The sequence below is a fragment of the Actinomyces sp. oral taxon 181 genome (assembly GCF_018370895.1).
GTDB lineage: Bacteria > Actinomycetota > Actinomycetes > Actinomycetales > Actinomycetaceae > Pauljensenia.
Window position 1 is genome coordinate 1 of record NZ_JAGYZL010000002.1, and the last position, 57,671, is coordinate 57,671.

The following is a 57,671-nucleotide window of genomic DNA, read 5'->3' on the forward strand; positions in this document are numbered from 1 at the left end:
TTCAGCCGACGCGCCGGATGTGCCCAGAGGCGGTCAGCGACCAGCCAGCGGCCACGACCATCAGAGAGATAAGGCCCAGCAGGTAAGCGGCCGTGGGCATCGGGGGCAGGTAGCCGGACTTGTGGACGAGGTCAAGGACCAGCCACATGACCGGCACACCAATGCCACAGATACCCAGCGGAATCGCACCCATGAGCACAAAGACTCGCTTCCAGGTCACCCCAATACAGCGGGAAAGTCCACCAATGAAGCGCCCAGCTCCATCGCACGCCACCCATGCGAGAAGAACAAAAATCCACGAGTCGACGCCGAGAGGGAAGGACTGCTGTCCCATGATGAAGAGCAAGGGATGGATGGCGATAAGAAGCCACCAGATAAGAGACCCCAGGACAATGATGACAACGGAGTGCACGTAACTCGCCACAGTGAGTGCGGTACGTGATCCACCGCTGAGGGCAGAGGCTCGCAAGTCGACGGTGGCGCTGACGATCCCACAGATAAAGAGGAAAGTACCCGTGACGAAAGCGGAGTTTGTGGCGGTCTGTTCAATGTTCTTGGTGACATCGGAGACTGATAGGTAGACGATGCCATTGATCACGAAGTTGACCAGGAACTGGCAGCTCACTACCAGCAGGTAGAGCACCACAGTGAATCTCGAGTTGACAAGGCCAATGCGCAGGGGGGAGGGGGCGGATTTGATGAGGTCGGGGGTGGCAGTGCTCATTGGTCGTTCTCCTGGATGAGGTAGGCGAAGGCGTCCTGAAAGGAACAGGGGGAGGAGGTCAGTGAGAGGGATGCAATCTCATGGTCAGTGACACCACGGCCACGCAGATCCACGATGACTTCTCGTGCGGACCCAAGCGCACGAGAAGTGATGACGGCGATATCGGAATGATCGACCAGGAAGCGTTCCACATCGGCGGCGTTACCGGTAATCACACAGATACGCGAAGTGAACTCGTCAACGCTCTCATGGGCAAGCAGACGCCCATTTTTGAGGGCGACGACATCTTCGGCAACGTTTTCGAGTTCGGAGACCATGTGTGAGGACACGAGGAAGGAGCGACGCGGGCGACGTCCCTCCATGCTGTCGGAGGCCAGGGTGAGCAGTTCCTCATAGAACGCGTATCGGGTAGGAACGTCCATGGGAGCCTGAATCTCATCAAGGACAGTAATGGGCGCACCCGATGCCAGTGCCACAGCGCCGGCTAGGATGGCAGCCTGCCCCGAGGACATCTTGCGCAGCTTCTTGCGCCCCTTCAGCTGGAAGGAGAAACGTTGAACGTAGTGGTCGAAGAGTTTCTGATCCCAGGTTGGACGCAGCGCGGCGTAGGCGACCATGGCCGAAGCCGATGAATTATCAAAGTCCCTGTCGGAAGAGACCACGACTGAGTAACCAAGTAGGTCGTTAGAGCTCACCTCCGTTCCGTAGATGGACACATGTCCCGACGACGGCGGAAGCAGGCCACCGAGGATCTGCATAAGTGTGGTCTTGCCCGAACCGTTAGGGCCGACCAGGGCGGTGACGGTGGCCTCTCCGAGAGTGAGGGAGAGATCGCGCAGGGCTGGCACAGCCTCCCCCGGATACGTGTGACTGATGGAGTTGAGGGTGATCATGAGTTGTCCTTGGCAGTTGTGTCGGCGCCGTAGGCGCGGACATGGTCGATGATGGCGTCAATGTCGAGGCCCAGGGCCAGGCCCGCTTCGACGGCGGGGTTCAGGGTCTCCTCCACGTAGGTGGCGAGCCCGTCGGCCACGAGCGCGTGCTGTGCGCCTTCGGCGACGAACATGCCGATGCCACGCCGCTTTTCGACGAGCCCCTCGTCGACGAGGATCGCAAAGGCCTTGCCGACGGTAGCGGGGTTGATGCGGTAGGTGGCGGAGTACTCCGTGGTGGAGGTGAGCTGGTCCCCAGCGCGCAGGGCGCCGCGCAGGATCTGCGCGCGAATGTCGTCGGCGATCTGCACGTAGATCGGGATCCCCGAGACGAACGTGGGTGCCATGCGTGCCCTCCCTTCAGGTTCAGCGGTTCATTACATGACTAATTAACCATATAACCAACCAACCTGTCAAGCGATCTCACCAAACTGGTCTCAGCTCACCCCCGCTCCCCCGCTTTCGCGCACAAAAAGAACCCCGGCCTCGTCCCCACAATGAGGAACGAGGCCGGGGCCAGGTCAGCGAAAAGCGGGCGCTCAGCCCTTCACCGCACCGGAGGTCAGACCGGAAACGATGTACTTCTGCAGGTACTGGAAGAGCAAGATCACCGGAATTGCAGCGATGATCGAACCAGCCGCGAAAACACCCCACGGGGCATTCAGTTCACTCGACCCCCAGTTGTACATACCAACCGCCAGCGTGTACTGATCGGGAGTTTGCATAACAACCGTGGCAATGACGAAGTCGCCGAAGCTGGAAATGAAGCTCAGCAAACCAACAACAGCCAAAACCGGCAGAACCAGCGGCATGATGATGGTCCAGAAAGTCTGGGCATGCGATGCGCCATCAATCTCTGCGGCCTCGTCAAGTTCACGAGGAACGGAGTTGAAGAAACCGAAGAGCAGGAAGGTGTTCGAACCCAATGCGCCGCCGAGGTAGACACAGATCAGGCCGAGCTTCGAGTTCAAGCCCAGAACCGGGAAGATATCCTTAATTCCCAGCAAGAGCAGGAACAGCGCCACGAAAGCTAGCATCTGCGGGAACATCTGGACCAAAAGCAGGAAGGTCAGGGTTCCACGACGGCCTCGGAAACGGAAACGGCTGAAGGCGTAGGCTGCGGCTGCGCCCATGAGAACCGTTCCAATTGCCGTAACGCTTGAAACCACCAGTGAATTAATAATCCACTTCCAGTACATGCTGTACTGGTCACTCCCCAACGCCTTGAAGTGATCGAGGGTTAGTCCATCAGAGAAACTAATATCAGAGGTCAGCGTCGCGTTCGGAATGAAGGACACCGAAAGCACATAGAGCAGCGGGATAAGGCAGTAAATAATCACCGCAATACCCACGATGTGCTTCCAGCCAACTTCCTTCCACCAACGTGAGCCGCGGAGCGTTGTCAACTGCGTTTTTTCTTTGCTTTGTGCAGTCATCACAGTTCCTCCAATGCCTTCGTCTGACGGAACCCAAGCCAGGCAATCACACCAACAACAGCGAAGATGAAGATCGACATCGCCGAGGCCAAACCATAGTTGTGCTCGCCACCGGCGAAGGCAATCTTATAGACCATCGAGATCAAGATGTCGGTCTGCCCCAAACCATAGGGCGCACCATCGAAGTCCGGGCCACCCTTCGTCAGCATGTAAATCAAGGAGAAGTTGTTGAAGTTAAATGCGAAAGAGGCAATCAGCAGCGGGGTCGTGGACTGCAAAACCAACGGCAACTTAATTGACCACACGGTACGCAATCCAGATGCACCGTCCATCTTCGCGGCTTCTTCCACGTCTCCCGGAAGAGACTGAAGCGCACCCAAGCAGACCAAGAACATGTACGGGAAGCCCAGCCACAGGTTCACACCGAGGATCGCGACCTTAGCCATGAGTCCATTGGTCAGCCAAGGGATCTCCAACCCACCGAGCAAGACCTTGTTAATGAAGCCAAATTCCTCGTTGAGCATGCCCTTCCATACCAGAGTCGCCAGGAAGGCTGGGAAGGCATAGGGAAGAATCATCAAGGACTGGTAGATCTTGCGTCCACGGATCCGCTGATCCGAGAAAATCAGCGCAAGGACAAGCCCGAATACGAATGTCGTCAGCACCGAGCCAATAGCAAAAACGAAGGACCAAACAAGCGCATTCAGGAAGGGCTTGACAATTCCGGAACCCGAAAACATCTGTGAGTAGTTGGAAGCACCAACAAAGACGCGCCAGCCGGTGGGCAGCTGCTTGCCCTGGCTATCTTCGAAAACACCCTTCTGGTTATTCGCCTTGTAGACCACACCGCTTTGCGTGTCCGTCAACGTGTCGGCGGCTTCGTCATAGGTGAAGGTCGACTTGGCGAGGTAGCCGGAGGTTCCGTCCGTCGTCAGATAGAAGCCATCATTCGGGTTAGAGCTTACGGGGACCGTCAGTTTAGAAACTTCCTCCTGGCGGCTGGCAAGATCGCCCAGGTCAAGGACCTTGTATCCCGAAACCTCGGTAATACCCATTGCAGTGACTGCACCCTGGACGCTCTGGAGGGGCTTGGTTGCCGTTCCAAGCTTCAGTTCACCGGTCGCGGGGTCTGCGACAACGAGGCCCAGTTCACTCCCGTCTTCAACGACCGCGGTCTGAACAGTGGGGGATCCTTCAACACGCTGACGGCTCGAGGCCAAAATAACTTCGATTGCATCCGTCTTTGTGGAGTTATGGCCATCTCCGTAGTTGGTCAATGAAACATACCCGGTGTAGCCCATGACGAAGAGCTGATAGATCAAAAGGAAGATCATGCCGGGAAGAAGATATTTGGCAGGAAGTGCCCTCTTCGAGAAATACACCCAGTTAATGATGATGAGCAGGACCGCCATCACTCCGATGATGATCCGAGAATTGACGGCCCATGCCGCCATGATTCCATAAATGCCCAGCGCGTCAATGAGCATCATAATGATGAGTTTTGCAATAAAACCGGGTCGCATGACGTCACGCGCATGCGAGGTACGGTCCTTCTGAACGGTATTCGAGGAAGAAGCTGCAGGCATTGTGGTCCTTCGTTACCTTGAACAGCGATTAAGGGACCATGAGCACAAAATGCTCAGGTATGGGTTTTGCGGGCGCCCCGTTTTGGCGCCCGCAAAACCGTGAGACCTCACTACTTGTTGATGGAAGTCTGAATGTTGTTGACCATGGTCTCCCACGAGGATGCGGGATCGGCGCCGTTCACGATGGCAACCTCAGTCTTGCCCCAGTAATCCCAGACGGAACCCATTGCGGGGATTGCCGGCATGGGGAGTCCATTTCCTGCGATGGTGGCGAACTGCTTAAGGTTCTCGTCGCTCAGGGAGTTAGCAACCTCGGTCATTGCCGGAACACGTCCGCCCAGCTCCTGCAGCTTGGATTGCGCTTCCTTGGTCTCCAGGTACTGGAAGAACTTGCTGACCAGAACCTGGTTCTTGGTCTTGGAGCTCTGGTAGAACATCTGGACGCCAACGAAGGGCTTAGCTTCCTTACCGCCAGCAGAAGGAATCGGAAGGACGGAAACGTCAAGTCCAGCTGCCTTGGCAGCAGTCACGTTCCAAGGGCCGGTCACCATGTAGGCCGCATTGCCCTTAAGGAAAGTATCCTTGGCGATATCGGAGGTGATGTTCGGGTTCAGGGTCTTTGCTGCACCCTGCTCCTTGAGCCACTGGGTGAACTCAGATGCACCTTCGCCACCCAAGGTCAGCTCGGAGGTGTAGGAGCCGTCAGCGGACTGCTTGAAGACCTCGTTACCGAAGGAGCTCTCGAAAGCGTAGAGGTGGTAGGGGTCACCGTCGGTGCTCATCTGAATAACGAAGGGGTACTCCGAACCTGCCTTCTTACCCGATGCCACCATTTCGTCGAAGGTCTTCGGGGTGTCAGTGGTGAGCTTGTTGTTACGAACCAGTGCAACAGACTCGACCGCGTAGGGCACGCCGTAAGTCTTGCCATCGTAGGTGACGCCCTGAACTGCTGCCTCGGAGAACTTGGACTTTGCTTCACCCAAGTCCACGGGGGAAACAACGCCGTTCTTCACCATCTGGCCGAGCTTGTCATGGGCCATAACAATCACGTCGGGGCCATTGCCGGTCGGAACCTGGCTAATGAATTCCTGGTCCATATTGGTTTCAGACTTCTGAACAACCTGAACATCCACCTTGGTGGCTGCAGTGAAGTCCTTGGCCAGTTCCTGAATCTGCGAGTAACGGGTGTCATCGGCCCAAACCGTCAGCGAACCGACGGAAGAACCGGAACTTGCAGATGCAGACTGGCTGCTCGAAGAGCTCGAGCTTCCATTGGAGCACGCTGCAAGCGTTGCTGTAACTGCCAAAACGCCGAACATCGCGATGCCTCGTCGCATGTCAACTCCTGATCAATTGAGTTCTGCTCGTACACAGTTGTACTTCGCACTTAAGGACACTGTAGCTGCAGAAAATCATTTTCAGCAAGCGTTTTCAGGATTGTTAGAGAAATGATATCTTTACCCCAGATCCCAACCATCACACTTGCCCCCTTCTGAAAGGCACTTCGATGTCGAAGAACCGCACCCGCATGGCGGATATCGCCTCACATGCCGGTGTTTCCATTGCCACAGTTTCTCGCGTATTTAACGGAGTCGGGCAGGTCTCAGACGACACTCGATATCGAGTTCTGACCGCAATCGACGAGCTTGGCTACGAACGTCCCAGCATGCTGGCTGACGACAATCGCCTCATCATCGGGGTCATCGTCCCAGAACTCACAAACCCCATCTTTGCCACTTTCGCCCACACCCTTCATTCCGAGGTCGACAGGGCGGGGGCCCAAGCCTTCATCGCCTCGCAAACTCCGGGCACCACCAGCGAAGAGGAACACACTCAAGCTTTTCTTGCGCGAGGGGTTTCAGGCTTAATCTTCGTCTCCGGTCGACACGCAGACCTTCAAGCAGACTTAAGTCGCTATACGAATCTTTCACAGATCCACATGCCCTTCGTCACCATCAATGGCGCCCGCAAGGAAGTACAAGCACCAGACTTTTCAACGGAAGACGCACTTGGAATCCGTGCCTCGATCCAACACCTCAAGGAACTGGGGCACCGCAAGATTGCCATGCTGGGTGGACGCCACCACGTCGTCCCCGCGCGACGCAAGGCCGAAGCTTTCCGCCAAGTGATGGCTCAAGAATTCGGAATCACCAATCCCACGATCATCGAAACCTTCTACACCTACGAGGCCGCGGCCTCGGCAACTCACGCACTGATCGACGCCGGAATCACGGCCATCATCGCCGGCTCAGATCTCCAGGCGATGGGGGCAATCAGAACGATCCAGTCTCGAGGCCTCAGCGTTCCCGGGGACATTTCGGTGATCGGCTTTGACGACTCTTTCCTCATACCTCACCTCTCCCCCGCGCTGACGACGGTTCGACAACCTGTGCAGGCAATTTCACATTCGGCCGTATCGTCACTTTTTGATGCGATTCAGTCCCAGAATCCGCAGCAGCATCAAGATTTTGCCTTCACTCCCGACCTTGTTGTGCGCAGCTCTACGGGACACGCTCGCTTTTGACAATCATTATCACCTTCTTTGATAATGATTATCATGAGTTTTTCGCGTTCACACACTGTTTTTGCCCTTACAGCCGCTGCAGCGCTCGCCTTAAGCGCATGCTCCTCTTCGGCCTCGTCATCTTCAAGCGCCTCTAGCTCCCAAGCTTCCGCTTCTCCCATGAAGGTCATGGCCAGCTTCTACCCGCTCCAGTACCTCACCCAGAAGATCGGCGGCGATCTGGTTGACGTCGAATCCCTGACTCCTCCGGGAGCAGAGCCCCACGACCTCGAACTGTCGAACCAAAAGGTTCAGCAGCTTTCTCAGGCAGGTGCTGTCGTTTACCTCAAGGGCTTCCAATCCGCTGTCGACAAGGCCGTTGAGCTAAACGCACCCAAGACCGTCATCGATGTTTCCGGCAGTGTTGATCTGGTTGACGCCGAAAAGCACGAAAGTGAATTGGATGTCGCTGACGACGGCGAAAAGACCGAAGAAGCTCACGAACATGAGCATGACCACGGCTCGACCGACCCGCACTTCTGGCTGGATCCCACGCGCATGGCCAGCGCAGCAACCCAAATTGGGGATGCTCTTGCTCAAGCCGATCCCGCCAACGCAGAGACCTACAAGAAGAACGCTGCAACCACGAAGTCTCAGATGGAAGCACTGAGCAAGAAGCTCGTTGACGGCACCGCAAAGTGCCAGCACAAGGAGTTCGTCACCTCTCACGAGGCCTTCGGATACCTTGCGGACCGCACCGGCCTGACCCAGTTGGGCTTGTCCGGCCTCGATCCCGATTCCACCCCTTCCCCCGCTCGCCTCAAGCAGATTTCAGACGCGGTCAAGGCCAAGGGAATCACAACGATCTTCACCGAAGAGCTCCTCAGCCCCAAGGTTGCTGAAACCCTGGCCAAGGACCTGGGAATCACCACTGCAGTTCTCGATCCCATCGAGTCTCAAGCTGATGATTCGAAGGACTACGAAGCAGTGATGAACGAGAACCTCTCTGCACTCCAAAAAGCGCTGAACTGCGAGTAAGCACTTCACCACAAGTCAACTGATTTCTCCGCGTTGGGGCGGCATGATTCCACAGTGAACCATGCCGCCCCAACGACTACACTCGACACTAATGGGAACGACATTCAATATCTCTACTGCCCCGGTGATTTCACTGGACCATGTCCACGTCGCCTGGGACCACGACCTCATTCTTCACGGCATCACCGCATCGATTCCCCAAGGGCAATGCGTCGCAGTGACCGGCCCAAATGGTGCCGGGAAGTCCACGCTGATGAAGGCGATCCTTGGAACTGCACCAATCTCCTCGGGCGATATCACGCTCTTCGGAAATTCGATCCGCAAACGTTCCTCGATTCCATGGCAGCGTATTGGCTACGTTCCCCAGCGCGCATCCTCCGGTGGCGCAATCTCATCCTCATGCATCGAAGTCGTTCTCTCAGGGCTCCTGGGCACTCGCAAGTGGTGGCACTCTCGCGGTGACCGAGCGAAGGCACTGGAAGCACTGCGTTCCGTCGGCCTCGCGCATCGCGCGAAGGACCCCCTCCACATTCTTTCCGGCGGGCAACAACAGCGCGTACTCATCGCGCGCGCATTGGTCCGAAAGCCCGAACTCCTCATCATGGACGAACCAATGGCCGGAATCGATGCCTCTTCACGGAGCAGACTGGCCGAAATCTGCCAGGCCGCAAAGGACGATGGCGTAACGATCTTGTTGGTCCTTCACGAACTGGGCGAACTTGCCCCAGTCCTTGACCGCGAACTCCACATCCGTTCTGGACACTTCACCTACGATGGCCCCGCGCGAAGCGAATTGCGCGATCCTCACTCTGACCATTGCAATACGGCCAACCACCGCGAAACGGAGGGGAGCCGATGATTCTCGATATGCTCGCATCCCCCTTGATGCAACGTTCTCTTCTTGCTGCACTCTTGGTCGGATTATGCGCTCCGATCGTCGGAACCTACCTGGTCCACCGGCGCCTCGCAATGCTCGGTGACGGGATCGGCCACATCTCCTTGACTGGAGTTGCTTTGGGATGGCTTGCCGGAACCGCCGCAAATGTCACACCACACGATCAATGGGCAATCCCCGGAGCCTTAGTTGTGTCTTTGCTTGGCGCGATCACTATCGAGCTCGTCCGACAGTCTGGTCGCACCTCCTCTGATGTTGCACTTGCCATGCTCTTTTACGGCGGGATTGCCGGAGGCGTACTCCTGATCGGCTTGGCAAATGGAACATCCTCCCAGCTCAACGCCTATCTTTTCGGCTCAATTTCAACGGTTTCAAGCAGTGATGTCTGGTCAATTTGCCTGCTCGCACTGGTCATTGTCGTGATCGGCATCGGCCTGCTTCCGGCACTCTACTCGGTGACAAATGATGAGGAATTCGCTCGCTCGACTGGGCTTCCTGTTCGCGCGCTCACCATGCTCATCGCGATTTTGTCTGCTCTGACGGTTGTCGTTGCCATGCGAATTGTTGGTTCACTTCTTGTTTCAGCCCTCATGGTTGTCCCTGTTGCCATCGCACAACTGGGGGCTCATTCCTTCCGACGCACCATGGCTTACGCAATGGTCTTGGGAGCCTTCCTCTGTCTGGGAGGACTAACCCTGACCTACTTCATCGATCTCTCCCCCGGTGCAACGATTGTTGTGGCCGCAATCGCTCTCTATGCTGTTGGCTACGGAATCCGAGGCCTACGCGATCACTTCCGTCGCAAGCAGCGAATGCATGAACTATCCGCGCCCGCGGACCATCCCGAGGCCTCGCCGAAAGATCGCGCGGACGCCACCGCCGCGCGCGGGTAGGGAAAAGAAAACTCACCACAGGCCTCGTCAACGAAAGGGACGCCATGCAGCGAATGACCAAGCAACGCCAGGCGGTTTTCGACAACCTTAGCGAGCACCGCGACTTTCGCAGCGCGCAAAAGGTATTTGAGGACCTGACCGCGCGCGGGCACAAAATCGGTCTGGCAACCGTGTATCGCAACCTCCAGGCGCTGGCTGAAGACCATCAAGTCGATGTTCTACGCTCCGCCGAGGGCGAGGCGCTCTACCGAAAGTGCGACACTCAGACGCACCACCACCACCTGGTCTGCCGTAACTGCGGGCGCGCTGAAGACCTGGGGGCAGGAGAGCTTGAAAAATGGATCTCTGCGGTAGCCGCCTCGCACGGATACACTCAGATTGAGCACTCAATCGAGCTATTCGGGCTCTGCTCTGAATGCACGCGAAAGGCAGACAGTTGACACCTTCATGGGCTTCCTCGGGACTCCCACTCTTTATCTTCCTCTTTTTCGTTGTCTTTCAGCGCGCACAGCTGACCTACTGGCTGGGTCGCGCGGCAGCTAAAGGGGCGTTGACCGCCTCGGGAAAGAAGGGCCTTCGAGGAAAGATCGCTGCTTGGTTTGAGGGTCCTGTCCCCCGTTCGGGTGCTCGTCTTTTGGAACAGTGGGGAATCATCATCATCCCGCTGTGCTTCCTGACAGTTGGTGTCCAAACTGCGGTCAATGCCGGTGCAGGTGTCGTCCGTATGTCGTGGAAGAAGTACACGCTTGCCATGATTCCAGGCTGCATTGCGTGGTCGATTATGTACGGCCTGGGAATGCTCGCAGTGTGGATGGCAGTTGTTCGCGCGGCGGCGGGCTCAGTGTGGGGTTGGCTGGGACTGGCGGCAATCGCAGCGATTATCACCGCGGTCGTGCTGATGAAGCGACGCCGCGGACGCGGAAGCGTACAGAGCCTCGAGCACGGGTGAGCACCTGCACGAGCGCCTTCACACCGAATTGACACAGGAAGTCGCTGAATAACACACGACATCCGCGTCTTCCTCCGCTTCCTCCCTCCAAAAGACACACGAAGTCAGAAAAAGACACGCGTTATCGAAGCCTTCGTCCCTACCGCCCGCCAAAAGACACACGAAGTCACCATAAGACACAGGGCATAACCTGTGACATTCACCGACTTTATGTGGAGCTAGCGCGGAGCGTGCGTGAAACACACGCGGAGCAGCGTGAGGCGCGGATGAGGCAGCAGAAACCGGACGGTTCAGCGCTACAAACCCCGCCTCGACTAGTCGCCAGCCCCACCAGCCACGAGGCCGCGAGCACTCCAGCTACGAGGGAGCGCCCTAGCACCGCCGGCCACGAGGCCCTAAGCGCCAGCCCTGCCAGCCACGCGATCCTGTGCACCGCCAAAACGCCTCTCACGTCCAGCGTATTCAAGAAGGCAGTCCCACAGAGCTTCGCGATCAAAGGTCGGCCACGGCTTAGGGCTAAACATGAACTCCGCATAGGCCATTTGCCAGAGCATATAGTTCGAAAGTCTTTGCTCCCCCGAGGTTCGGATCATCAAATCAACATCGGGAACATCGGGCAGATACAGGTGGCGAGCGAAAGTTCGTTCATTTACCCCGCGCGGCGACAAACGCCCTGCGGCGACATCTTGGGCAATTGAGCGGGCTGCATCTGCTATTTCTGCGCGGCCCCCGTAATTCACGCACATCACCAAATCCATAGTGGTGTTGTCACGCGTCTTTTCTTCTGCGCGCTCCAAAGCGTGAATGACCGATTTCCACAGTTTTGGCTCGCGACCGCTCCACCGGACGTGAACTCCCCACTCATTGAGCATGTCCGTTCGCCGAGCCAAAACATCACTGGCGTAGCTCATGATGAAGCGGACCTCTGCGGGCGAGCGCTTCCAGTTTTCCGTCGAGAAGGTGTAGACGGATAGATAGCGCACACCGGCATCGATAGCCCCGGCGATTGTGTCGAGAAGCGCATACTCACCAGCCCGGTGACCTTCTGTGCGCACTAGCCCCCGTTCATTGGCCCAGCGTCCATTACCGTCCATGATGATGGCGACGTGGCGCGGCACTTCCCCGGCTGCAAATTCGGGTGCTTGCCGAAGCCATTGCCCCGGTCCCGCGACCGGCTGACGTGGGTCTTTGGGAGCGCGTTCCATGGGCGTCAGTGACGCAATTTCGGGGCTCATGCGTGCGGGCTCCTTTCCAGGAGTTGCAGGGATTTCAGTCGTCGTTCGATATGCCATTGAGTGTAACTAGAGACCAGGCCCATCATCTCGCTGCGCGCCCACGTTGGCGCGCTATCCGCGCTATCCCAATCACCACTGAGAAGAGCACCCATCAATTCCATCGAATCGGGAGCGGGAAGCGAGGCACCTGGCGGACGGCAGTTATCGCACACGGCGCCACCCTCAGTAATAGAAAAACCAAGGTGCGGCCCCTCGCTGCCGCACACAGCGCAGTCGTAACACGATGGCGCCCACCCTGCGATCGCAAGGGCGCGAAGCATGTACGAGGCCAAGATTAGAGCCGGGTCGTGCCGGCGGTGAGAAAGCGCGTGGAGAGCTCCGACCAGCAACAAGTACTGCTGATGGGTTCCATCATCTCCATCGCTTGAAAGCTTATCTGCGGTTTCGACGATCACCGAGGCACGCGAGTACAACTCGTAATCCGCTGCGAGTAGTTCCCCGTGTGAGGCAATTGTTTCTACCTGAATGATCGTATCGAGGCTCCGCCCGCGGTGAAGCTGAACATCAACAACAGAGAAGGGCTCAAGTCGTGCTCCGAACTTCGATGTTGTTCGTCGTACTCCTTTCGCGACCGCTCGAATCTGACCGTGTTCAGAGGTCAGGAGCCAGATGATTCGGTCAGCCTCGCCCAGTTTTTGCGTACGCAAAACCACGGCCTCATCCCGGTAACTCCTGATCACCTTCCTATTTTCACATTCGCTGCCAGAGCAGGCTCGCAGCGACACAAAATTGCGCTTGGGGCCGAAGCGACCCCAAGCGCAATATGCCTGTGTGATTACAAATCCTGCATCGCCTGAATAGATGCGGAGTATGTGAAGGATCTAGATCGCGAATAGTGGCGCGACGACCACTCAGATATTGGCCTCGCGAACGCTCTTGTATGACGCAAGATCGGTGTAGAGCTCATCGCGCAGCGGGTTCTTACGCCCACGAACAATGACGTAGATCTGGTAGACCGCAACAGCCACGTTAGCCGCGAGCGCCAGCGCAGAAACAGTCATCAGAGCCGCGTCGCTATGCGAAGCGTTAACCGCAAACTTCGACGAAGTCACGAAGGAAGGAACTGCCATGGTGAACATCATCCACAGTGCGAGGGTATGCGCACGGTGCTGGAGCCACGCGCCTCGTTTAATGAAGAAGGCGGGGATAGTGCAGGAAATGAGCAGAGCTGCGCCCGCGTAGAAGGAGTGGTCTCCCACGCAGTTGTACACGTAGGCAAAGTTCCACAGATCGTAGGCGATGATCCAGAACCACAACATGTCGGGCCAGATCATGTCCTTTTCTTTATCGCGAGAGATAAAGATTCCAAACCACCCACAGATCGTCAGGAGGTTAAGCAGACCGGCGATACCGTTCATGTAGTTCCAGGGGCCTGAAACCATGAAGACTCCGTCGACCATCTCACGCACACCCATGGCACCGACTTGGAAGTCACGGATGCAGGCCTCGGTGATGTTAATGGCCAAGATCGCCGGCGGGAAGGCAAGCGCCCACCGGTTGGTCTGCAACTTGGGAATGTAACGGATTGCCATGAAGCCCAGACATCCGGCAAGGGCGGAGTAGACCTTGACCCAGTGGAACCAGGTCCCCGTTGAGGAATCCGGTCCCGCTGTTGTGGGCCAGACGAAGATTGTCAGAACAATGGGAAGAACGATAAATACTGCAATTCCTGCCCACTTCCAGCGACGGGTGATCTCGTTGCCAATGATTAGAGCAGCAAGGACTCCAAACCAGGCGAGCCAGGAATACCAGGGGATCGATTCAAAGAGGAACAACTCTCCAACTCCTTTGGTGAAATAAGCTGATGAGGAAACATTAAGGTTATTTTCAGCAGGAGTCATTGGACATCATTTCGAAAGTGTCTAATACTCAAAGGAGTGCGACTCATACGCATGCCTGAACGCGAATCGATCCCATCAAGGAAGTCATGTCTACCAGCGCAGAAAACACCCGCGAGAAGCTCGGTGCTGCCCTCAAAGACGAATTGCGTTCAACACCGATTACAAAGGTGACGGTCCGTCGCCTTACCGAACGAGCCGGTGTCACCAGGCAAGCTTTTTACTATCACTTCCCCGATGTCATGTCCTTGGGAACCTGGGTTTTCGAACGAGAGATCGTCGCACACATCATGGCTCATGCGACCTACCAGGAATGGTCAGATGGACTATGCGATCTCTTGGTCTATATGCGCCAGCACCATGAACAGACCTACGCGGTCGTCTCCTCGCTTAGCCGTAAAGAGGTGGAAGAGTTTTTTTACCAGGCGTTCCGCGAAATGATGGCCGCGATTATCACTGAGCTTGAAGGGGAAGCACCTGAGCGCACCGGCGATGACGGCACCACAACTCCAGTTTTTTCGCCACTTTCCGCCCAATACCGTGATTTCATCATTGACCACTTCACATTGAGCGTCGTCGCACATGTCTTACACTGGCTGAACCAGGATATGCGCGCTGATCCATACATTCTGGTGGAGAACATTGAAGTCATCATGCGTGGAAGCGTTCTTGCCGCCTTGAAACGTTATTCCACCACTCCTCCCCCACCGCTGCACTGACTTCCCTTCCTGCATTCCCCCAGCCTCGATACATCAAGCGGCCTATCATCGAAGACGAATGAAAAACTGTGAGTGGAGGCCATCATGTCAACTCATCCCCAAGACGTGTACAAAGATGCCGGCGAGTGCGTCCTTTTCGTTTACCTGCGGTTCAATCGCAAGGATCAGGCCCAAGAACTGAAGGCCTTCCGCGACTTCGCTGACCGTAGTCAGGCGATCAACCGTTCGATGAATATCCGGGCCCAAAACGATGATCTGCGCGTCGCAGTGGGAGTAAGCCGTAAGGGCTGGGACTACCTCTTCCCGGGCGCACCCCAACCGAAGGAACTCGAGGAATTCACCGGACTGACCAATCAGGACGATCCTTTCATTACCATGCCCGAAGGCATTGGGGAAGATGCTGATCTCTTCCTTCACATTCGCGCACAGCGCGAAGCCGTGGTCTACGAAGTAGCCGAGCAGTACCGATTGTCCTTCAAGGAATTCGCGACGGTCGTTGATGAGACCCACGGCTTCCGTTACCTTGAAGGCCGAGCAATCATCGGTTTCATCGACGGTACCGAAAATCCAACAAATGCCGATGCCCCCTTCTGGGCAGAGATTGGCGACGAGGACCCCCGATTCGCAGGAGGTTCCTATGCATTTGCTCAAAAATGGGTTCACGACATGGATGCGTGGCGTTCACTGGGCACCGCTGAGCAAGAGCGTGCGATCGGACGCGAGAAGTTCACCGACCTTGAACTTGATGACGACGCGAAGGCAGCGAACGCACACAATGTTTCCTCAAAGTTCATTGTCGATGGCGAAGAAAACAAGATCGTTCGCATGAACGTGCCCTTTTCTGACCCCGCCGCAGGTGTCACCGGCACCTACTTCATCGGCTACTCTGCGCGTTGGAGCGTCACCAAAGGCATGATCACGAATATGGTCGCGAAGAAGGACTACCTGCTGACCTTCTCGCATGTGCTCTTTGGTCAGGTATTCTTCATTCCTTCCCTTGAGCTTCTTGATGAGATTGCCGGTGGCGATTTCCCCTCGAACGAGGCCGATTAAGCTTCCGCTTAAGACTTCTTTTCCCTGCGTTAGCGAGGAGAAAAATAGGTGAGGGGGCATCTTAATGATGCCCCCTCACCTAGCGCTGGGCGGTTTACTCACTCACCACAAAGTGCGCGTTGGTTATAAAACCTACTTACTGATCTCGAAGTGCACGGTTCACTGCTGAGATCACAGCTTTGTACGACGCGCGGGTAATCGAAGAGTCGATTCCAACGCCCCAGACGATCTTTCCATCAACAGCTGCTTCGACGTAAGAAGCGGCCTTCGCATCTCGTCCCTGGCTCATTGCGTGCTCGGAGTAGTCCAAGACGCGCACGTCCAAATCGAATTGATGCAGTGCTGAGACGAAGGCATCAATCGGGCCGGTTCCGTTTGCGTCAATTGCAGTGAGCGCACCGTTGTCCGTGAGCTCTGCGTGCAATTCAACATGCTCGTCGTCGACCGTTCCCACCTGGGACTTACGCAATTCGAAGCGCCCCCACGACTGAAGACCAGGAGCTGCGCTTGTCGGCAAATACTCGTCTGCAAAGATCTTCCACAATGTTTCGGCGTTGATCTCTCCGCCGTAAGTGTCGGTGTGGCGTTGAACAATTCGCGAAAACTCGACCTGCAGGCGACGAGGCATCTCCAGGTTGTGTGCCCGCGACATAAGGTAGGCAACCCCGCCCTTACCGGACTGGGAATTTACGCGTACAACGGCCTCGTAAGAGCGACCGACATCGTGGGGGTCGATCGGCAGGTAGGGAAGCTCCCAAACCACTGCGTTCTCATCGCCCCCTGCTGCGTCCACCTTCGTCTTACGGGCGGCAAAACCCTTCTTGATGGCGTCTTGGTGAGAGCCTGAGAAGCTGGTGTACACCAAATCTCCGACGTAGGGAGATCTCGGCGAAGCCTCCATCTGGGTGCAGTGCTCCACGGTGCGGCGGATCTCGTCGACGTCCGAGAAGTCGATGCCCGGATCAATTCCCTGGCTGAAAAGATTCAGGCCCAAGGTCAGCAGGTCAACGTTACCGGTACGTTCGCCTTGTCCCAGGAGGCAGCCTTCGATACGGTCTGCGCCGGCGAGGAGTGCAAGTTCAGCACTGGCGACACCGGTTCCACGATCATTGTGCGGGTGAACAGACAGCGCAATGTGCTCGCGTCGGGAAAGGTTACGCGACATGTACTCGATCTGGTCGGCGAAGACATTGGGGGTCGCGCGTTCAACGGTCGAGGGCAGGTTGAGGATGATCTCACGGCCTTCTTGGGGCTGCCAGATGTCCATAACGGCTTCGCACACTTCCAGTGCGAAATCACGCTCGGTATCAATAAAAACTTCGGGTGAATATTCGAAGCCAAAGATGGTCTCGTCACCCAGTTGGCGTTCGGCCTGTGCAATGACTTCACGCGTACCGAAGCGGGCGAGCTCAATGGTCTGCTCGCGGTCTGCGTGGAAGACAACTTCACGAAAAACCGGAGCGGTTGCGTTGTACAAGTGCACGGTCGCACGGGGGAAGCCAATCAGCGATTCGACGGTACGCTCAATAAGCTCGGGGCGCGACTGAGTAAGCACCGAAATGGTGACATCCTCGGGAAGGGCGTCGTCTTCCAACAGAGAACGAACAAAATCGAAATCAGTCTGTGAAGCCGAGGGGAATCCAATTTCGATTTCCTTGTATCCCATGCGAACAAGAAGATCAAACATCTTGCGCTTACGTGCCGGATCCATGGGCTCGATCAGAGCTTGGTTTCCATCGCGTAGATCCGTTGACATCCACCGAGGCGCATGGGTGATACGCTTCGAGGGCCACTGTCGGTCAGGAAGGTCAACAGGGTTCGTGTCGAGGAATGCTCGGTACTTGACCGTGGGCATTCCAGAACCTGCAGGACGAGGAACATTCGATGTAGTCTTCACACCTTCAGTCTATGAAGACCCACTGATACTGGCACTTTGAGTGCACATGGTGGACAGTGTTTACTTGGCGTGCTCGCCTTTACTCAGCGCCGCATTCCTCGAGCTTCGGGACGCTCACTGGTTTCTCCATGAGCCACGCGCGGTCGGTAAGCATTCGAGAAATCGCCAGGCCGATACCAATCGCAACAATCGTGAAGAGGACCGTAAAGAGCTGCGCCAATGCGTCCATGGTCTGCCCATTGTTCAAGTATGTGAGCGAACGGTACAGGGGCACACCCGGGATCATGATGACCACCGCGGGAACGGAGAGTGTCACACGCGAGAAGCGCGTGCGGTTTGCAACTGCTGCCGCAAGAAGACCAGCTGCAAGCGCTGCAAGCCCAACCGCCGCGGGGACCGGAACACCCACGACAACTGCAAGGAAGATACGACCGGTATTAATAGCCGCACCGATAAGAGCGGCAGCCGTACATACCTTAGGCGGAGAATTAAAGAGCATCGCGAAGCCATACGCCGCAACAAAGCTGGTAAAGAAGCGCAATGCAAAGTGAATGATCGGCGGAAGTTCAACGATGTATTGCGGGGTCACTGACCAATTGAAGACCTCCGAAATTGTCCATACCGCAACGCCCGCAGAGACCACGAGCATTGCAACATACACGATTCGCTGAATACCACCCGCAAAGTCGTGACGGACCAGGTCAATAATTCCTGTCACCAATGGGAAGCCAGGAACCAAGAAGAGCAAGGCAGAAATGAAGCCCGCTTGATGTGTGGGTTCAACACCCAAATATTTCTGAGCCATATAGACGCACAGAATGTAGATAGCAGAAGCAACTGCACCACAAAGCATCCACACACCAAAGTGGTTCATGTGTCGCTTGAGCATCTGGCGCCGGAGGAACTGACCGAAGAAGGCTGCAATTGCCACGACAGAGCACTCAACCCATCCCCCGGCGTTGAGGAAGGAGAAGGCTGCACAGGCTAAACCAGAAGCAAGCGCATTCGCTAGCCAGCCATACAGCGGCTTCACACATTCGATCCGGTCAAGAGCCTTATCGACATCCTCAACAAGCACCTGCTTGCCTTCAATGGATGCCAGGTAGTTTGTAATGCGGTCAATCTTGTCCGCATTCACTCCCAGAAGACGCTGCTCAGCAAGCTCGGTACGGAAAGTACCATTCGCATAAGCTGTCGCAACAATCTCGGTAAAGGTCACCTGAGCATGGTGCTTCTCAATACCAACGGCCTCGGCACAGGTGCGCATCGAAGCCTTCACGCGGTACGAGCCCGCGCCGGCAGAAAGAAGCATCTGGCCAAGCCGCAGGACAACTCGGGACTGATGGGACAGACGATCATGTGCAGCCATGCGGTGCACAGTCAGTGATGCGTCGTCCTGGTCAAACGGTAAAGGCGCTGAGGCGTTAGGGTTCTGGGGATTTTCGCTCACGGGATAAGCATGCCACGAAGAAGACAGCAAAGCTCGGGACCCTGGTCAGGATCCTTTTGTTGTATCCCCCACGTTCAGGTATTAGAAGCCCAAACGCTGAAGCATCTTCGGGTCGGACTGCCAATCCTTTGCGGTACGCACATGCAGATCGAGGTACACGCGACGCCCCAGATATTCTTCAATATGCGCTCGGGCCCGGGTGCCAATCTCCTTCAAACGCGAACCTTTCTTGCCAATAATGATGGCCTTTTGGGAATCGCGTTCGACATAAACGTTGACGTGGATATCCAACAGAGGTGGACGATCATCGCCCTCACGCTTGGGGCGTTCAATAATCTCTTCGACCTTCACCGCAAGCGAGTGCGGAAGCTCATCGCGAACTCCCTCCAGCGCGGCCTCGCGAATGAATTCCGCGATCATCGTTTCGCGTGACTCATCGGAGATGTCGTCCTGCGGGTACAGGGGCGGTGAGAGAGGAACCTTTTCCGCCAAAACTTCACGCAGGCGATCAATGCCTTCGTGCTTGAAGGACGAAACCGGAACAATCGCGCTCCACTCCCCCAGCTTTTCAATAGCCAAAAGGTGTTCAAGCACGCGTTCGCGCGGCACGCTATCGCACTTCGTCGCAACCGCAATCACTGGGCGTCGGACAGAACGTAGCTCCCGAGCAATAAACTGGTCTCCCGGTCCGATGCGCTGATCCGCAGGCATACAGAAGACGACGCAATCGACTTCTGCCAAGGCCTCGCGAACCATGTCATTGAGACGCTTACCCAGCAGCGTGCGCGGCCGGTGATATCCGGGCGTATCGACCAATACCAACTGGTAGTTTTCGCCGTGGACGATCCCGCGAATGTTGTGGCGTGTCGTTTCGGGGCGGCCCGAGGTGATGGCGACCTTGTGGCCAACAAGAGCGTTGGTCAGCGTCGACTTTCCGACATTGGGACGACCAACAATAGAGATGAAACCCGCGCGAAAGTCTTCTGGGAAGTCGGGAACGATGATGTCTGCGCCCGCATTTGTTTCTGCGCGGAGTTGACGCAAGGATTGGACGGAATCCTCAACGTCGTGGGCGCGCTCATCATCGGCCTCGTCAAGCTCAGCATCGATGTCTTCATCGTCCTGCGAGTCCTCATCAGGAAGTTCAAGAGCATCGAGATCCACACCTTCGAAGGCGTTCGGACCGGCCATCAATTCATCATCGCTGGGGAAATGCATCTTTCTCACTCCTGCTGGTCTTCAGAGTCTTCGGACGAGGTTTCGGGGACATAGGAACAGACAATCGTACCGACTTGGCGACGGCGGCCTCGAGCTTCTTCGGCAACCATGTGTACACCGAGCATATCGCCTGTTGCCCCCGGAAGCGGGACGCGACCAATCGCTTTGGCCAGCAAGCCGCCAACGGAATCGACGTCTTCGTCTTCGAGTTCTAATCCCCACAGCTCTCCGAGCTCGCTAATGGAGAAACGCGAAGGAACGCGCCAGACGCCCGGGGAAATTTCTTCGGGCTCGATGGTGTTGCGGTCATGTTCGTCGGTGAGTTCGCCGACAACTTCTTCGATGATGTCTTCGAGGGTAACCAGACCCGAGATCCCACCGTATTCATCGACGACCATCGCCAGGTGGAAGTGTTCGGATTGCATCTGACGCAGCAGGTCATCGACCGGCTTCATTTCGATGGTGAACTCTGCCGGACGCATCATCTGATCGGCGCGAAGTTCATGGTCTCCATCGTGGTTTTCAAGGCGCTGAACGACATCCTTAAAGAACAAAATTCCGCGGACATCGTCGGTGTCCTCTCCAATAACGGGCAGACGCGAGAAACCGGAGCGCACAAAGAGGCGTAATGCCTTCCGAGCCGGAACATCGAATGCGATCGTCAGCATTTCGGTCCGCGGGACCATCACCTCACGAACCAAGGTATGCCCTAATTCGAAAACCGAGCGCAGCATCTCTCGGTCTTCTTCTTCAAGGCCTTCGGTTTCACCAACGCGATCAACCATTTCACGCAGTTCATCTGCCATGTCTGCACGCATCTCAGCTTCGGTTCGCTCAGACTGCGGAAGATAGGCCTTGACCTTCTGGGCGGCCGGCGAGAAGAAATGTGCAATTGCGACCAAACGGCTCATCAGGGGCGTGAAGAAGAGCGCGATACCGGTGGGATTGCGCTGTGCCCAGCGCGTGGCAATGATGCTGTTGGCAAAGAATTGCACGATCGTCACAACGACGATCGCGACCAGCCCTCCCAGCCACCAGTAGTGTGAAAAATGCAGAGCAATTGTCGCTATTGAAACGGCAAAAACAACCTGCAGGAAGGTGCGTACGCCTCGAAGGACAAAAATAACTAAGCGACGCTGATCAACCAGTTTGAACAGGGCTCGGGCGTTCTTTTTGTCGTCCTCGATCAGGTCTTCAACCGCGGCGTGGGTGAGCTTAGCGATCGAAAACTCACTTGCCGCAAAAACCATTGCGCTCAGAAGAGCAATTGCGGCAAGGATACTCATCCCCGCGACGGGGATAGCAGCTTCGATCATCGCTGTGCGAGGAAGCTCAAGAGGAGCTGACGTTGCAGGGTGAACATTTCTTCTTTTTCTTCGGGTTCTGCGTGGTCATAGCCCAGAAGGTGAAGCATGCCGTGAGTTGCCAAGAAGAGCATCTCTTCAACCGAGGAATGCCCGGCCTGGCGAGCCTGCTGCTCTGCAACCTGCGGACAGATGCAAATATCGCCCAGGGTTCCCGACTCAGTTGGGTGATCCGCAGTGCCAGGACGAAGCTCGTCCATGGGGAAGCTCATGACATCGGTCGGACCTTCCAGATCCAGCCAGCGAACATGGAGTTCTTCCATGGGCTCGGGGTCGATGAAAATGATGTTGAGTTCGACCTCTGTGGAGACATGCATGGCACTGAGCACAAAGTCAGCCAAGCGCACGAACTCTTCGCAGTCGATCTGGTAGTCGGTTTCGTTAAGAACTTCAGTCATGACTCAGCGTCCATTGTGTCGGGTACGGGTGTGCAGGGAACGGTCACGGCGTGCTTTGAGGCTGGCCATGGATTCGTCCCAACGTTCGTATGCGTCAATAATCTGACCGACAAGGCGATGACGCACAACATCGGCGCTTGTCAGATGACAAAATTCTATGTCATCGATGCCACTGAGAATATCTTCAATGACCAAGAGGCCGCTGGAGCGCTCCCCCGCTAGGTCAATCTGTGAAGCATCACCCGTGACGACAACCTTCGAATTGAAGCCTAGACGGGTCAGGAACATCTTCATCTGCGCGAGCGTCGTATTCTGAGCTTCATCCAAGATGATGAAGGAGTCATTGAGCGTTCTTCCGCGCATATATGCCAAAGGCGCGACCTCAACCGCACCGGAGGCCATAAGTTTTGGCAGCGCATCCGGATCCATCATGTCTCCCAGCGCGTCATAGAGCGGACGCAGATAGGGATCGATCTTGTCCGTGAGAGTGCCCGGCAGGAAGCCCAAGTTTTCGCCCGCTTCAACCGCTGGGCGCGTCAAAACAATTCGGCGCACCTGTCCGGAAAGCAGGGAGGATACCGCTTGGGCCATCGCAAGGTAGGTCTTCCCGGTTCCGGCCGGGCCCAATCCAAAGACGACGGTCGAACGTTGAATCGCCTCGACATATGCTTTTTGCCCGGCAGATTGCGGTCGAATGGACCGTCCCCGCGAGCGCAGAATCTCTTGGGGGCGCTCATCCGTAGAGCTAGCCGTCATGAGCAGAGCAATTGCCTGTTCAACGCCGTCAGCGTCAAGAGAATGCCCATCTCGAGCAAGTTCAATGAGCTCTTCGACCAGCTGAGCGGCCATATCCACAATTCCTTCGGGGCCAATCATGGACAAGGTGCGACCCAGTAAGGTGAAGCGGACCTGAGGGAAGCCGTTTTCAAGAGCTCGTAAAACGCGGTCTGAAGTTCCAAAAAGTACGACGGGATCCACGCCGCGGGGAATATCGATTCGTTTGGCGTCCATGTCACCATCTCCCAATGGCGTCGCTGATCAGTGAAAGCGCAACGGGGCCGGCGCTTGACGCGCGAAGGACGGTATTCCCCAGCAGGCAGATTTTCGCTCCCGCGGCCTCGAAGAGGGAAAGCTCATCGGGGTCAACCCCACCTTCAGGGCCAACGATGACGGCGATCATGGGAGGACAAGAAGGCTGGGACTGGGTGGCCGAGGCCGGCGAGGCGTGAGCACTAAGCCCGCGCAGCTCGGGAAGGAGCTCGCTCAGGCGGTATTCGGCGCTCTCGTGACAGACCAGAACCCAAGCGCCGTCTTGAGTAGTCTACGCAATCCATTGCGCTAAGGCAACAGATGAACGGGCTTCTTCAAGGCGCGGGACAAATGCACGCCGCGATTGTTTCGTCGCTGATCGTAAGGTGGATTCCCACTTTCGCATGCCCTTCGCGGCTTTTTCGCCCTTCCAGCGGACCTCACTGCGATTTGCCTGCCATGGCATTACTGCATCAACGCCAACTTCCGTTGCCATTTCAATGGCCATTTCATCGCGTCCACCCGTCGAGAGCGCTTGGATCAGCAGCAGCTCAACCCCAGGCTGTTCCTCTCGCTCAATGTGGTCAATGCTCAGCGTCAGGGACTTTTTCGCGCGATCAATAACCGTGCAGCGGGCACGAAGCCCTGCCCCGTCAACGACATCAAGCATGGCTCCGACATCGATCCGCCGAACGGTTGCCGCATGAAAACCTTCATCCCCGTCTAGAACGAAGGAATCTCCCCGTGCGCAGGCACGCAGTGCGTCCGCGTCGGGAGCGATGAAAACCGGAAGCGTCATACAGGTGATGTCCTTACTAGGCGCCGAAGGTTTCGCGGAGTTTGTCGAAGAAGGAGGATCCGCGCTTTTCAGGACGGACGCTTTCTTCTCCGCGAACCTGGGAGAGCTCTTCGAGGAGCTCTCGTGAGCGGTCATCAAGTTTGCGCGGGATTTCGACGTTAATTGCGACGTGAAGGTCTCCGCGACCGGGACGTTGGAGATGGCCAACACCAAGGCCATCCAAACGAACCTCATCGCCGGGCTGCGTACCGGGCTGAATGGTCACGGACTGAGCGCCGTCCAAGGTATCCAGCTCAAAGGTGCTTCCCAAGGCAGCTGCGGTCATGGGAACGGTCACCGTCATGTACAGGTCGTCGCCTTGACGCGAGAAAGTAGGATCGCGCTTTTCAACAATGTCGACGTAGAGATCACCGTTGGGACCGCCGCCGGGACCGGCCTCGCCCTGTCCGGCAAGACGCAGGCGCATTCCGTCGCCAGCGCCAGCGGGGATATCAATAGTCAAGGTGCGATGCGCACGAACGCGTCCCTGACCGGAGCACTCGTGACAGGGATGTTCAATGACAGTCCCATAACCCTGACAGCTTGGGCAGGGAACCTGAGTTTGCATGGTTCCCAGCATGGTGCGCTGCTGCTGGATCGAGTATCCCTGCCCCTTACAGGTCGTGCAGGTCACCGCTTCGGTTCCCGACTCACACATAGCCCCGTGGCACACTTCGCAGGTCACATAGGTGTTGAGCGAAATCTGCTGATGAGCACCAAAAGCAGCATCCTTCAAGGTAATTGCAACTTGGGTGAGCTGGTCGCGACCCTGGCGAGTTCGCGAGGCCGGTCCTTGGTTTCCGCCAAAGCCGCCACCGAAGGCTCCGCCGAACATTGTCGTCAGGATGTCACCGAAATCGAAGGACTCTGCACCGAAGCCACCACCACGCGCAGCATCGGGACCACCGATGTCGTACATGCGGCGTTTTTCTGGGTCGGAGAGGGTTTCATAAGCAACCGATACGGCCTTGAAGGCTTCCTCATCCCCGCCGTAATCGGGGTGAGTTTCGCGGGCCTTCTTGCGATAGGCCTTCTTGATCTCGCTTTGGTCAGCGTCGCGAGAGACTCCAAGGATTGCGTAGTAATCGTCGTTCACGAATGTCCTTTTGTAACCCGTTCAGTGTGTGGAATTCAGGAATTTAGAGAGGTACGAGGCCACGGCGCGGACCGTGGACATTGTCGAGGCGTAGTCCATGCGCGTGGGGCCAAGAACCCCCAGGTGCGCCGAGTTTTCCCCGGAAGCGTAGGTTCCGGAGACAAGAGAGGTTTCAACGAAAGCATCGTGGCCGTTTTCAGAGCCGATGGAGACGTGAACATCACCGTTGCCTTCATCCATTTCAGCGAAAAGACGAAGAAGGACAACCTGCTCTTCCAAAGCGTCCAAGACCGGTGCAATATCGCGGAAATCGACACCGCTGCGCGCAAGATTCGACATTCCTGCCATTGCGATGCGAGAGGTGGGCTCCCCTTGAAGCAAGGTCGCGACGGTGTCACTGATCTCTGTTGCAAATGCAAGCAGCGTCGGGGGAAGGGTCTGAGAGAGCGCCTCGCAATGCGCGCGCACCTGAGCAGCACTCATCCCCTGATAGGCAGCATTAAGGACCGCGCGGACAGCCAAAAGATCATCTTGAGTGACGTCCTGAGGCATCTCACGAAGGCGTTCAAAAACCTTGCCCTGCTGGGTAATAACAACAACCAGCAATCGCTGATCTGACAGGTCAACGCATTCAATTCGACTGAGCGTCGAACGCGCGTGAACAGGGTATTCAATGAGCGCCACCTGGTGCGTCACTTGAGCAAGCAAACGCACGGTATTCATGACGACATCGTCTAAATCCTGCGCGTGTGCCAAGAATTTTTCGACGGCTTGGCGTTCTGCGGCGCTCATCGGCTTAAGCGTGGACAGCTGATCAACGAAGGCACGATAGCCCTTATCCGTTGGAACGCGTCCTGCACTGGTGTGAGGTTGGTAGATCAGCCCAGCTTCTTCAAGGACGGCCATATCGTTGCGAATAGTCGCCGATGATACCCCGAGGTCTTGAGATTGCGCGATCGCTTTAGATCCGACGGGTTCACGTGTGTGGACATACTGGGACACGATGGCACGCAGAACGTCCAGACGACGGTCGTTCATTCATCCTCCCTTATTTGGCACTCACACTATCTGAGTGCCAGTTTACCGCGGGATTACCTTTTTCGTCCCCTCATCAACACTTTCCGCCGACTTATTCCAGCCCCGGCTGCGTCACAAAATCAATAAGCTCTTCAACCCGACCCAAAAGTGCCGGTTCAAGATCCTTGTAGTTACGAACGGTTGACAAGATCCGCTTCCAGCCCTGAGCAATATCCGCCTGGTTTGCATGAGGCCACCCCAAATATTCCAAGGTTCCGTGCTTAATATCGGTTCCTCTGGGAACGTCCGGCCATGCCTGAAGCCCAAGTCGCTGCGGCTTCACAGCTTGCCAAATATCGACGAAGGGGTGCCCGACGACCAACACCGCGTCTTCCCAACGGGCCGAAACGGCCTCGGCAATGCGCGATTCCTTGGAGCCCGGAACCAGGTGATCAACCAGGACTCCCGCGCGGACGGTTTTTGTGGGCCCAAAAACCTCAAGGATTTCCTCTAGGTGGTCCACACCTTCCAGCAACTGGACGGCAACGCCGACATCGGCCAGATCCTCGCCCCACACGTGCTGGATCAGTTCCGCATCATGACGACCTTCAACCCAAATGCGCGATTGCCTGGCAACCCGAGCCACGCGCTTCTCGGGCGCGATCGACCCCGAATTCGTCAGCGCACGGCCCCCCGGAGTGGTGAGCGCAGGAGCTTTTTGAGCGGGAGCAGCCTTCGGAGGGAGCGCGATAATCGGCTTTCCCTCCAGCCAAAACCCGCCTCCCAGGGGGAAAGAACGCTTCCGGCCTCGACGGTCTTCAAGCTCAACCAGGTGCACTCCCCCAGATTTTTCGACGCGAGTTACCGCTCCAACCCATCCACTGGAAATATCCTCAAGCACCATGCCGTACTCGATGGGCACCTCCACCGAGCGCGGTCGACGAGCGCCCGGCCCATCGCGGTGCGGGTCGAATTCAAAGATATTTGTCCCGTACATATCTGAAGTCACCGCACCACACTATGAGTGCAAGTGCCCTTGGCGCGCTTCAACACTCGGAGGCGGAGAAGTTGTGCGGCTCCTAACTGAGTAGCCGAAGAGACTCAGTAGCCCCTGGAACTCAGTAACCCGGGGAACTCAGCAACCGATGGGAATCAGTAACCCAAAAGGCACCGAGTCACATAATCCGCCAACAGACGTCCCTGAAGGGTCACGATCGCGCGGCCTTGGGCGGCGGGAGCTGCCTCGATAAGCCCTTCCGAGGCCAAAGCAGGGAGGGCTTGGAGGAAAGTGTCGCACTCGGCTCCAGCGGTGGGCGCTTCCACCCCTTCACTGGTGCGCACCGCGAGAAGAACACGTTCCATTTCTCGCGTTTGGGCGTCAAGAATTTCACCTGCCTGCGCGGGGGAAAGCCCTTGGGTAACGCGCTGCGCATAGGCGGAGGGATGTTTGACATTCCACCAGCGATAGCGACCGACATGAGAATGCGCTCCGGGGCCGAAGCCCCACCAATCCCAGTCACGCCAATAGGCAAGGTTGTGTTTTGAGGCATGACGAAGCTGAGTCGATGGACAGCCTTCTTCTCCCGATTCTCGCCGGGCAAAATTCGAGATTTCATACCAGGCGTATCCGGCCTCTCTCAGCAGGCGATCGGCAATTTCGTATTTCGAGGCCTCGTCGTCGGGGTCCGGCATAGGGCGTTCTCCGCGGGCTACCTGCGCTCCCATCTTGGTTCCCTCTTCGATGACCAGCGCGTAGGCACTGATGTGGTCGGGTTCCATTGCGATGGCCTCGCGAAGAGAAACCTCCCAGTCCTGAAGACTTTCACCGGGGGCACCGTAAATGAGATCAACCGAGACATCCAAACCCAGCTGACGAGCAGTTAAAACAAGTCCGGGAAGTTTTGCTGGGTCATGGCGACGGTCCAGTGTGCGCAAAACCGTGGGGACAGCCGATTGCATGCCAAATGACACACGGGTAAACCCGGCCTCACGCAGACGCTCAAGAACGGCCTCGTCAACGCTTTCGGGATTGGCTTCCACCGTGACTTCTGCACCGGGAGCAATCCCAAAGTTTTGGCGAGTGCCCTCAAGTAGGCGAGCCAAGGCGGCTGGATCAAGAAGGGTGGGTGTTCCACCGCCAAAGAAAATGCTCGAGGCCGGGCGCGCAGGCATCTGGGCATCGCTGAGAATCCGCGCGGCTAGGTGCATTTCCGCGAGCGCGCTGGAGTCGTAGCTCACGCGGTCTGCGCCGGGGCCGAAACCCACCGTGTAGGTGTTGAAGTCGCAATACCCGCAGCGAACCTGACAAAAAGGGACGTGGACATAGATCGACAATGGGCGATTGGCGCTCGCTTCTGCGAGCTGCGGAAGAAGGACGCCGTGTGGATCCCAGGGCTGACCGTCGGGCTGTGCTGGGCTCATCGCGAGTGTGGCCTGGAGGTCGAGCGGGCAACAACTTGAGAAATCACAACAAGGCTTCCTGTCAGCAGTGTCAATACGATGAAGGGCCAAAACCAGCTTGCTGTCAGATCGAACATGCGCCCAATAGCCCACGGCCCCAACGCACCAAGACCATAGCCAAAGCTTTGGACGAGCGCCGAAAGCGTTCGTGTCTGCGCTGTGGTGGCCGTGCGTTCAATAACCAGCGTAAAGGTAATTGAGAAGAATGCACCTTGGCCCAGTCCCCCGCAGGCGCTCCACACAACCCACCAGGAGGGAAGAAGGAGCATGCCAAGGGGCATGAGAAGCCACGCGCAAGAAACTATCCCTAGGATTGTCGAGGTTTGGCCACGGATCAGTCGCTGAACGGCCATCATTGTCAGAGGGGCGATGACTCCAATGACGTGGTAGATCGAAGCGGCAAATCCGGCATCAGTGCTGTTCATCTGCAGCATTTCTGCCAAGATTCGCGGCAGCCATGCAGCAACACCGAAATAGCAGAAAGTATTGATTGCAAAAGCAAGCGCCATGAGCCAAGCGATCGGCCAGCGATAGATTTCCGAGGCCGTGGCCGCTTCGCTGGTGACAAGCGCATCGTCTGAGCGGACCTTCCAACCGGCCTTGCGCGCTAGAAACGGCCGGATTCCAGGGTGTTTGAGGGGATAGACGATCAAACAGGCCACTAGGGCAAACAGCGCTGGACCGACTCCCCATACTCCCGCAGCGCCTTGCCAACCGATATAGGCGACGAGGGGAAAAGTGAAGGCCGTCGAGGCCGCGATCATCACATCGATCATCGTGGAGTAAACGGCAGTCATGATCCCCGCACGATGGCGAAAGTCCCTGCTGATCAGCATGGTGATCACTAGATTTCCCGCCGTTGTTCCAAGGCCGATCAGGAAGGTCCCCAGAAAAAGGGTTGAGCTGAATCCCAACGAGCGCACGATCGCGCCTGCGATGACGATTGCTAATCCCAGTGACACAGCTTGGTTGAGCGCAAAGCGGCGAAGAACAATCGAGGTCAGCGGGGTGAAGAAGCCAAAACAGAAGACGGGAATAGAAGTGACCAAGCCTGCCTGGGCCGCAGAAAGTCCCAATTCTCTTTGAACAACATCAATGATCGGAGGCAGCGCGGTGATACCTCCCCGCAAAGAGCCGGCAAGAAGGATGAAGGCGCTGAGAATAGCGAGGATCCACACGAACCTACGCTGGAAAAATCGCGCGTAAGTACCCTGTTTCACGGCAAGCTCTTTCTTCGTTGTGACCGTACACACCCATCGGCAATGTTTTCACAGTTCGCGCAGGAAATCACCTAGCGCATAGATTCCTCCGAAACAGGGGGTACAACTACAAAAGAATAAGACCGTGCCCGCTTCCTCTTTCGAGGAAGCGGGCACACGTTGCGGACCGAGGCGGGGGATTCTCGGTTCATCGAGGAAGCCCCGCCCCGCGCGTTCTCGAGAGAACGCATCTCCACTCTTCGCAGATCCGCCTATCGCGAAGAGGAAGCCGGCGTTTCACGCAAGGTGAAAGCTCAATGCATCAGACAGCATATAAAACTTTGTCAACCACGTGAAATATTGACACCCAGAATGTCACGCGAATCTCTTTGTGACATGGGAGAAAAGGTTGCTGATCGCGCAACAATTTGGGATCCGATCGTCATCATTGTCGAGGCACGCGGACTCCGACGATGTCATGAGCCCTGCGCCCCGCGTCAATGCCTCGGGTTTCAAAATGGGTAACGACTCGCCCCTCGTAGCGGGGAGCAAATCCGCCGCGCGCAGGTTCGGGATCTTCTGGATCAGGTCTTTGCCCTCGATAGGGATTTTCAAAAAGCGGGCAGGCTTCGACGACATCACGCATTTGCCATGCGTAATTGTCCCAGTCGGTTGCAAGACGCCACACTCCCCCATCACGAAGGACTCGGGCAACTTCTCTAGCGAACGCATCACTGACAAGTCGCCGCTTGTGGTGACGCGCCTTTCGCCACGGGTCAGGGAAGAACGTCCAGACCTCATCAAGGCTCGCATCCGCTAAAAGGAAGGGAAGGGCTTGGGCTGCATCGGCCTCGAGAACACGAATATTGTCGACGCCGACTTCTACAGCCTTTGAAACCAACTTGGCAATCCCGGGAACCCACACTTCGAGCGCAAGATAATCACGATCGGGATGAGCAGCAGCCGCAGCAACGATCTGTTCGCCCGTTCCCGAGCCGATCTCCAAAGTCAGCGGTGCGCGACGGCCAAATAGCTCCACGGGGTCAAGTCGAAAATCCTCGGCAACGGTCGTGTAGCCAATGCCTCGGCGAGGCTCGATGACGTAGCGTCCGGCGTGAGCATCCCAGGTCCGCGCAAGGTTGGGGGGAAGTTCACGACTGCGCCTGGTGAAGGATTTGGTCCGGCTCATGAAGACGGTACCCTCCGGCGCATCTCCCGGCCGGCGACCATTGCGGAGATTGGCAGTAGACGGTTGCCCCGCATCCACGGGCTGTCCCGCATCGACGGGATGTAACGCTCCCCCGCCCACGGCCTCGTTATCCTCTGCCACGATCATTTCTTTCCGGTGGGCACGTCAGAGGTCAATGCAGCGATGAAGGCCTCTTGGGGCACGTCCACGCGCCCGATCGACTTCATACGCTTCTTGCCTTCCTTCTGCTTCTCCAGCAGCTTGCGCTTACGGGTGATATCGCCGCCGTAGCACTTGGCAAGCATGTCCTTGCGAAGTGCCTTGATGTTCTCGCGGGCAATAACGCGCGCACCCACTGCAGCTTGGACAGGGATTTCGAACTGTTGGCGAGGGATGAGTTCCTTCAAACGCTTCGTCATCCGCAGGCCATATGCGTAGGCCTGGTCCTTGTGGACAATCGCGCTGAAGGCATCCACGCGATCACCGTTGAGCAGAATATCGACCTTCACCAGGTCGGCGACCTGTTCACCACTTTCGTGGTAGTCCAGCGAGGCATAACCGCGGGTGCGCGACTTCAAGTGATCGAAGAAATCGAAGACGATCTCTGCCAGGGGCAGCTGATAGTGCAGCTCAACGCGGTCCTCAGAGAGGTAGTCCATTCCTCGCATGGTTCCACGGCGATCTTGGCACAGTTCCATGATGGTGCCCGTGAATTCAGTCGGAGTCAGGATCGTTGCGTTAACAACTGGCTCGCGAACCTCAGAGATCTTCCCCTCGGGGAATTCTGAGGGGTTATCGACCTGAATTTCGGTTCCATCTTCAGCAACGACCTTGTAGACAACGTTCGGAGCCGTGGCAATCAGGTCCAGCTTGAATTCGCGCTCCAAGCGTTCGCGGACAATTTCGAGGTGAAGAAGCCCCAGGAAGCCACATCGGAAACCAAAGCCTAGGGCCGCACTGGATTCGGGTTCGAAGGTCAGCGCCGCATCGTTGAGCTGAAGGCGCTCGAGCGCGTCACGCAGGTCCGGGAAATCCGAACCATCGACCGGGTAAATACCCGAGAAGACCATGGGGCGCGGATCGCGGTAACCGGCCAATGGCTCTTCGGCACCGCGAACTGCGGAAGTCATGGTGTCACCAACACGAGACTGACGAACGTCTTTCACGCCGGTGATGAGGTAGCCAACTTCACCTGCACCAATTCCTTGTGAGGGGGTTGGTTCCGGCGAAATAACACCAATCTCAAGAAGCTCGTGGGTCGTGCCCGTCGACATCATTCGGACGCGCTCGCGGGTGGAGAGCATTCCATCGACAACTCGGACATAGGTCACAACGCCTCGATAGGTGTCGTAAACAGAGTCGAAAATCATCGCTCGGGTCGGGGCATCGGGGTTACCCGAAGGCGAGGGAATCTGACGGACGATCTGATCAAGAAGGGCGGGAACGCCTTCACCTGTTTTACCTGAAACTCGCAGGACTTCATCGGGGTCAACGCCAATGAGCTGGCCAATTTCCTGGGCGTACTTTTCAGGCTGAGCGCCGGGAAGGTCAATCTTGTTCAGCACGGGGATGATCGTGAGGTCATTTTCCATGGCCAGGTAGAGGTTTGCCAGAGTCTGGGCCTCAATACCCTGCGCGGCATCAACAAGAAGGACCGCTCCTTCACACGCGGCCAAGGATCGCGAAACCTCGTAGGTGAAGTCGACGTGTCCGGGGGTGTCGATCATATTCAGGGCAAAGGGCTCACCTTCGAAGGCCCAAGGCATACGCACTGCCTGGCTTTTAATGGTGATACCGCGTTCGCGCTCAATATCCATACGATCCAGGTACTGATCGCGCATATCTCGACTGGCGACCACACCGGTGAGTTGGAGCATGCGGTCAGCCAGAGTGGACTTGCCGTGATCGATGTGAGCGATGATGCAGAAATTACGGATACGTTCCTGCGGAGTGGCCGCGGGTTGGATCTGCGCGAGCTGCTCAGGAGTAGGAATCGGGGACAAGCAAGACCTCCGGAAGGGTTGTGACGTCTGGTCTATCGTCCCATTAGTAAGCACCGGGGTGCCAATTCCACGCCGATAGGGTGTGCGTTCTCACCATTTATAGGGCTTTTATGGGGATATCGGAGGTCGTTCTGCGCTTCGATTTCTGCTAGAGTTGTCCTTCGGACTCCCAGCCTGGTCGGGCAGGGGGTCTGGTTAGAGTCGTTTGCGGGTGTCCCCATGCCCCAGTCCCGACACTGACACAGCCCTCACCGACCTGTACGAACGAAAGACCAAGGAGTAATCCGACTGTGGCGAACATTAAGTCTCAGATCAAGCGGATCCGCACCAACGAGAAGCGCCGTCAGCGCAACCTGGCAGTCAAGTCTGAACTGAAGACCCTGGTGCGCAAGACTCGCGAAGCCGTCGAGGCTGGCGACAAGGAAGCAGCTATCGAAGCTCTGCGCGTCGCGTCGCGTAAGCTCGACAAGGCCGTCTCGAAGGGCGTTATTCACCGCAACCAGGCCGCAAACCGCAAGTCCAAGCTTGCCCGTCGCGTCCAGTCGCTCGGCTGATTTAATCGCTTGATGTGGCCCTTGCAGGAAACTGCAGGGGCCACATTTTTATCAACCAGCGCTTAAGTATCTTTATCTGCCAAAGCTTAGATATCGCCATAAAATACGAGGCATATACACCAATCTCTTCTCTCCGCGGCAGCTTGCACCTCGCCTGCCTCACACTGAAGGAGCCAAAGATGACCACTAATCCTTCACCCACTACTCAGCGCTACGCTGCAGGGCCACACCAAGACTGGCCTCGTCTACCAGAGGGCGCCGAGCACTACCTAGACTCCCCTACTGCGGGCATTCTTCCCGCGGACATTCCAGGTGGCAGGCACCCAATCCTGGATGCGCTTGAACTTCACCCGGTAAATGGCACACGCGCGACCGATCCGGTTCCTACCGTTTTCGAGGTGCTCTACCTTGCCGCGGGCTGCTTCTGGGGCGTTGAACGCATCTTCTGGCGCCAAGAAGGAGTGTGGGCAACGGCCGTCGGCTACATGGGTGGCGGAAATGCAAACCCCACCTACCGAGAGGTATGTACAGGACGCACGGGCCACGCCGAGACCGTTGCTGTTGCCTACGACCCCTCCGTAACCGGCGAAGGCGGAGCGAGCCTGATCAAGACCTTCTTCGAAAATCACGATTCCACTCGCCCCAACCGTCATGGCAACGACGTGGGCACGCAGTACCGCAGCGCGATTTGGGTGACGACGCCGAGGCAGGCTGAGGTGGCATCGCTTCTGCGAAGTGCCTGGGTGGCTGAGTTGGAACGCGCGGTGCCGGGAGCCCGCTGCTATACAACGATTGGCGAGGCCGGGGCCTGCTTTGCCCAGTCAGGTGGCCCTTTCTACCTGGCCGAGGACTACCACCAGGCCTACTTAGAAAAGAACCCCGATGGCTATTGCAATCACGGGCCAAATGGAGTGAGCTGCCCCGTGGGAATCCTCAATATGCCCGCGCAAATAAACATCGAACCACCGCGGTAGATGCTCATACACTGCAGCGCGCTGCGGGCATTTGGGAATATAGAGAGCTGCGACGTATCACAACACACTTATTGCTCTCTATTGATTACAGCACCCATACGGGAGCAAATAATTTGGGGGAGGCAGAAACTGCCTCCCCCAAATTGCGTCTAACAGCTAGTTGCTTACGCCTCTTCAGGCGTGATGGTCACACCCTCAACGTCCATTTCGTCCAAGCTGACGGTACGATCCTTCTTCACCAGGTGGTACCCCAACCAGATGAGCAAGAAGATCGGAAGGCCGATGTACGAGGAGGCAACCTGCAGGAGCTGACCGCGGAAGACGGCCTCGTAATTCTGGCCGAGCAGAACGATCAAGCACATGGTGAAGGCCAAGATCGGACCGAAGGGGAAGAAGGGTGCCTTGTAGGGAAGCTCGTCAAGGGAGCGTCCTTGCTTGACGTATGCCCGGCGGAAACGCCAGTGGCATGCCGCAATACCCAGCCAAACGATGAATCCGGAGAGGCCTGAAACGTTGAGCAACCACGTGTAGGCGGTGTCTTCACTCACCAGTGCTGCAACGAATCCCAGTGCGCCAACAGCCGAGGTCGCGAGCATTGCGTAGATCGGCACGCCGTGGCTGGTGACCTTTCCGAAGATGCGAGGAGCCTGGCCGCTCAGTGCCATCGAGTGAAGCATACGAGTGGATGCGTAGAGTCCAGAGTTTCCTGCGGAGAGAATCGCGGTCAAAATGACGGCGTTCATGACGGCTGCCGCGGCAGCAACACCCATACGCTCGAAGACCAAGGTGAAAGGCGAGTAGGCAATATCCGAGGCAGAATCGCGCAGCAAGTTCGGATCGGTGAAAGGAATCAGAGTGCCGATGATGGCGATTGCGCCAATGTAGAAGAACATAATGCGCCAGAACACGGTCTTGATTGCACGAGGCACATCGCGGCGAGGATTCGATGATTCGCCTGCGGCAACACCCACAAGCTCGGTTCCTTGGAAGGAGAAGCCTGCGATCATGAAGACTGAGATGATGGCCAAGAATCCGCCGTGGAAGGGAGCGTCACCTGTTGTCCAGTTCTGCACTCCCGGAGAGTCGTTGAAGATTCCGAAGATCATCAGGGTGCCAGAAATCAGGAATATGACGACGGTGATGACCTTGATCAGGGCGAACCAGAATTCTGCCTCACCATAGACACGGGCGCTCAAGGCATTAAGAACAGTCAGCAAGACAAGGAAGGAAATTGCCCAAACCCATGAGGGAACATCTGGCAACCAGTAAGACATCACCAATCCCGATGCCACAAGTTCAGCAGCGACGGTAATCGCCCAGTTGAACCAGTAATTCCAGCCCATTGCAAACCCGAAGGAAGGGCTGACGAAACGCGTGGCGTAGGTCTGGAAAGATCCCGCAACGGGCATGTGTGCGCTCATCTCACCAAGAGATTGCATGAGCAGAAGCACCATGAGGCCAATGACGGCGTAGGCAGTCAAAGCGCCACCGGGGCCAGCCGTTGAGATCGTTGCGCCCGAGGCGACGAAGAGACCGGTACCAATTGCGCCACCGATCGCGATCATCTGCATGTGGCGTGCCGATAAACCACGCTTGAGTTCCGTGCGCTGGGGCTTGTCCTTGGACTGTACCTGTTGGTCAGTCTCAAGGTTCACTTCCATTGCACTGGGGTTCGGCGTTTCCATGCCGCACTCTCCTTTGGTTTATCGGTCTGCGGCCGGACGCCGCCGACTCTGGTTCCACTAGTGTGCCATCTAATGACCCACTTTTTCCAAACTGTTTACCTTTTGGACATGCTTGTAAGGGAATTTATATCCGTGTTACTTCGCCAACATATTCAACCAGCAACCCCAAGAAGCACAGTATCCTTGAGAAAAACAGATCAATCCTACAACTGCATGATTGGAATAATTATGAGGCGAAACCTTCCGAAGATGTTATGGGTATGCAGTCTGTCTCTTTCAGCGCTCTTCATTGGCAGCGCAAGTTACGCAGCCCCTACCCTCAGCGTTGACGAAGGCTATGACTTCACCACGCCTTCGCACATGAGCTATACAGCATCTATCACTGACGCGTCAGGGGCAATCCTCACGGAAGACATGTGCAGCAAGCTCCAACTCGGTGGAGAAACCCCCATTTTTGAGTCCAATGGATCAGCTCATACATGCAGGATTTCAGCTGATTATGAGGGATCATCGCTTTCGCAATTCCTGACCATCAGCGAGGCAGGTTTTTCTTTCTCATCCCAAACATCAATAATCTTGGCGGGTATCACCGACGGAACTAATGCAAGCGGCGATAGCCCAACAGTTAACATCAACGTCCAATTCCCAGAGGGATACGTACCAACATCCGCCGATAGTTCAGGAGAAGTTGACCCAGCGAAGCGTGCAGTGCATTGGATTAATGCACCTTCTATAGTTAGCGCGACTGGAGAGGTCGACGCTACCCAGCAAGCGGCTCCTTCTGCATCGACCAATGATGATCAGTCTTCTTCCCAAAACGGAAGTCAAGGGGTGCCAGCAAAGTACGTCGCTATTGGAGTCTGCTTCCTTTCAGCCATTGCCGCTTGGACCGTAAGGCTGCGTAAGGGGAAGGATTATCGCCCTGCCCAGCACCAACAGCGCTAGCTAAGGCCTTTTACCCACTTCAAGAACTCTCACATCGATACAAAACTGGATCACCTGACGCCGGTTCTGTATTCTGTCTTCGCTTTAAACATCACATATAGAGGGGGCGATTCATGAAGCGCCGTATTTTTGGATCTCTTGGAGCAATTGCACTCACCGGGGCATTGGCTCTGTCTGCAGGTACCGCCAGTGCTGATTCCACTATCAGCCTTGAAGAGGAGTACAACTTCTCTTCTGCGACAAAGATGACCTACACCTTGAGGATGAGCGATTCTTCGGGCACCGTGGTCACGAAGGAGTCGTGCGAAAAGGCGCGATACGCTGGTGCAAATACAGTTTTTAAGCAGGTGAATTCCAGCACTACCTGCGCAATTTTTCAAGACGCTCCTTCTGACGAAGTCGCAAAAATCCTGAAGGTCAGCGACGATACTTTCACATTCGAATCACAGAGTCACACTGTTTTAACCAGCATCGGTTCCCGCATGGGCATTGAAAACATGAAGGTGATTGCGACCTTCCCCAAGGGATACAGGATCGAGTCTGCAGTTGTTCCAGACGGTGGCGACACACAGGTTGCCCCAACCGGCGATTCGGTTACCTGGATCAATGTGTCAACGGATGTACATACCGAAGGCAAGATCTATTCATCTTCGTCATCCTCGACAAAGTGGATCCTCCTGCTGATCCTTGGAGTTGTTGTTATTGGCGGCATTGGTGCGTTTGTTGTCATGAGCAACCGCAAGAAGAAAGCCCAGCCGCAAACCGACCAATTCCCCGCCCCACCTCTCGGAGGCCTGTCCCCGCAACAGGGCCAGCCCCCCGTACCCGGGCAATACCCCGAGCAGTACCCGGCCACAACTGGACAGCCTCAGCCCACTCAGTACCCAGCGCCGACCGAACAGCCCCAGTCAGGTGTTTCCCCCTCGCAGGATCAATACCCACAGGCTCCGCAGCAACCTGAGCAGGGCCAAGTTCCTGAGCAAGGAGAGCAGCCAGGTCAGTACCCCCAAGCCTGAGCAATACTCGTGATACATACGGTGGGTGGCGTGTTATATACGCGCCACCCACCACACTTTTGCACTCAATTCAGCTTCTTTAAAGCCTTTCGTTATTCAAACGATACTCAATTCGTCACAGACCTTAATTACTGCTTATTCTGTGAGCAAGCTTCCCTCTAGACAAAGGAACTCTCATGAAGCGACGCACGATCGGGGCAGCAGGCGCCCTGGCACTCACAGCCAGCCTTGTGTTGGCGACAGGACCAGCTTTCGCTGACGAGCCGCGTTTCGGCGTGGATGAGACCTACGATTTCACCTCTGCAACTCACTTGAGCTACACCCAGCATTACAGGGACAGCTCGAAGACTTTGATTACAGAGCAAACATGCAGCTACATTTCAAGCACTAACTCGGACCTCAAAACCAAGTTCCACACAGAAGGCTCAGTGAACGTCTGTGATGTAATCACCGAGGTCAACGAAACTGATATCAATGAGTTCTTGGAGGTCTCGGGAAGCAACTTCACCTTCACTTCCGAGTCTGATGGCGTGTTGAAGTCCCTGTCTAAAGAGTTCCCCAACGACAAATTTGACAGCGTTGGGAAGGTGACTGCGAAGTTCGCTGGCGGCTTGGTTCCCAGTTCTGCTGATAATGGTGGCACGATCGATAAGTCGACGGGCACAGTCACATGGTCCAATGTCAAGATTAATGTCAAAGTAAAGGGCAGTACGGACGGTAAGGCAGCTGCTTCTTCCACAGCGAAGAGCGGTTCAACAAGCAGTGCCTCAACTGACTCCGACTCCACCAGCAAAGCATCCTCGACACCTGACTCCACCTCTTCTTCCTCCTCTTCCGGCTCGAGGTGGATCCTCCTGCTGGTCCTGGCAGTCATCGTCATCGGTGGTATTGGCGCATTCGTTGTCATGAGCAACCGCAAGAAGGCCCAGCCCCAAAACGGCCAATACCCCGTCCAGCCCATGGGCGGCCAATACCCGCAACAGGGTCAGTACCCCGCACCCGGCCAGTACCCGCAGGCACCTCAGCCCGGCCAGTACCCGGCACCCACAGGACAGCCCCAGCCCGGTCAATACCCCGAGCAGGGACAGTACCCGCAGGCGACTCAGTACCCGCAGGCACCTCAGCAGCCGGGGCAGTACCCTGAGCAAGGCCAGCAGCCGGGACAATACCCACAAGCCTGAGCGGTTTTAGGCCAATAATTGAAATGGGTGGTGTGCACAGCTTGCATACCACCCATTCACATTCGCGGCGATCTTCAGGCCACGACATTTTCAGAATTTAAACGTCATCGAATTCGTCTGTATTCACAAATGCATTTATTCTGTTGAATACATACCCTCTAAACAAAGGAACTCCCATGAAACGACGCTCAATTGGAGCTATCGGCATCCTTGCCATTGCAAGCTCTTTTGCGTTGGCAGCAGGCCCTGCTTTCGCTGACGAACCGCGTCTCGGCTTGGACGAGACCTACGATTTCACCTCTGCAACTCAGTTGAGCTACATCCAGCATTATAGGGACAGCTCAAAAACTTTGATGACAGAGCAAACATGCAACGTAATTTCAACCAATAACCCAGAGCTCAGCACCAAGTTCCATACAGAAGGCTCAGTTAACGTCTGTGACGTGATCAGCCAGGCCAACGACACTGATATCAATGAGTTCTTGGAGGTCTCTGGAAACAACTTCACCTTCACTTCCGAGTCTGATGTCGTGTTGAAGCTCCTGCCTGAAATGTTCCCCGGCTACAACTTTGACAGCATTGGGAAGGTGACTGCGAAGTTTGCTGGCGGCATGGTTCCCAGTTCTGCCGATAATGGCGGTACGATCGACAAGTCAACGGGTACGGTCACGTGGTCGAACGTCAAGACCGCTGTCAAGGTCGAAGGCAGCACGAACGGCAAGGCAGCTGCTTCTTCCACAGCGAAGAGCGGCTCAACAAGCAGCGCCTCAGCAGACTCCGACTCCACCAGCAAAGCATCCTCGACACCTGAGTCCACCTCTTCTTCCTCTTCCTCCGGCTCGAGGGGAATCCTCCTGCTGGTCCTGGCAGTCATTGTCATCGGCGGCATTGGCGCATTCGTTGTCATGAGCAACCGTAAGAAGGCCCAGCCCCAGGCCGGACAATACCCACAGGGCCAATACCCCGTCCAGCCCATGGGCGGCCAATACCCCGCACCCGGACAGTACCCGCAGGCACCCCAGCCGGGCCAGTACGCGGCACCCACAGGACAGCCGTACCCCGAGCAGGGACAGTACCCGCAGGCACCCCAGCAGCCCCAAGCGGGCCAATACCCTGAGCAGGGCCAGCAGCCGGGCCAATACCCACAAGCCTGAGCAGCGCTCGCTCTCAGTCGTGAATACTTTTCGGGGCGACCGCGCGCAGCCGCGGTCGCCCCGACGGCAGTTAACCCCTCATAGGAGCATGACATGTCTTTCCCTTTGACGAACCGAGTTGCGTCCTTCTCTCTTGCCGGCATGTGCGCTTTGGCGATGGCTGTGCCAGTGATCAATGCCCCATCAGCTCATGCAGCCGGCCACCGTTTCAGTATCTCCGAAACTTTCTGGATCCGAGTTGACGGACGTGTCACTCACCAGTTTTCACTCATCGAGCAGTCCAACTTCATCAGCGAGGAAGTCTGCGAGTCTCTCCCCGTGGCATTGGAGTGGTCTCGCGTCACCTTCAGCGCCTCACCAACCTCAACTCGATGCACCATCGAAACCGATTTCAATTACCATGTGAATCCCTATGTAGCTGTCGATCAGAATCGAACTGTAACTTTTGCCGCTCGCCCCATCGCACTTGAAGACCTCAGTCTTAAACTTCCCGAGGACGCGACTCTCACCTACCAGTCCGTGAGCCTTTCGGGGCGCGGGTTCCACGCGACACGGGTGAAGGAGGGAGCGGAAACCCGCCTGGACAGCACAGGTGATAACGTCTCCTGGAAAAATATCGGAAAGGATGTCGTCGCTGCTGAGGGGACGATCGACGTCAACAACGATTTCCACACCCAAGAACGCAAGACCTTTCAAGGTATTGAAGCCGTTGATATGCCCGGAAATCTGAAAGACGCTTCCTCTACTGTCAAAGCAAACTCAAGCAGCTCTAACAGCCCATCCCCTTCTTCGACGTCAACGCGTTCAAGCTCAGGCTCCTCGGGAATGACATCCGGCCTCGGGCAATTGATCATTCGCTTGCTCCCAGCGATCGTCGTATTTGGCGGCGCGACGTTTATAACAAGGTATTCCGCTCGCCGACGTCGCAAGAACAAATACCAGAGCGGCGGATTCCCAGTACGCGTTCCTACACCGCTTCCCTCCCACAGCACGCCGGGAGTCTCTTCACAGACGCCAAGCCCCTTCAGCGTTCGCGGAAAGGATGCCTCTACCAGCGGGTTCTCAACAGAATCGCAGGCCTCCTCAACGAGCATGCCGCACGGGACTGTGCCCACCGATCCCCGCCCCGCGCCCAGCGAGCCACAGCCGGCCTCGGCCTCGCAAACTCCGACTTCGCCCTCGCCTGCTACCTCCTCGGAGCCGTACAACCCCTATGCGCCCTCCCCTGATCCCACTTCTTCCCTGCCTCCAGCGGCAAGTCCGGCGGAAGCCGCCGATTCAGCACCAGACCCGTACTCGACCGACTGGCGAAATTCCCTCTAGGAGTATCTGATGCCTTCTTCTTTCCCGAGGCCCACAGCGCGCTCTTTCCTTGCCTGCGCTTTTGCATGTGGATTCCTTGTCACGATTGGTTTGCCCGCCCCTACTCATGCAGAAGAGCAAGAGGTCTCGATTAGTGAAAGCGTTTACGCACGAAATAGCGGACGCTCCCAATACGAGCTATCGATCTTTGACCGCACTCAAACTATGACCGAAGCTGCCTGCGAGGCAGTCCCCTTGGCTCAACAGTGGTCGGTTGTCGAATTCGAAGCCAATTCTTCTTACAACTATTGCCGCATCGAAACCGATTTCAACCGACACAAAAATCCCTATGTGGCGGTTGATTCAAGTGGGCACCTCACTTTCGCTACGAAACCAGTGAAAATTGAAGACCTCAACCTCGGTCTTCCCAGCAATACCGTTGTTTCTTCGCATCGCTTTTCTTTGACGGGGAGGAACCTGAATACATCACGTGTGAGCGAAGGCGCCTCGGTGCGTCGCGATGATTCTGGCGACACCGTTCACTGGGATGAGGTTTCTGAAGCAGTGGTCGCTGCCGAAGGAACGGTGGAAATCGACGACCGTTTCCACTCTCAAGAACGCGAGGACTTTAACGGCATTAGCGCTGTTGAAGTGCCCACTGATCTTCAGGCCCCCAATGTGACAACCCCGTCCAGCGATACAGGAACCGGCGCACTAGGGCGCACCTTCTTTGGAACTCCGGGAATGAGTTTGGTTCTCTTCTCCTCTTTATTCATCATCGTCGTTCTCGTGCTTATTTCTGCAGTTTTGATTTCACGCAGGAATAAAAAGAAGACCGCCTACTACCAAAGTGGTTTCACCTCATACCAAGCCGGAGTGTCGATCCCCCAACCATATGGCTCAGCGGCGCCCGGAGGCCCCTATACGCCGACCGGCATGGGCCCACAGGCAGGATCAGCACCCGCTTCGCCCTACCAGGGTTCGCCCTCCGTTGGCACGCAACTGCCTTCTCCTTCTTCAAGCGGCTGGCACAACCCGTTTGAGCCGCCAAAGAACTGAACGTTTTCTACCGATACAGCTGGAGTCCTCCTCGACCTCACCCCACACAGGAGGGCACACTCCCACTAGACTGGCCACAGCCTCGGCAATGATCTTGGAAGGACTCATATGCGATCCACTCTGATGCGACGCGTGGCGCGCCTGCTGGGCATGTCAGCCTGCACGTTCCTAGTTGCTGGTAGCGCCTCCACGCTGATGGCGACACCTGCACTCGCTGACAGCGCCTATGTCACCATTGGCGAGAGCGTCATCTTCGGAGACACCGGATTCATCAAATATGAGCTCAACATTATTGATTCTTCTCAAACCATGACCGAAGAGGCATGCCGTTCTCTACCCCAGTCGAAAGCCAGCGCGGAAACAACCTTCTCAAACGACAAAAACCTGTCATATTGCAGGATTAGCGCAACGATCGTGGGTGATAATCCCTACCTAGCGATCAATAAACAGGGCGATTTCACCTTTGCCGCACGCCCGGTAGCCCCTGAGGACCTCCATCTTTCTTTCCCCGCAGATACAGATTTCAAGGGCATGCGTTCGATCACTTTCAGCGCACCGAACGCCGCAGTTACCCAGCTTTCATCAGGGGGTAATATTGACGGTGGTTTTAATCACTGGGTTATTGTTAAGTGGAGCGGCGATGCAGTAAATGCTCCCGTCGCAGCTATTGGCACGCTCAAGGTGCCCTCAAATTTCCACCCGATTAGCCGCATGAAGCTCGGGGATATTTCACCAGTTGATGTACCTAGCGACCTCACGACCGTCAATCAAGCGACCTCGGCTCCCACCAAAGCCACACCGCGGAGTACAACACGTTCTCAGAATTCAAGCTCCACGCCTGACGTCGTTTCTTTTTTCGACACCGTCTTGAGTTCGCTTCAAAAATACGGTGGCCTTCCGGCAGCCATCATCTTTATCGCGATTGTCTGGGGCTTTGACTCGCTCAAAAAGAAAAAGAAGAAGAAGCAAAAGAAAGCAGAGCCGTCGCCACTCAGTATTCCCCAGTACTACGAGCCAGCTCGACCGCCTGCCCAGGCAAGCTCAGAGAATCTTTTTGATGTGAGTTCTCAGCCTGTTACCGAGGCCGAGGCCGAGGCCTCCACAGCGCTCCCCCATCCCGAGCCCTCCCCATCCCCTACCCCGCTTGGACACAATCCCTTCTCCTTAGAGTCTGTGTCCAGCACCCCGGACATTCCTTCGATTCCCGAGGCAGCATCGGCAGCCGAGGCTGCGGATGATCCTTTCGGGTATTCTCCTTCCGCGCAGGGCGGAACTTCATCAAGCAAAGCCTCAGAGGGACGCAATCGTTTTGCGCCACCGGAGGAATGACCCCGGATGCACGGGGTCACAGCAGCAAAACATCAAGAAAAACTAAGGAATTACTCATGAGGACATCTACTTCCAGACGAAACCGCATTTTGCTCAGCATTACGGCCTGTGTGCTCATGATTTCCTGTTCCTTATTCGGGGCAACGCCCACTCATGCTGTTCGCAATCAGGCGGAGATCAGAGAGTTTTTCATTATTTTGTCGGACGGCAATGTCAGCCACACCATTACAGTTATCGACTATTCAAAGACGCTCACCCAAGACGCTTGCGACGCGTCTCCCAAGGTCCAGCAATGGTCTCAGACTCGCTTCACCGATGACTCATATTTGAACCAATGCGAAATTACTACGGATTTTAAGCGTGCAACGAATCCGTACGTTGGCGTCGATCAGGATGGAAAGGTGACCTTTGCTGCGGCTCCACTGGAGCTCAAAGACCTTTCCCTTGGGCTTCCCGAAGACATTTCCGTGATAGCACGTCGAGTTGACTTTACCGGAGGCTACCTGACCATCACAAAGGCCACGAAAGGCTCGGAACTTGTCGAGAGCAACCCCATCAAAGATTCCGTGAGATGGATTAATGACTTCGATTCGGTTGTCGGTGCCGAGGGATATATCCAAGGTTCTTCTTCTTATTCCCACCCGATTGAGCGCAAAGATTTCAACGAGCTTACGGCTGTTCCAGTACCGACCGAAATGACAGATTTCCCGCATACACGCACCATTGCTGCGCCGACGCCATACACTCCTTCGTCTACAGCTAGCTCATACACTCCTTCGTCTACAGCAAGCTCGCCATCACCCTTTAGTCTTGAGTGGCTGATCAACCGGGTCATCAACCCCGTAATCGGCGTGGGACTGGGGGGTTTTTTCGTGTGGTGCATGTGGTGGATACTGAAGAAGGGTCTAGAACGAAATAAGACTCAGGCGGGGCCCCTTGCCTCCTCCGACTACCAAGCTCAGTCTTCGACACCCCCCACGCCTACCCCGACTGTTCAAGAACCTCACAATCCTTTCGATTCGGAGTGGCGTAGTCCTTCGGCTTAAATCGACCGTTACCGCTCGCACATCCTTGAATCTAAGCTCACCTTGAGGAAATTTATGCACCCCTATCACCGACTACTTCACCGCCTGCAGACTGGGACGGCTGTGTGCGCTTCTGCCATCGCACTGTCGCTTTTCACCGCTACCCCCGGCTATAGCGCAGAAAACGAAGTAAAAATTGAGGAAGTCTTCACAATTCGGGAACCAAATTCGGTCAACTATCAGGTAACGGTGCATGATTTCTCGAAGACGCTGACTGAAGAGTCCTGCCAGGCTTCTCCCGTTGCACTGGATTGGTCCTCGGTGACCTTTACTCAAGCAACATATTCGAACGATTGCACGATCCGCACGGAATTTAACCGATACGCGAATCCCTATGTCGGCATCGACGAAGACGGGAAGTTAACATTCGCTACTTCACCACTGACCTTGGAGAAGCTGTCTTTGGGTCTTCCCGAAAATACAGTCGTTTCACGTCAGAGTGTCACGCTTTCAGGGTTTTACATGCGTTTCATTAAAACCAGTAGCGGCGCTCAGATGGATGACAGTAACCCCAACTTCAGTACCGTGGAGTGGCTAAATATTCACACACCCACCTTTGCTGCTGAGGGAATTGTAGAAAAAGCGAAGGATTTCCACACCATCGAACGTAAAAACTTCAATGGGGTTGTTGCAGTCCCCATGCCAACAAATCTTCAAGATGCTCAGTATGCGCGTCGGGCTACCGCTACAAGTTCACCCACGACTCAATCAGAATCGTCCTCGTCCCCCGGATCATTCACTCGACTGGTTCTGGCGCTGACGGTGGGCATCTTATTTCCGGCATCTGTGATCATCATCTTGCGTACATGGTTCGACAGACGTTTGAAGCGCAAGGCCAAAACGAAGACTCCCACACCTCCGTCCCCCTTCAGTTCCTCTTCTATCCCAGGCACGATGGGGCCATCTGCTCGCACTTCCCCAAATCCTTTCGCAACGGATTGGGAAGGTGAAACAGATACAACAGGCGATGCTCAGGGACACTTCGAAAAACCGGGTTCCGCATCCACTGAATTCCCCGGAGCTCATGGGGATTCACCGCGAAATCCCTACGGACCGCCGACTAGTTAAGCACTCTGCTTCAGCATTTTTGCCACACTAAAACAATTCGATATGCTTGCAGCAGCTTGATTCAATTTCGAAGGATGTCTCAATGAAGCGTTTGTACTCGACGGCAGCCGCACTTGTGCTTGCCGGAGCGCTCGTGCTCCCAACAGCAACGACAGCACACGCAGCTAATTCAGATCTGACTGTCTCCGTGACTTTGAGCGTCTATAACAAGGGAAGCGTCGGCAAGGCCTTCGATATCTACGACCGTTCCAAGCAAATCGATGAGGGAAAATGTAAATCCTTCTCGAATGGGAACGGCGACTACCGCATCGAATTCGCACAGGGTGATAACTTCACCCGATGCTCGGTCTTCCCTCCCTTCGAAAGCGGAGATGCCGTCGGAAAGTACTATTCGCTGACCGAGCAGGGCGATTTCACCTTGGTCTATTCCGCAGACCAGCTGATGAAAGAAACTGACTTCCTGGGCCGCCAGCGCGATATTGGTTTCATCAATGTCCGCCCACTGGTATTCGATCTTGATACTGCCTCCGAAGGTGCCCAGTTCCACGATGAAGACCGCGCAAAGCGTGGCACCGACGAATACTCGCCGGTTAACCAGATCGTGACGTGGCAAAAGCCCACCGGAAAGGTGGCAGTCCACGGTAAAAAGACGAAGTCCTATGAGGGCCCCGCGACAGTGAATGGGCAATTTGGAACTGATATTCCTACCCTCAGCCCACTGCCCGAGCCTGCTCCTGAACCAAGTGCGCCTGACCGCAACCGCACCGCTCCTTCGACTCCGACTTCTTCTTCGTCCTCATCGTCACTCATCTGGATTATCGGTGGCGTTGTAGCCGGTGTCTTGGTGGTTGGAGCACTCGTTATTTTCGTTCTTCGCAGCCTTTCTTCCGCGTCTAAGGATGCTGACCAAGCATCGGGAGACGAACAGGCACAGGCAGCAGCTTCGTCGAGGCGCGAACGAACTCGTGAGGATAAGCGTCGCGAGCGCGATGAGCGAAAGCGTGCAAAGGCAGCAGCTAAGGCAGCTCGTCAGCAGAGCAGCGCACCCGGTGCGATTCCTCAGGGTTCGGCTCCGCTGGGCACAGCTCCTCAGAGTGCCGCTCCCGCTACTTTCCAGGCTCCTACTCAACCTGCAGCTCCTGCGCCTCAGCCCGCGGCCCCTGCAGCTCAGGCTACTTCTCAGCCCGTAGCCGCTGCTGCCCCGGCTGCCGTTCCGCCTGCTCAGCAACAGGCCGCGCAGCCTCAGACTCAGGCCCCCGCAACGCAGTCTCAAGCGGCGGCAACACAAGCCGCTGCACCGCAGAAACAGCCCCAGGCACCTGCAGTGCACATTCCTCCGGCACCGAAGTCAGAGCCTTCGCCCGCCCGTCATTCTGCGGTTTCCCAGCCCGAAGCTCAAACACCGAAGCAATCGGCACCTTCCGTACAACAGACAGCTGAACCCGCACAGGCAAAGGCCCACGTGGACGAGCAAGCGGCTGCAGCGGCCTCGACCCCTGCACCAGTTGCTCCAGCACCAACTGCTTCTACGCAAGCTACTCAGGTGCCAGCCGCACCGGCTCCTTCTGTGCAAGCTACCCAGGCTCAACCTACCCAGGCACCAGCTGCTCAGTCACAGCCTAGGCAAGGCTCGCAGCAGCAGTGGACGCAGCCTCAGCCTGCTCAGTCCCCCGCGCCCCAACCTGCTCCGCAGCAATGGGGACAGACCCAAGCACCTCAAAGTGCTCCTCTTGCAGCACCACAGCAGTGGGGACAACGGCCGCAGCAACAGCAGCAACCTGCCCCGCAGCAGTGGGGACAACGGCCACAACAGCAGCAACCTGCCCCGCAGCAATGGGGACAGCAGGGATATGCTCCCATTCCCAGCCAGCAGCAGGCGCCTCGTCAGCAATGGGGGCAGCCGCTTCCTCCTCAACAGCAGCAACAGCAAGGTATGAGCTTCCGCGGTCAAAGTGTTGTTCCCCCGGCTCCGCAACAAAGCCAGCAGCCCCAGGCTCAAGGCTCCCCTTACGGTGCTCCTCAGCAGTGGGGACAGCAACCTGCACAGGGCCAGCAGCCCGGCCAGAACCAGCAATGGCAGTCGCAAAGTCAGGTTCCAGCTCAGCAGCAGTGGCAGCAGGGCGGCCAGCCTTCTCGCAATCCCTACGGACCTGCTTCACAGCAGGGCCAGCAGTGGGGCGGACAACCCGCACAGCAGCCCTACGGAGCTGGACAACAGCAAGGCCAGCAGTGGCAACAGTGGCAGCAGGGACAGTCCGCTCAGCAGGCACAGCAGTGGGGTGGACAACCCGCACAGCAGCCCTACGGCCCCGGACAGCAACAGGGGCAGCAGTGGCAGCCTCAAAACGGTCAGGGCGCCCAGAATGGGCAGCCTGGCCAGCCCGGCCAACCGCAGCAGGGCCAGCAGCCCGCTCAAGGACAGCAATGGCAGCAAGGCCAGCAGCCAAACCCCTGGGCACAGGGACCCACGCAGCAATAATGAGCGAGTGAGCTCAAGGATAGGTTGAGGGCTTGGTATCACGTGATACCAAGCCCTCAACCTCTTTGTAGAAACCTTTAACGCGTTCTTCCCTCCATTAAGAACGCGCCAGAAGACCTCTACTCGATTACCTTCTCAAAAGACCACACGGGCACATCGTTCCCGTCTAATGACACCGAGTGCTCGCCAACGATTCTGTATCCCGCACTCGAATAAAAGTGTGCATTCCTTGGGGTACAGGTAATAAATGCGAGGCAGCCTCCTCCATGGGAACGGATATATCCTTCAATCCCACGTTCGAGGAAAAGCCTGCCAATACCTCGGTGTTGAAATTCCGGATCAACCGCGATCACCGTCAGGAACCACTGAAAATCCGATGCTTTGCGGACAACTGAATCGGCGGCCTCGGTAAAAGAGAAGAAACGCACCAAGCGATCAAAGCGCATGTATCCAAGGAGTGGCCTGCAGTAGCGCAAGTACTCAAGCAGCCCTGGCGGGCGGCGGTTCAGCAGCGCAACGCCAAGGATTTTCCCCTGATCTTCTAAGACTAAAACCGTGTGATAACGCACGAATACGCGAATCATGACGCCATGGAGATCACGAATCCAGTCGGGAAACTTTTCGGGTTCAGCAAGTAGCCCTTTCACCGCCGTGTGAAGAGGGTAATTTTCGAAGGCTGCACCCGCGAGATCAGCGAGTTTATCTACCTGATCTTCGCGCGCAGAATAAACGTGCATGGCCTTCCCCGATCGTCGGTTCCTCATGTCTGAGTATGAGTGGATACTGAGGTTTTGACGCTACTGCATCAACCTGCACCCGTACTTTCTAGAGTCAGTATGAATGCAGAACAGCGCACTCGCAACAGTTTGCATTCATAAATGTATCGGGAATTTTTTGAGGAAATTTCAGGCGGGTTTCCGATCATCCTTCCTAGCGCTAACCTGAAAATATGTGGCTTCTCTTTGCCTGAGGTTCGGCATTCTTCGCTGGCATCACCGCTGTATTTGCGAAGCTCGGAATCCACGGCCACGATTCAGCACTCATGTTGCGTGAACACGTCTCGGGACGGTACCTATTGGGGATCGCTAGTATGTGTGCTGGGGCCGTACTGATGGTCATCGGCTAGCCCGAGGAGGGAAAGTTATGCTGCGCCGCGCAACACTCGAAGATGCAGACGCTCTGTCCGCGCTTGCGTCCACGTGCTTCACGCAGACTTTTGGCCACCTCTATGCACCCGACGACCTTGATCGTTTTATTCACGAGGCCTACTCCCCCGAGGTCCTTCGCGCAGAGCTTGCGGATCCGAAGCGCCCGACCTGGTTGCTTTTCGAGGAGCTTTCCATGGACGCCGAGAGCGCTCCCTCCCCCGCGCATGTGGACGAGGGCTCGGAAGGCAAACTGATTGGCTACGTGACCGTTTGCCCCGCACACCTCCCCCACCCCGAGGTCAAGGAGGGTGACGGAGAAGTGCAACGCCTGTATTTGCTACGGGAATACCAAGGCGGCGGGCGCGGTTCCCGGATGCTTGAGCATGCGTTGAATTGGCTCGAGGCAGACGGGCCGCGAACACTGTGGATTGGCGCATGGAGCGAGAACTACGGCGCACAGAGGCTGTACGGTCGCTACGGTTTCACGAAGGTCGGAGAGTATTCATTTATGGTTGGCGATCACGCTGACCGCGAGTTCATTTTGCGGCGCGATGCCGCGGTTCAGGAGTCCTAATGAAGACAGCACACTGGCATGCACTTTTGCTCGCCGGAGCAGGAGTTATGCATTTCAAGGCGCCGCAGGTTTATGACGCAATTGTGCCCCGTAGTCTCCCGGGAAACGCGAGAACGTACACTTTGGCAAGCGGCGCTGCCGAGTTGGCAATTGCCGCTGGCCTTGCGCTTCCATTGACGAGGCGACTGGCTGGCTTGGCCGCGAGCGCACTGTACGTTGCCGTCTTCCCTGCAAACATCAAGATGGCCATGGATTATCGCAAGGAAGGCAAGCCTGCGGCCGCACAGGCACTTGCGTATGCTCGACTACCGCTTCAGATTCCTTTGATTCGCGGGGCGTGGAGGGTGTTTCGAGGGAAGTAGAAGGCCTCAGTTATTAGCCTGCTTCCACTCCGCGGCATCGAGACCCGGAGGAGGGAGCTGACGCAGGTGCTGCTTGAGTCGATTGGCCTGAGTTTGAAGCGAAACGAAGGTCATGCCACCCGAAATCACTCCGCCGATCAAGGGAACGATCTTTGACACGGTTTTTGCCATACTCTGTTTCGTGACTGAAACACCAATGAACTTCAGAGACTTCTTGACGACCGGATACCACGTTGTCTTCATAAGGGCTTTGCGCGCGATCCTCTTTTCGATAGCCGGCGCAACGATCACTCGCGCAAAGTCGCGTAGTGACTCCGCAGCTCCCGCAACTCCCAGCATGACGCCGAAGAAGAGGCCCATTTGAGCGATCGTCTCATCATCGACATCGTCCAAATCCGTTAAGAATTCTTTCCACCCGTACAGGTAGGCAAGCTTTTGCATGATTCGCAGCGAGTGAACGTAGTACTGAGTGAGGTCGGCAGGAACGGTTCCGAGCATCGCGAAGCCACCGGGGATTCCTGCAGCAAAAGAGAGCGCGGTAGATTTCTTCGTTTCGAATGAGATCGCGTCATTTGCCAGTTTGTCCAAAGACTTGCGCGAAACTCCCGCCGAGAGTGGATTGCTGGCAATAGCACACTCAATCTCGGCATCACTTAGATGAAGCTTTCGCAGTTCCTGGCGCAAGAAGTCCTCGCGTGAGATCCGCACTCCCCGCAGGCGAACGAGCTTCTTTAGAAAGAAGACCGCGTAGACCGAGGCCTGCTGATCCTGGTCTGAAGATGCCTCAGAAACCAGGGAGACAGCACCGTCTTCCTCGATGATTTCACCTTCGATGATCGGCTCGACAACGAGCTCGTCTTCGCCTTCAACATTCCTCTGGGCCATTCTTGTCTCTTTTCATTCAGTGACACCGGAAAAGGTAGTGAAACTCTACTGGAGCTTTTCCGATAGTGGAGGATTCCAACGAGATCATTCTTGTTGGCTGTAGTGGGCCTGTAGCGCATCCGCCGTGATTTCAACGATGTTTTGCAGGAAGGACTGATCCTGCATGTATGACTGGATCTCCTGATTTTCCTGGCAAGTACGAAGCATTGCGATGCCGACGGCGTTACTGAAGTCAGCTGACGCCTTCAGTTGGCTTGAACTGTTCTTTTTCGCCATAGCCTGCGCTGCTTCGTCCTCGCCTAGGAAACCCCAGAAGGTGGTGATGAACCCGGCGACACTTCCCTCGGTCACATCGACGTTCCTGGCTCGGAACATCTCATTAACGCGGTCGATGACTTCAGCGAGAGGTCCCTTCGCGGGGGCCTGGCTGCCGCGGTATTCGCCGTCGAAGCCTGGAAGTGCCATCGGCTCACTGCTGCCCTCACTGAGGGAGTGATCCTCGTTAATGGCGGAGGGAACGAGCTGTACACCCGAAAGTTGTACACCCTCGAGATAGGAGTCGTCGTATTGCTTCCCTTCCATGTGCAGGTTTCGCGACAGGAGGGTAGCCAAGATGGCGCGCTTGTGCAGGTTCGGGTCCTGGTAGTCGACGATTTGGCTGAGAAACTGCCATGCGTTTCGGTAGCTAATTGTGTCGGCGCGAAAGCTGCGCAGGGAATCCTTGAGTTCGTTATCCTTACATGAGCTAGCTCGCCTCCATTCGCTCTGCCATCGGTCCTTGATGGGCCCCAATGCCCGTGCGATGGCTTCGCCGCCTGCGTCACTCAGGTACGCATCGGCGACGGCTTCCATTTCAGGCAACGTGTAGATGCCGGCAGTGTCGAGGCGTTCGGCGATCGTGATGAGTGAGTTCGGGTCGACTTCCCCGGCCACGTGCGCGTCCGAGTAGTACATCTTGAAGTCTTCTTCGATGCTGGCCGGGGTGTTCTGGAAGTCGACGACCATGGGCGCCGTCTTGCCGGGGTAGGTGCGGTTCAGGCGCGAGAGGGTCTGAACGGCGGCGATACCGGACAGTTTCTTATCCACGTACATTGCCATAAGGCGGGGCTCGTCGAAGCCGGTCTGGAACTTGTTGGCGACGATGAGGACCTTGTAGTCCTCATCGCGGAATGCTCGGGCCGTGTCGCCGCGCCCGTTGAGCGAGGCCTCGGTGACAGTTTCGCCGTCGTCGGATTCCAGAGAGCCGGAGAAGGCGACGAGGGGACGAATGTCGGTGTAACCCTGCTTGTCGATGTAAGAGTTCATTGCCTCGAACCAGCGGTAGGCCTCGCGGCGTGAGCTGGTGACGACCATCGCGCGGGCGTTGCCGGCGAGCAGGGGTTTGACATTGCGTTGGAAGTGTTCGACGACGACCCGTACTTTCTGCGCGATGGCGGTGGGGTGCAGGCGGGCAAATTGCACGATCGCAGTGACGGCATGGCCCGTGTCGACCAGGGTTTCTTCCTCGGAGTTCTCGAGCTCGTTCTTGACGCGCAGGAACATATCGTAGGTCGAGTAGTTGGTCAGCACGTCAAGGATGAAGCCTTCTTCGATGGCTTGGGCCATCGTGTAGGTGTCGAAGGCTCGCCAGTTGCCGTCCTCGTCCTGGGTGCCGAACAGGCGCAGGGTCTTGGCTTTTGGCGTGGCGGTGAGCGCGATGAAGGTGATGTTGCTGGAGGCGGCGATGGCCGAATCCTTGGCGGCGAGCAGTTCGTCGGCGCTCACGTTCTCGGGGTCTTCCACGTCGATGTCGGCGAGGAGGGCCTTGAGGCCCCTCGCACTGGACCCAGACTGGGAGGAGTGGGCTTCGTCGGCAACGACCGCCCAGTTGCGTCCGCGCAATTCGGAGGTGTCTTCGATGAGCTTCATGACCTCGGGGAAGGTCTGGAGCGTGCAGGTGATGATGTGGTCGCCTTCGATGAGGGCTTTCTTCAGCTGCGGGGATTTCGCGCCCGATTTTTCACCGACGGGGACGACCAGTCCGTTGGAGGAGTGGACGAGGCCCATGTCGCCTCGGATGTTTTCGTCGAGGACGGTGCGGTCGGTGACGACGATGACGGAGTCGAAGGTGGAGTTCGCCTGGGAGTCGACGTGGCGGATGAGGCGGTGGCTGAGCCAGGCGATGGTTTTGGTTTTGCCGGAGCCCGCGGAGTGCCAGACCAGGTAGCGTCCGCCGGGCCCCGTCGCTTCGATGTCGCCGATGATGCGTTCGACAGCGCGCAGCTGGTGGAAGCGCGGGAAGACCAGGCGCCCGTCGTCTTTCCTGCCGCGTCGGCCGGGCTCGTAGAGTGCGTAGTCCTTGAGGATGCGCATAAAGGTGGGGCGGGCGAGGATGTCGCGCCACAGGTAGTTGGTGGCGGATCCGCTCGCCGAGGGCGGGTTGCCTTCGTGCCCATTGTTTCCCTGGTTGAAGGGCAGGAAGACGGTGTTTTCGCCGGCGAGTTTGGTGGTCATGAAGACGAGGTCGTTCGAGACGGCGAAGTGGACGAGGGCGCGCCCGGGGGCCAGGAGGGGGCGGTTTGCGCCGGGCTTGCGGTCGTCCTTGTATTGGCGGATCGCGTGGTGGACGGACTGGGTGTTGTCGGTTTTGAGTTCCATCGTGACGACGGGGATGCCGTTGGCGCACAGGACAACGTCGATGGACTCGTTGGTGGTGGCGTCGAAGCGGACTTGACGCATGACGCGCAGGCGGACGGCGTCCGAGGCTTCGGCGACTTCGATCAGCTCGGGGTTCGCGGGCGGGAATTCCATCATGGGGCCGAACTTGGCGGCAGGGCGGCCGATTTGGGCGTAGGTGAAGCCGGTGCGCAGGACGCCGAGGAGGCCTCCCACGGGTTTCCCTGCCGTGTCGATGCGGGTCGCTTTACTCAGTTCCTTCGTCAGGTGGGCGAGGAGGTCGCGCTCGGCTTTGTCTCGCTGCCCGTTCGTGAGGTCCGCGGGGATCGCCTTGTCGTATTCGTCCGGGTACTGGGTGGACAGCCAGTGGAGCACGTCGCCGGGGACGAGGGCGAGGCGCAGGTCCCAGCCCGCCGCGCGGGTGTCTCCTTCGTCCTGGTAGAGCCAGCCGCGCTCGCCCAGTTCGGAGCAGATGGTGGATTCGAATTCGTATTCGAGGATCTGATCGTGGCTCATGCGGGGACCTTCTTTCGTCCGGTGACGACATCGGTAATGAGGGCGGCCCGGCGCTCGACGAGGAGTGCCTTGAGGTCGGCGACCTTGGCGAGCATGGCGTCGATCCTGCCGGTCACCTCGTCGAGGTGGTCGGCAATGCGTCGATGCTCGTCCGTGCCGTGGTACGGGATGTGGAAGCCCTCGACCTTTTCCGCGGTGAAATGCGCGAAGGTTGCGGCGTTGCAGGCCATGGCGATTTCTCCCGACTCGAGGGCAGCTTGGAGCGCGTAGACCGTATATCGAGTATCCGCACTCGCTCCGCGCAGGCGAATGATCGAGTTCTGGAAGCCCCAGCCGGGCATATCCTCTGCCAGATAGCCGGCTCGTCCAAATCCAGCACCGCCTTCCACAATGACCGCGTCGCCCGCGCGTAGGCTGAGAGCCTCGGCTTCGTACTCTGAGAAATACATCTCCTTGGTGTCGATCTCGAGGTCGAGTCGTCCTCCGGGTTGAATATGAGCAGCGCGAAGGTAGGGCTGCAGGCGATCGGTCGGGGACTTCGGCTTCGTTTGAAGCATTTTCCCCAGCTTGACGTCAAGCATCAGTCCAATCCCGATGTTACACGAGGACCGCACTGCGGACTGGATCGCCTGCACCCGGCGCAGCCTCAGCTTCTCCGTCAGCTCATCGAGTTTGGAGAGCATAGCGTCGATCTCGCCGGTCTCACGATCCAGATAGCTGACAATCGACTTTTGAATAAGAAGCGGTGGTAACGGGACTCGGATCCGCGCCATGCGCGTAAAATTCGTCGACCACAAGTCATTCACAATCCCTGTTCCCCAGCGGAAGAACTCCTCCTGGAAGGCAACGCTTCTCAGAAGATAATGCCCAAATTTCGCTGCAAGTAATTCGGTTTTTGGAACCATCACTGAGTAAACTGGAGAAACACTCCCCTCATACAGGGAAAGACCAGCTGCGCCTTTTCGATCCGCACGTGAATTAATGACCAGGTCGCCCTTGCGAACAACTTTCCGAAGCACTTCTGAGTTTTGCTTCGCAACGCCCTCTAGTTGAGCTGTGACGCCTAGCTTCCCGACTGATAGTGCGGGAAGCTCCAAAAGAGAAGCACGTTCTGTACGTTCAGCGACGATAGATCCTAGCGCTACCATTTCGAATCCATCACTGTCCAACGCTGAGGCGTAAACCTCTAGACGACTCATTTTCCCCTCACATCCTGGAACATCTGCGAGAGCTCTCCCATGAGTCGCTGCACGTCCGCGTCAATTTCTGCCAGCGGGCGCGGTTCCTCGGGGACGTAGAAGATGCGCGTGAAGGGAATCTCGTTGCCGTCCTTCGCATTGGACTCATCCCACATGGCGCCAGGAGCGAAGGGCAACACCTCGGTGGCCATGTGCTCGTCCAGGTCCTGGTTTACCGGCACACGCTCCACGATCTTCCACCCGTCCGCCAGAACGGGAGCACCCTTACGATCAACAGCAAGCGGCGCCTCTTCCTCGGGGACGGCCATCGCCTTCATGACGGCGTCGATGAGCCCCACCGGCGCCTTGATGCCCTCGGCCTTCGCGCCGGCCCGTATCAGCTCCGGCAGCTCGTTCCACTCGGCCCCATCCAGGCCTCGCAGAACGCGAACCAAGGCCTCGCTGAAGTCGCGGCGAGAGCGCAACGCGTCCACGGCCTCGTCCGAAAAACGCGCCGCCAACCGCGCCTGCTTAAACACCGGAACGTCCCGGAACATGAAATCCCGCGGCGTCAGGAGGCGCGAAATCTCCGAATCCTCGAAACGCTGATAGGCCTGCACCACGGCCTCGCGGTTCACCTCGCTCATCTCGCGCCGCTTATCGCCCATGCCCTTACGCATCGGCTCCCACAAACCCGACGCGTCAAGCAGCTGAATCTTGCCGCGACGCTTGAGCGGCTTATCGTTATCCAGAATCCACACGTATGTCGCGATACCCGTGCCATAGAACATCTGCGTCGGCAGCGCAATAATCGCGTCGATCAAATCCTCATCGAAGAGCCACTGCCGGATCGAATTCGGCCCCGTATCCGAGTTAAACAACGGCGACGCATTCGACACCACGGCCGCGCGCCCACCCGACGGGCTCAACTTCGACGCGCAATGGCACAGGAACAGCATCTGCCCATCCGACTTGCTCGGCAGCCCATGGCTGAAACGAGAACCCGGCACCTGCGCCTCCTCCTTCACAGACGCCTGCTCCACCTCCCAGTCGCCACCAAATGGCGGATTAGACAGGACGTAGTCGAAGGTCTTATCCGCGTGCAGGTCCTCCAGGAGCGTATCCCCCTTCAGGATCGCATCCGGGCGACCTCCCTGAATGAGCAGGTCAGCCTTACCCAGCGCGTAGGCGGAATCCATCATCTCCTGGCCGTAAACCGTGACCTTCACGCCCGGGTTCAGCTCCCGCAGCGCCTCCTGAGCGACCAGCAGCATGCCGCCCGAACCCGCCGTCGGATCATAAATCGAGCGCAACACGTCCTCCCCCGCCAGCGACTCGGCATCCGCAGCGAAGAGCACGTCGACCATCAACTTGATCGCGTCACGCGGCGTGTAGAACGCACCCGCGGCCTTCCCCTTCTTATCGAAAGCCCGATACATGACATCCTCGAAGATGTCGCCCATCGTCGAATCCTCAACGCTCGTCGACCCCAGCGACAGCGTC

General features: G+C 56.7%; 50 protein-coding genes and 1 pseudogene (1 of these 51 running past the window's edge). 22 read left to right on the forward strand and 29 right to left on the reverse strand.

Going from position 1 to position 57,671, the window contains the following annotated elements; all coding sequences use genetic code 11:
- Position 1: 1 nt before the first annotated feature.
- The 6 genes from KHW85_RS00925 to KHW85_RS00950 form a co-directional block, all read right to left on the reverse strand.
- Entirely contained in the window at positions 2-724 is a 723-nt protein-coding gene (locus KHW85_RS00925) for a hypothetical protein (protein ID WP_291458407.1), read from the reverse strand.
- The gene (locus tag KHW85_RS00930) at positions 721-1,617 is read right to left on the reverse strand and encodes an ABC transporter ATP-binding protein (RefSeq protein WP_291458408.1); all 897 of its coding nucleotides are present in this window, start codon (positions 1,615-1,617) and stop codon (positions 721-723) included. Before KHW85_RS00930 ends, KHW85_RS00925 begins: the two co-directional genes overlap by 4 nt.
- Positions 1,614-2,003 carry a GntR family transcriptional regulator gene (locus tag KHW85_RS00935; protein WP_101602054.1) on the reverse strand — a complete coding sequence of 130 codons (390 nt, stop codon included), beginning with the start codon at positions 2,001-2,003 and terminating at the stop codon, positions 1,614-1,616. The genes KHW85_RS00930 and KHW85_RS00935 overlap by 4 nt, the downstream gene beginning before the upstream one ends.
- 192 nt (positions 2,004-2,195) lie before the next feature.
- Positions 2,196-3,092, reverse strand: a complete 897-nt coding sequence (locus KHW85_RS00940) for an ABC transporter permease subunit (RefSeq protein WP_291458409.1) — start codon at positions 3,090-3,092, stop codon at positions 2,196-2,198.
- On the reverse strand, positions 3,092-4,678 hold the full coding sequence (locus KHW85_RS00945; RefSeq protein WP_291458410.1) for an ABC transporter permease subunit: 1,587 nt from the start codon (positions 4,676-4,678) through the stop codon (positions 3,092-3,094). The genes KHW85_RS00940 and KHW85_RS00945 overlap by 1 nt, the downstream gene beginning before the upstream one ends.
- Before the next feature lie 110 nt (positions 4,679-4,788).
- The gene (locus KHW85_RS00950; protein WP_291458411.1) at positions 4,789-6,015 is read right to left on the reverse strand and encodes a maltose ABC transporter substrate-binding protein; all 1,227 of its coding nucleotides are present in this window, start codon (positions 6,013-6,015) and stop codon (positions 4,789-4,791) included.
- Positions 6,016-6,185: 170 nt separating this feature from the next.
- On the opposite strand from KHW85_RS00950, the gene KHW85_RS00955 reads away from it, so the two are divergent.
- From KHW85_RS00955 to KHW85_RS00980, 6 genes are all read left to right on the forward strand, one after another.
- Positions 6,186-7,202 (forward strand): LacI family DNA-binding transcriptional regulator, encoded by a 1,017-nt coding sequence (locus KHW85_RS00955; protein WP_291458412.1) that lies wholly within the window; start codon positions 6,186-6,188, stop codon positions 7,200-7,202.
- A 33-nt stretch (positions 7,203-7,235) separates the two neighbouring features.
- On the forward strand, positions 7,236-8,219 hold the full coding sequence (locus KHW85_RS00960) for a metal ABC transporter substrate-binding protein (RefSeq protein WP_291458413.1): 984 nt from the start codon (positions 7,236-7,238) through the stop codon (positions 8,217-8,219).
- Positions 8,220-8,310: 91 nt separating this feature from the next.
- A complete protein-coding gene (locus KHW85_RS00965; RefSeq protein WP_291458028.1) occupies positions 8,311-9,078 on the forward strand; it encodes a metal ABC transporter ATP-binding protein in 768 nt (255 codons plus the stop codon).
- On the forward strand, positions 9,075-10,007 hold the full coding sequence (locus KHW85_RS00970) for a metal ABC transporter permease (RefSeq protein WP_291458414.1): 933 nt from the start codon (positions 9,075-9,077) through the stop codon (positions 10,005-10,007). The genes KHW85_RS00965 and KHW85_RS00970 overlap by 4 nt, the downstream gene beginning before the upstream one ends.
- Before the next feature lie 44 nt (positions 10,008-10,051).
- Entirely contained in the window at positions 10,052-10,447 is a 396-nt protein-coding gene (locus KHW85_RS00975) for a Fur family transcriptional regulator (protein ID WP_156335214.1), read from the forward strand.
- Positions 10,423-10,956 (forward strand): hypothetical protein, encoded by a 534-nt coding sequence (locus tag KHW85_RS00980; protein WP_291458415.1) that lies wholly within the window; start codon positions 10,423-10,425, stop codon positions 10,954-10,956. The genes KHW85_RS00975 and KHW85_RS00980 overlap by 25 nt, the downstream gene beginning before the upstream one ends.
- A 395-nt stretch (positions 10,957-11,351) precedes the next feature.
- Here KHW85_RS00980 and KHW85_RS00985 read toward each other — a convergent pair whose 3' ends face one another.
- The 3 genes from KHW85_RS00985 to KHW85_RS00995 form a co-directional block, all read right to left on the reverse strand.
- The gene (locus tag KHW85_RS00985) at positions 11,352-12,191 is read right to left on the reverse strand and encodes an isoprenyl transferase (RefSeq protein WP_291458416.1); all 840 of its coding nucleotides are present in this window, start codon (positions 12,189-12,191) and stop codon (positions 11,352-11,354) included.
- Positions 12,188-12,928 carry a DNA repair protein RecO gene (recO, locus tag KHW85_RS00990; protein WP_178705721.1) on the reverse strand — a complete coding sequence of 247 codons (741 nt, stop codon included), beginning with the start codon at positions 12,926-12,928 and terminating at the stop codon, positions 12,188-12,190. The genes KHW85_RS00985 and recO overlap by 4 nt, the downstream gene beginning before the upstream one ends.
- Before the next feature lie 174 nt (positions 12,929-13,102).
- Positions 13,103-14,092 carry a DUF5692 family protein gene (locus KHW85_RS00995; protein ID WP_291458418.1) on the reverse strand — a complete coding sequence of 330 codons (990 nt, stop codon included), beginning with the start codon at positions 14,090-14,092 and terminating at the stop codon, positions 13,103-13,105.
- A gap of 86 nt (positions 14,093-14,178) precedes the next feature.
- On the opposite strand from KHW85_RS00995, the gene KHW85_RS01000 reads away from it, so the two are divergent.
- On the forward strand, positions 14,179-14,808 hold the full coding sequence (locus tag KHW85_RS01000) for a TetR/AcrR family transcriptional regulator (protein WP_291458419.1): 630 nt from the start codon (positions 14,179-14,181) through the stop codon (positions 14,806-14,808).
- 84 nt (positions 14,809-14,892) lie between these two features.
- On the forward strand, positions 14,893-15,861 hold the full coding sequence (locus KHW85_RS01005; protein WP_291458420.1) for a Dyp-type peroxidase: 969 nt from the start codon (positions 14,893-14,895) through the stop codon (positions 15,859-15,861).
- Positions 15,862-15,997: 136 nt separating this feature from the next.
- Here KHW85_RS01005 and leuA read toward each other — a convergent pair whose 3' ends face one another.
- The 14 genes and pseudogenes from leuA to lepA all read right to left on the reverse strand — a co-directional run bounded on the left by leuA (position 15,998) and on the right by lepA (position 33,019).
- Complete coding sequence (gene leuA / locus KHW85_RS01010; RefSeq protein WP_291458421.1) at positions 15,998-17,758, reverse strand: 2-isopropylmalate synthase; 1,761 nt, start codon at positions 17,756-17,758, stop codon at positions 15,998-16,000.
- A gap of 79 nt (positions 17,759-17,837) precedes the next feature.
- Positions 17,838-19,127, reverse strand: coding sequence for a threonine/serine exporter family protein (locus tag KHW85_RS01015; RefSeq protein WP_291458557.1), 1,290 nt, complete (start codon positions 19,125-19,127; stop codon positions 17,838-17,840).
- Positions 19,128-19,289: 162 nt separating this feature from the next.
- Positions 19,290-20,426, reverse strand: a complete 1,137-nt coding sequence (era, locus tag KHW85_RS01020; RefSeq protein ID WP_291458422.1) for a GTPase Era — start codon at positions 20,424-20,426, stop codon at positions 19,290-19,292.
- Between the two features lie 5 nt (positions 20,427-20,431).
- Complete coding sequence (locus KHW85_RS01025; RefSeq protein ID WP_291458423.1) at positions 20,432-21,742, reverse strand: hemolysin family protein; 1,311 nt, start codon at positions 21,740-21,742, stop codon at positions 20,432-20,434.
- Positions 21,739-22,188 (reverse strand): rRNA maturation RNase YbeY, encoded by a 450-nt coding sequence (gene ybeY / locus KHW85_RS01030; protein WP_019126378.1) that lies wholly within the window; start codon positions 22,186-22,188, stop codon positions 21,739-21,741. The genes KHW85_RS01025 and ybeY overlap by 4 nt, the downstream gene beginning before the upstream one ends.
- A gap of 3 nt (positions 22,189-22,191) precedes the next feature.
- Positions 22,192-23,199: a PhoH family protein gene (locus KHW85_RS01035; protein ID WP_291458424.1), complete on the reverse strand. Its 1,008-nt coding sequence runs from the start codon at positions 23,197-23,199 to the stop codon at positions 22,192-22,194.
- Between the two features lies 1 nt (position 23,200).
- A pseudogene (locus KHW85_RS01040) lies at positions 23,201-24,151 on the reverse strand (16S rRNA (uracil(1498)-N(3))-methyltransferase).
- Positions 24,033-25,151: a molecular chaperone DnaJ gene (gene dnaJ, locus KHW85_RS01045; protein WP_291458425.1), complete on the reverse strand. Its 1,119-nt coding sequence runs from the start codon at positions 25,149-25,151 to the stop codon at positions 24,033-24,035. Before dnaJ ends, KHW85_RS01040 begins: the two are co-directional and overlap by 119 nt.
- Before the next feature lie 21 nt (positions 25,152-25,172).
- A complete protein-coding gene (gene hrcA, locus KHW85_RS01050) occupies positions 25,173-26,189 on the reverse strand; it encodes a heat-inducible transcriptional repressor HrcA (protein ID WP_291458426.1) in 1,017 nt (338 codons plus the stop codon).
- Between the two features lie 91 nt (positions 26,190-26,280).
- Positions 26,281-27,165 carry a DUF3097 family protein gene (locus tag KHW85_RS01055; protein ID WP_291458558.1) on the reverse strand — a complete coding sequence of 295 codons (885 nt, stop codon included), beginning with the start codon at positions 27,163-27,165 and terminating at the stop codon, positions 26,281-26,283.
- 155 nt (positions 27,166-27,320) lie between these two features.
- Positions 27,321-28,589 (reverse strand): radical SAM family heme chaperone HemW, encoded by a 1,269-nt coding sequence (gene hemW / locus KHW85_RS01060; protein ID WP_291458427.1) that lies wholly within the window; start codon positions 28,587-28,589, stop codon positions 27,321-27,323.
- On the reverse strand, positions 28,586-29,806 hold the full coding sequence (locus tag KHW85_RS01065) for an MFS transporter (protein WP_291458428.1): 1,221 nt from the start codon (positions 29,804-29,806) through the stop codon (positions 28,586-28,588). Before KHW85_RS01065 ends, hemW begins: the two co-directional genes overlap by 4 nt.
- Before the next feature lie 466 nt (positions 29,807-30,272).
- Entirely contained in the window at positions 30,273-31,163 is an 891-nt protein-coding gene (gene trmB / locus KHW85_RS01070; protein WP_291458429.1) for a tRNA (guanosine(46)-N7)-methyltransferase TrmB, read from the reverse strand.
- Entirely contained in the window at positions 31,160-33,019 is a 1,860-nt protein-coding gene (gene lepA / locus KHW85_RS01075; RefSeq protein WP_291458430.1) for a translation elongation factor 4, read from the reverse strand. Before lepA ends, trmB begins: the two co-directional genes overlap by 4 nt.
- Positions 33,020-33,309: 290 nt before the next feature.
- Between lepA and rpsT the strand changes: the two genes are divergently transcribed.
- Both rpsT and msrA read left to right on the forward strand, forming a co-directional pair.
- Positions 33,310-33,573: a 30S ribosomal protein S20 gene (gene rpsT, locus KHW85_RS01080; RefSeq protein WP_009408961.1), complete on the forward strand. Its 264-nt coding sequence runs from the start codon at positions 33,310-33,312 to the stop codon at positions 33,571-33,573.
- Between the two features lie 179 nt (positions 33,574-33,752).
- Positions 33,753-34,547, forward strand: coding sequence for a peptide-methionine (S)-S-oxide reductase MsrA (gene msrA / locus KHW85_RS01085; protein ID WP_291458431.1), 795 nt, complete (start codon positions 33,753-33,755; stop codon positions 34,545-34,547).
- A gap of 164 nt (positions 34,548-34,711) precedes the next feature.
- On the opposite strand, the gene KHW85_RS01090 is transcribed toward msrA, so the two are convergent.
- Positions 34,712-36,232, reverse strand: a complete 1,521-nt coding sequence (locus KHW85_RS01090) for an amino acid permease (protein ID WP_291458432.1) — start codon at positions 36,230-36,232, stop codon at positions 34,712-34,714.
- Between the two features lie 228 nt (positions 36,233-36,460).
- Here KHW85_RS01090 and KHW85_RS01095 point away from each other — a divergent pair, with 228 nt between their 5' ends.
- From KHW85_RS01095 to KHW85_RS01140, 10 genes are all read left to right on the forward strand, one after another.
- Entirely contained in the window at positions 36,461-37,177 is a 717-nt protein-coding gene (locus KHW85_RS01095) for a hypothetical protein (RefSeq protein WP_291458433.1), read from the forward strand.
- Between the two features lie 113 nt (positions 37,178-37,290).
- A complete protein-coding gene (locus KHW85_RS01100) occupies positions 37,291-38,193 on the forward strand; it encodes a hypothetical protein (RefSeq protein ID WP_291458434.1) in 903 nt (300 codons plus the stop codon).
- Between the two features lie 176 nt (positions 38,194-38,369).
- Positions 38,370-39,374, forward strand: coding sequence for a hypothetical protein (locus KHW85_RS01105; protein WP_291458435.1), 1,005 nt, complete (start codon positions 38,370-38,372; stop codon positions 39,372-39,374).
- Between the two features lie 176 nt (positions 39,375-39,550).
- On the forward strand, positions 39,551-40,528 hold the full coding sequence (locus KHW85_RS01110; protein WP_291458436.1) for a hypothetical protein: 978 nt from the start codon (positions 39,551-39,553) through the stop codon (positions 40,526-40,528).
- 93 nt (positions 40,529-40,621) lie between these two features.
- Positions 40,622-41,851: a hypothetical protein gene (locus tag KHW85_RS01115; protein WP_291458437.1), complete on the forward strand. Its 1,230-nt coding sequence runs from the start codon at positions 40,622-40,624 to the stop codon at positions 41,849-41,851.
- A gap of 9 nt (positions 41,852-41,860) precedes the next feature.
- Complete coding sequence (locus KHW85_RS01120) at positions 41,861-42,889, forward strand: hypothetical protein (RefSeq protein ID WP_291458438.1); 1,029 nt, start codon at positions 41,861-41,863, stop codon at positions 42,887-42,889.
- 108 nt (positions 42,890-42,997) lie between these two features.
- Positions 42,998-44,218, forward strand: coding sequence for a hypothetical protein (locus tag KHW85_RS01125; RefSeq protein ID WP_291458439.1), 1,221 nt, complete (start codon positions 42,998-43,000; stop codon positions 44,216-44,218).
- 56 nt (positions 44,219-44,274) lie between these two features.
- A complete protein-coding gene (locus KHW85_RS01130) occupies positions 44,275-45,264 on the forward strand; it encodes a hypothetical protein (RefSeq protein WP_291458440.1) in 990 nt (329 codons plus the stop codon).
- Positions 45,265-45,318: 54 nt separating this feature from the next.
- Positions 45,319-46,371 carry a hypothetical protein gene (locus KHW85_RS01135; protein WP_291458441.1) on the forward strand — a complete coding sequence of 351 codons (1,053 nt, stop codon included), beginning with the start codon at positions 45,319-45,321 and terminating at the stop codon, positions 46,369-46,371.
- Between the two features lie 82 nt (positions 46,372-46,453).
- Positions 46,454-48,850, forward strand: coding sequence for a hypothetical protein (locus KHW85_RS01140; RefSeq protein ID WP_291458442.1), 2,397 nt, complete (start codon positions 46,454-46,456; stop codon positions 48,848-48,850).
- Positions 48,851-48,969: 119 nt separating this feature from the next.
- On the opposite strand, the gene KHW85_RS01145 is transcribed toward KHW85_RS01140, so the two are convergent.
- Complete coding sequence (locus KHW85_RS01145) at positions 48,970-49,614, reverse strand: GNAT family N-acetyltransferase (RefSeq protein ID WP_291458443.1); 645 nt, start codon at positions 49,612-49,614, stop codon at positions 48,970-48,972.
- 379 nt (positions 49,615-49,993) lie between these two features.
- On the opposite strand from KHW85_RS01145, the gene KHW85_RS01150 reads away from it, so the two are divergent.
- Positions 49,994-50,572, forward strand: a complete 579-nt coding sequence (locus KHW85_RS01150) for a GNAT family N-acetyltransferase (protein ID WP_291458444.1) — start codon at positions 49,994-49,996, stop codon at positions 50,570-50,572.
- Positions 50,572-50,934: a hypothetical protein gene (locus KHW85_RS01155; RefSeq protein WP_291458445.1), complete on the forward strand. Its 363-nt coding sequence runs from the start codon at positions 50,572-50,574 to the stop codon at positions 50,932-50,934. Before KHW85_RS01150 ends, KHW85_RS01155 begins: the two co-directional genes overlap by 1 nt.
- A 6-nt stretch (positions 50,935-50,940) precedes the next feature.
- Here the strand turns inward: KHW85_RS01155 and KHW85_RS01160 are convergent, their stop codons facing one another.
- The 4 genes from KHW85_RS01160 to KHW85_RS01175 all read right to left on the reverse strand — a co-directional run.
- Positions 50,941-51,819 (reverse strand): hypothetical protein, encoded by an 879-nt coding sequence (locus KHW85_RS01160; RefSeq protein WP_291458446.1) that lies wholly within the window; start codon positions 51,817-51,819, stop codon positions 50,941-50,943.
- An 84-nt stretch (positions 51,820-51,903) separates the two neighbouring features.
- A complete protein-coding gene (locus KHW85_RS01165) occupies positions 51,904-54,990 on the reverse strand; it encodes a type I restriction endonuclease (RefSeq protein WP_291458447.1) in 3,087 nt (1,028 codons plus the stop codon).
- A complete protein-coding gene (locus KHW85_RS01170) occupies positions 54,987-56,138 on the reverse strand; it encodes a type I restriction endonuclease subunit S (protein ID WP_291458448.1) in 1,152 nt (383 codons plus the stop codon). The genes KHW85_RS01165 and KHW85_RS01170 overlap by 4 nt, the downstream gene beginning before the upstream one ends.
- Positions 56,139-56,185: 47 nt before the next feature.
- Positions 56,186-57,671: the 3' portion of a class I SAM-dependent DNA methyltransferase gene (locus tag KHW85_RS01175; protein WP_291458449.1), read on the reverse strand. Its footprint extends 443 nt past the window's final position; the window shows 1,486 of its 1,929 coding nt (coding positions 444-1,929); its start codon lies off the right edge, out of view; it ends in the stop codon at positions 56,186-56,188.

Coding starts and splice junctions, on each gene's coding strand:
- KHW85_RS01115 (WP_291458437.1), top strand. CDS start 40,622: ATGTCTTTCCCTTTGACGAACCGAGTTGCGTCCTTCTCTCTTGCCGGC.
- KHW85_RS01130 (WP_291458440.1), top strand. CDS start 44,275: ATGAGGACATCTACTTCCAGACGAAACCGCATTTTGCTCAGCATTACG.
- KHW85_RS00940 (WP_291458409.1), bottom strand. CDS start 3,092: ATGACTGCACAAAGCAAAGAAAAAACGCAGTTGACAACGCTCCGCGGC.
- KHW85_RS00945 (WP_291458410.1), bottom strand. CDS start 4,678: ATGCCTGCAGCTTCTTCCTCGAATACCGTTCAGAAGGACCGTACCTCG.
- trmB (WP_291458429.1), bottom strand. CDS start 31,163: ATGATCGTGGCAGAGGATAACGAGGCCGTGGGCGGGGGAGCGTTACAT.
- KHW85_RS01055 (WP_291458558.1), bottom strand. CDS start 27,165: ATGTACGGGACAAATATCTTTGAATTCGACCCGCACCGCGATGGGCCG.
- msrA (WP_291458431.1), top strand. CDS start 33,753: ATGACCACTAATCCTTCACCCACTACTCAGCGCTACGCTGCAGGGCCA.
- KHW85_RS00995 (WP_291458418.1), bottom strand. CDS start 14,092: ATGACTCCTGCTGAAAATAACCTTAATGTTTCCTCATCAGCTTATTTC.
- KHW85_RS01150 (WP_291458444.1), top strand. CDS start 49,994: ATGCTGCGCCGCGCAACACTCGAAGATGCAGACGCTCTGTCCGCGCTT.
- KHW85_RS01160 (WP_291458446.1), bottom strand. CDS start 51,819: ATGGCCCAGAGGAATGTTGAAGGCGAAGACGAGCTCGTTGTCGAGCCG.
- KHW85_RS01110 (WP_291458436.1), top strand. CDS start 39,551: ATGAAACGACGCTCAATTGGAGCTATCGGCATCCTTGCCATTGCAAGC.
- KHW85_RS00955 (WP_291458412.1), top strand. CDS start 6,186: ATGTCGAAGAACCGCACCCGCATGGCGGATATCGCCTCACATGCCGGT.
- KHW85_RS01100 (WP_291458434.1), top strand. CDS start 37,291: ATGAAGCGCCGTATTTTTGGATCTCTTGGAGCAATTGCACTCACCGGG.
- KHW85_RS00925 (WP_291458407.1), bottom strand. CDS start 724: ATGAGCACTGCCACCCCCGACCTCATCAAATCCGCCCCCTCCCCCCTG.
- KHW85_RS00960 (WP_291458413.1), top strand. CDS start 7,236: ATGAGTTTTTCGCGTTCACACACTGTTTTTGCCCTTACAGCCGCTGCA.
- KHW85_RS01090 (WP_291458432.1), bottom strand. CDS start 36,232: ATGGAAACGCCGAACCCCAGTGCAATGGAAGTGAACCTTGAGACTGAC.
- KHW85_RS00935 (WP_101602054.1), bottom strand. CDS start 2,003: ATGGCACCCACGTTCGTCTCGGGGATCCCGATCTACGTGCAGATCGCC.
- ybeY (WP_019126378.1), bottom strand. CDS start 22,188: ATGACTGAAGTTCTTAACGAAACCGACTACCAGATCGACTGCGAAGAG.
- KHW85_RS01095 (WP_291458433.1), top strand. CDS start 36,461: ATGAGGCGAAACCTTCCGAAGATGTTATGGGTATGCAGTCTGTCTCTT.
- KHW85_RS01165 (WP_291458447.1), bottom strand. CDS start 54,990: ATGAGCCACGATCAGATCCTCGAATACGAATTCGAATCCACCATCTGC.
- KHW85_RS00985 (WP_291458416.1), bottom strand. CDS start 12,191: ATGAGCCCCGAAATTGCGTCACTGACGCCCATGGAACGCGCTCCCAAA.
- hemW (WP_291458427.1), bottom strand. CDS start 28,589: ATGAGCCCAGCACAGCCCGACGGTCAGCCCTGGGATCCACACGGCGTC.
- KHW85_RS00965 (WP_291458028.1), top strand. CDS start 8,311: ATGGGAACGACATTCAATATCTCTACTGCCCCGGTGATTTCACTGGAC.
- KHW85_RS00930 (WP_291458408.1), bottom strand. CDS start 1,617: ATGATCACCCTCAACTCCATCAGTCACACGTATCCGGGGGAGGCTGTG.
- KHW85_RS00950 (WP_291458411.1), bottom strand. CDS start 6,015: ATGCGACGAGGCATCGCGATGTTCGGCGTTTTGGCAGTTACAGCAACG.
- KHW85_RS01015 (WP_291458557.1), bottom strand. CDS start 19,127: ATGGCTGCACATGATCGTCTGTCCCATCAGTCCCGAGTTGTCCTGCGG.
- KHW85_RS01105 (WP_291458435.1), top strand. CDS start 38,370: ATGAAGCGACGCACGATCGGGGCAGCAGGCGCCCTGGCACTCACAGCC.
- KHW85_RS01145 (WP_291458443.1), bottom strand. CDS start 49,614: ATGAGGAACCGACGATCGGGGAAGGCCATGCACGTTTATTCTGCGCGC.
- KHW85_RS01135 (WP_291458441.1), top strand. CDS start 45,319: ATGCACCCCTATCACCGACTACTTCACCGCCTGCAGACTGGGACGGCT.
- KHW85_RS01170 (WP_291458448.1), bottom strand. CDS start 56,138: ATGGTAGCGCTAGGATCTATCGTCGCTGAACGTACAGAACGTGCTTCT.
- KHW85_RS01120 (WP_291458438.1), top strand. CDS start 41,861: ATGCCTTCTTCTTTCCCGAGGCCCACAGCGCGCTCTTTCCTTGCCTGC.
- KHW85_RS00975 (WP_156335214.1), top strand. CDS start 10,052: ATGCAGCGAATGACCAAGCAACGCCAGGCGGTTTTCGACAACCTTAGC.
- KHW85_RS01140 (WP_291458442.1), top strand. CDS start 46,454: ATGAAGCGTTTGTACTCGACGGCAGCCGCACTTGTGCTTGCCGGAGCG.
- KHW85_RS01125 (WP_291458439.1), top strand. CDS start 42,998: ATGCGATCCACTCTGATGCGACGCGTGGCGCGCCTGCTGGGCATGTCA.
- KHW85_RS01025 (WP_291458423.1), bottom strand. CDS start 21,742: ATGATCGAAGCTGCTATCCCCGTCGCGGGGATGAGTATCCTTGCCGCA.
- KHW85_RS01005 (WP_291458420.1), top strand. CDS start 14,893: ATGTCAACTCATCCCCAAGACGTGTACAAAGATGCCGGCGAGTGCGTC.
- KHW85_RS01035 (WP_291458424.1), bottom strand. CDS start 23,199: ATGGACGCCAAACGAATCGATATTCCCCGCGGCGTGGATCCCGTCGTA.
- era (WP_291458422.1), bottom strand. CDS start 20,426: ATGCATTTCCCCAGCGATGATGAATTGATGGCCGGTCCGAACGCCTTC.
- hrcA (WP_291458426.1), bottom strand. CDS start 26,189: ATGAACGACCGTCGTCTGGACGTTCTGCGTGCCATCGTGTCCCAGTAT.
- KHW85_RS01000 (WP_291458419.1), top strand. CDS start 14,179: ATGTCTACCAGCGCAGAAAACACCCGCGAGAAGCTCGGTGCTGCCCTC.
- KHW85_RS00970 (WP_291458414.1), top strand. CDS start 9,075: ATGATTCTCGATATGCTCGCATCCCCCTTGATGCAACGTTCTCTTCTT.
- KHW85_RS01155 (WP_291458445.1), top strand. CDS start 50,572: ATGAAGACAGCACACTGGCATGCACTTTTGCTCGCCGGAGCAGGAGTT.
- KHW85_RS00980 (WP_291458415.1), top strand. CDS start 10,423: ATGCACGCGAAAGGCAGACAGTTGACACCTTCATGGGCTTCCTCGGGA.